Origin of the sequence: Burkholderia sp. AU4i, assembly GCF_000466765.1 — a bacterium.
Lineage (GTDB): Bacteria > Pseudomonadota > Gammaproteobacteria > Burkholderiales > Burkholderiaceae > Burkholderia > Burkholderia cepacia.
Window position 1 is genome coordinate 1 of the sequence record NZ_ASSI01000052.1, and the last position, 57,671, is coordinate 57,671.

A 57,671-nucleotide genomic window follows, 5' to 3' on the forward strand; every position below is an offset into this window, starting at 1 on the left:
GTGAAAATATTTTGAAAAGCCCCCGTGCGCTGGCGCGCACGGGGGCTGGGGCTCGGTGGGCCGCCGGAGGCAATCGCCCACCAGGGCGCCGGCAACACTTCCCTCTATATATAGGAGCTCGTTACTTGCCGCCCACCGCGGCCTGCAGTTGCTCGACCGGCACCGCGTCGGCCATCGCCGTGTATCCCGCGTCGCTCGGATGAATGCCGTCGCCACTATCGAATCGACGCTGCAGCACGCTCGGGCGCGCCGGATCGCGCAGCACCGCGTCGAAGTCCACTACGCCGTCGAACCCGCCACCGCTCCGGATCCACCGGTTCACCTCGAGCCGGATCGCCTCGCGCCCGGCCGGCAGCCCGGCCGGCGTCAGCGTCGCACCGAAAACCTTCACGCCCTGACGGTGTGCCGCGTCGATCAACCGGCGGTAGCCGTCGATCAGCGATGCAGCCGTAACCTGCGTATGCGGGTGGTCGCAATCGAGCCCCGCGCGCGGCGGCATCGCCGCAAAGTTGATGTCGTTGATCCCGATCAGCACGATCGCCGCCTTCACGCCCGCGCGCGACAGCGCATCGCGCTCGAACCGCGACGCCAGCGACGTGCCATAGCACGCCGAATCGCTGAGCAGCCGGTTTCCGCTGATCCCGAGATTCGCGATGCCGATCGATTCCGCGCCCGAGGCGGCCAGCCGACGCGCCAGTGCGTCCGGCCAGCGACGGTTCCGGTTCACGCTCGAGCGCAGCCCGTCGGTGATCGAATCGCCGATCGCGGCTACGCTGGCGCGCGCGGAACCGGTCTCGACCGCGAGCTCGGTCACCCATGCAAATTGGGTAAAGCGCGTGCGGAACGCGGCAGCCCCCGGGTCACTCACGTGCTCGCCCGGCACCGACACATAATTGAACTGGTTCGACACGCGGTGCCAGACCGTCATCCGCTGGTTCGGCCCCATCTGGAGGCTGATCGCATACGGCTGCCCGGCCCTGACGTCGATCCCGACCGGATCGCTTTCGAGTTCCTGGCCCGGCGCAAGCGTCACCGACACCTTGCCGCCGAACCGGACCGGCACGGCCGCATCGCCGGACAGCGCCGCGCCTTCGCCAGCGCGCGCGAGGTTCGCCGCCTCGACGACGAGGGGGGAACGACCATATGCATTGCTGACGCGGATCCGTGCGGCGCGCCCCGACACTGTCGGATAGACGATCTGGCGCACGGTGCGACCGGCAACGTCGGGCGCGCGATAAAGCGGCGGCGGTGCGGCAAGGTCGGGAATCGGCTGCAACGCGGTCGCCCACGCGGCAACCCATCCCGCCGGCGCGGCCGAAGCCGACGCCACGAGCGGCGAGACAAAAGCGGCCGCACCCAGCACGGCCGCGGCGATACTGCTTCGGAATGACATCGGCAAAATCCTCGTCGGAAAGCGGGCATTGTGCCGCAGAAGGCGCGGCTCCCGCGTGCCGGCCGCCATCGCGCAGCATCATCGCGCCCCGATGTCCCTCGTTTACCCGAGTCTTTCCGCAAATCCGCAAGAAATTTATTAACCGACCGGTCGGTTGGTTTATACTTCGCACACATTCAACCGGACGAGAGCCTCGCCATGTACACGCAATCCCTCGACATCCCCGGCAACGTCGCGCCGCTCGACGCCGCAGCCGAGTCGCCCGAGCAGGCGCGGTTCGATGCGGTCATGGCCGCCGACGGCAAGATCGAACCGCAGGACTGGATGCCCGATGCCTATCGCAAGACGCTGGTTCGCCAGATCTCCCAGCACGCGCACTCGGAAGTCGTCGGCATGCTGCCGGAGGGCAACTGGATCTCCCGCGCGCCGAGCCTGAAGCGCAAGGCGATCCTGCTCGCGAAGGTCCAGGACGAAGCCGGCCACGGCCTCTATCTTTATAGCGCGGCCGAAACGCTCGGCGTATCGCGCGATTCGCTGATCGACGCGCTGCACGCCGGCAAGGCGAAATACTCGAGCATCTTCAACTACCCGACGCCGACCTGGGCCGACGTCGGCGTGATCGGCTGGCTGGTCGATGGCGCGGCGATCATGAACCAGATCCCGCTGTGCCGCTGCACGTACGGCCCGTACGCGCGCGCGATGATCCGCGTGTGCAAGGAAGAATCGTTCCACCAGCGTCAGGGCTTCGACGCGCTGCTGTCGATGATGAAGGGCAGCGACGCGCAACGCGCGATGGTCCAGCAGGCCGTGAACCGCTGGTGGTGGCCGGTGCTGATGATGTTCGGCCCGAGCGACGCCGATTCGGTCCACAGCAACCAGTCCGCGAAATGGGGCATCAAGCGGATCACGAACGACGACCTCCGGCAAAAATTCGTCGACGCGACGGTCGACCAGGCGAAGGTGCTCGGCGTGACGCTGCCCGATCCCGACCTGAAGTGGAACGAAGCACGTGGCCACCACGACTACGGCACGATCGACTGGGACGAATTCTGGCGCGTGGTCAACGGCGACGGCCCGTGCAACAAGGAACGCCTCGCGACCCGCGTGAAAGCGCACGAGGACGGCGCCTGGGTACGCGAAGCCGCCCTCGCCCACGAAGCAAAGCGCCGCGCGCGCGCCGAACAGCACGCCGCCTGAGCGGCACACCATCGAATTCAGGATTCAGGAGAAAGTGATGAACAAGGAATGGCCGATCTGGGAAGTGTTCGTGCGCAGCAAGCAGGGGCTCGACCACAAGCATTGCGGCAGCCTGCACGCCGCCGACGCGTCGATGGCGCTGCGCATGGCGCGCGACGTCTACACGCGCCGCCAGGAAGGCGTGAGCATCTGGGTGGTGCCGTCGTCGGCGATCACCGCGTCGGATCCGAGCGAGAAGGCCGAGCTGTTCGAACCGGCGGGCGACAAGATCTACCGTCACCCGACGTTCTACACGCTGCCCGACGAAGTCAACCACATGTAACGCCCGCGCCATGACGATCACGCCCGAACACCTCTCCTACGTGCTGCGCCTCGCGGACAACACGCTGATCCTCGGTCAGCGCAATGCCGAATGGTGCGGCCACGGCCCGATCCTCGAGGAAGACATCGCGCTCACCAACATGAGCCTCGACCTCATCGGCCAGGCGCGCATGCTGTATACGCATGCGGCCGAACTCGAGCGCCAGCTCACCGGCGCGACGAAGACCGAGGACGACTACGCGTACTTCCGCACCGAGCGCGAGTTCGCGAACTTCACGCTCGCCGAACTGCCGCATTACGGCCCGCTCGCCGGCACCGCGCACGCCGACAAGGACTACGCGGTGACGATCGTGCGCAACTTCCTGTACTCGGCGCTGATGCTGCACGTGTGGACCGCGCTGGAAACGTCGGCCGACACGCAGCTCGCCGCGATCGCCGCGAAATCGGTGAAGGAAACCCGCTATCACGTGCAGCACGCACGCGAGTGGCTCGTGCGCCTCGGCGACGGCACCGACGAATCGCACCGTCGCGCGCAGGACGCGCTCGACTACCTGACGCCGTATACGCGCGAATTCTTCGCCGCCGATGCGATCGACGACGCAGTCGCGGCCGAAGGCATCGCCCCGGCACCGGCCACGCTCGAAGCGGCGTGGCGCGCGGACGTGGACGACGCGCTCGCGGAGGCGACGCTCACGCTGCCGGCCCCCGTGCAGCATGTGACGACCGGCAAGCAGGGCGAGCATTCGGAACACATGGGCTACCTGCTCGCGGAACTGCAAAGCCTCGCACGCCAGCACCCCGGCGCGACCTGGTAACCCCGACGCCACGGAGCCCGACGATGTCCGTCCAGACCGCCCCCGCCAACGCCGTGCCTGCCGCGCGCCGCGACGATCCGCTGCTCGCCCGCGCATGGGACGTGCTCGAAGCCGTGCCCGATCCCGAGATCCCGGTCGTGTCGATCCGCGAGCTCGGCATCCTGCGCGACGTCCGCCGCGCGGACGACGGCCAGCTCGAGGTCGTGATCACGCCGACCTACTCGGGCTGTCCGGCCATGTCGCAGATCGCCGAAGACATCGCCGCCGCGCTGCAGGCCGCCGACCTGCCGCCGCACCGGATCGAGACGGTGCTCGCGCCCGCGTGGACGACCGACTGGATCACGCAGGAAGCGCGCGACAAGCTGCGTGCGTACGGCATCGCACCGCCGGTCGGCCAATGCGGTACCGCCGCGCCGCGGGAAAACGTCGTGCGTTTCGTGCCGCGGCCCGTCGCGGCGCCCGCGTGCCCGCGCTGCGGCTCGGCACGCACCGAGCGTCTCGCGCAATTCGCGTCTACGGCCTGCAAGGCGCTGTATCGCTGCGTCGACTGCCGCGAACCCTTCGACTACTTCAAACCCTACTAATCGATATGGCGACCCCGCAATTTCATCCGCTGCGTATCCGCGACGTGCGGCCCGAGACCGCCGACGCCGTGACCGTCTCCTTCGACGTGCCGCCCGAGCTGCGCGACGCGTACCGCTTCACGCAGGGCCAGTTCGTCACGCTGAAGACCCACATCGACGGCGAGGAAACGCGCCGCTCGTATTCGATCTGCGTCGGCACGACGGACTACGACCGTGACGGCGAACTGCGCATCGGCATCAAGCGCGTGCGTGGCGGCCGCTTCTCGAACTTCGCCTTCGATACGCTGAAGCCCGGCCACACGATCGACGTGATGACGCCGGACGGCCGTTTCTTCACGCACCTGAACGCCGACCACGGCAAGCAGTACATCGCGTTCTCCGGCGGCTCGGGGATCACGCCGGTGCTCGCGATCGTGAAGACGACGCTCGAACTGGAGCCCCGCAGCACGTTCACGCTGATCTACGGCAACCGCAGCGTCGACGCGATCATGTTCGCGGAGGAGCTGGAGGACCTGAAGAACCGCTACATGAACCGCTTCGTCCTCTATCACGTGCTGTCGGACGACCAGCAGGACGTCGAGCTGTTCAACGGCGTGCTCGACCAGGCGAAATGCGCGGAATTCCTCGCGACGCTGACGCCGGCCGACGCGATCGACGAAGCGTTCATCTGTGGCCCGGCGCCGATGATGGACGCGGCGGAAGCGGCGCTGAAGGCAGCCGGCGTGCCGCAGGCGAAGGTACACGTCGAGCGCTTCGGCACGCCGCTGCCGCAAGCCGGTGCGCCAGTCGTCGAAATCACCGACCAGACGCCGGCGGCCGACCTCGAAATCGTGCTCGACGGCAAGAAGCGCAAGCTGCGGCTGCCGTACGAAGGCGTGAGCCTGCTCGATATCGGCCTGCGCGCGGGCCTCGCGCTGCCGTACGCGTGCAAGGGCGGCGTGTGCTGCACGTGCCGCGCGAAGGTGCTCGAGGGCGAAGTGCGGATGGAGAAGAACTACACGCTCGAGGAGCATGAAGTGAAGGACGGCTTCGTGCTCACGTGCCAGTGCCACCCGATCAGCGACAAGGTCGTCGTGAGCTTCGACGAGCGTTGAGCGACGTCGCGTCGCGGCGCCGGGCGGTTTCTCGCCGTCACACATCTCGCTTACACTAGGGGCCGCCGGCCGGCTGGACATCGCAACGTCCGCCCGGCCGGCGGTTTTCTTTTGTTGACGACAGGCCGATGAGTACCATTCATGTGATTCAGGGCGGCACCGCCGCCGCGTCGCTGCGCGAGGCACTCGCACAAGCCGGGCGCGACGAGCACGTCGTCGGATTGCTCGACGATCTCGGCGTCGGGCCGCTCAAGGGCGCCGACGAGACACCCGACACGCGCGCAGCCTTCTGGCAGCGCGTGCTCGGCGACCAGATTCCCGACTGGAATGCAGAGATCGAAGCCGAGTTCGCACGCCTCGACCAACTGGCGACGGAGACGGGCCAGGTGGTGGTGTGGCATGCGCCGAGCGTCGGCGACAAGCTGCTGCTGCGGCGCGTCGCCTATCACCTGCGCAATGTCCCGCAACGCCTGAACGAAGTGCGGCTGTCGGCCGCCGACCTCGAGCCGGCGCAGCGCGCGTCGCTGTCGCGCACCGACCAGGCATGCGCGACCGGCATGTTCTCGCCCGCCGAACTGGCGCGCAAGCGGCCGGTAGCCGCGCCGATCTCGGTGCTGCGCATCGGCCGCCTCGCGCTCGAATGGCAGGAGGCGAAGCACCAGAACGCCGAACTGCGCTACTGGGTCAGCAACACGATCAAGAGCGGCCACTATGAAGAACTCGACGCGCTGATCCTCGCGCGCGCGGAAACCGACTGGCTGCCCGCGCGGCGCCTCGTCGGCAGCATCATGGCCGACGCCGATCGCGGCGGGCTGTTCGTCAGCGACTCGATCGCCTGGTGGCGCTGCCGCGAACTCGCGGCGGCCGGCCGGCTCGAGCTGCAGGACGACACGCCCGACGCCCTCTCCTCCACGCAGGTGCGCGCGGCCCGCGCGGCCGCCACGCACCGCTAATCTTCCGCATTCGACCATGGCCCGTACCCGAGCGCCCGACCACGAATCCCAGCGCGAGCAGATCCTCGATCTGGCCGCCGACAAATTCGCGCAGACGAGCTACCCGAGCACGTCGATGTCCGATCTCGCGACCGCGAGCGGCACGTCGAAAGCACGCCTCTATCACTATTACGAGAGCAAGGAAGCAATCCTGTTCGACCTGCTCGACCGCTACACGAAACGGCTGATGCTGATCATCGCCGAGGTCGAGGGGGCGAGCCAGCGGCGCGGCCTCAGCGAGCGCGACGCGTTCGCGGAGCTCGTGCGCGCGTTCCTCGCCGAATACGAGACATCGCACAGCCGCCACGTCGCGCTGCTCAACGACGTGAAGTATCTCGAGGACGCGCAGCGCGAAATCGTGCTTGACCGCCAGCGCGACATCGTCGCGGCATTCACGCGACAGCTGGCGCGCGCGTACCCGGACCGCATCTCGAAGGAAAACCAGACTTCCGTGACGATGATGGTGTTCGGAATGATCAACTGGACGTTCACGTGGCTGAAGCCCGGTGGCCGCCTCGGCTACCGCGACTTCGCCGAGCAGGTGATCGACCTGATCGAACGCGGGCTGTCGACGGCCGCCTGATTGCCGCGCAGCAGCAAACGTTGCTCTACGGGCACACTGCGACCGGCCGCCGCGCGTTTCATATGATGAATTTTAAATCCATTAAAAATCAAATAGATAGCCGATTAACTAAGCGGATTTAGAATTCATCCTCCAGCTCAAACATCGTTAAATACGGGTTTTCCCCAATCCGAGGGCTGACGGTCGGGTAAAATGCTGCTGCATTGCACAACCCGCTGTACGGTCACACATTGAGGAACCCACGATGAACACGCGATTCAACGGCACGGCCGATGTCGTCGGCACCGCCGGTACTGCGCCGGTTCTCGTCAGGGAACTGGCTTCCAAAGACCGTGAGCAGATGCTCACCCACTTTCTCTCGCTCGACGAAGAGGACCGCCTGCTGCGCTTCGGCCAGATGGTGCCCGACCACGTGATCGAGAACTATGTCCGCACGATCGACTTCGGTCGCGACACCGTGTTCGGCGTGTTCGACCACGACCTCGAACTGATCGGCGTCGGCCACCTGGCCTACCTGCCGGCCGAGGGCGACAAGCGCACGGCCGAATTCGGCGTGTCGGTGCTCGAAAGCGCACGCGGCCGCGGCGTCGGCTCGAAGCTGTTCGAACGCGCGGCGATCCGCAGCCGCAACACGCACGTGACGATGCTGTACATGCACTGCCTGTCGCGCAATGCGACGATGATGCACATCGCGAAGAAATCCGGGATGCGGATCGAGTATGCGTACGGCGAAGCCGATGCGTACCTGTCGCTGCCGCCGGCCGACCACTCGACGATCATCGCCGAGATGCTGCAGGAGCAGGCCGCGGTGTTCGACTACGCGATGAAGCGCCAGGCGCGCCGCACCACGAAGTTCATCGAATCGCTGATGCCCGCCGCCCTGACGGCGTAACGTCGGCCAGCCGGGCCGCGCCTTCCGCGCGCCCGGCCCTTCCCTCCCCCGCCGCGCACTAGCGCACCGACCGAATCGGCAACGCCGTCGTCTCCTTGAAGCATTCGAGCGAAAAGCTCGTCTTCACGTCGATCACCGACGGGTGATGCAGCAAATGCTCCTGCACGAAGCGGGAGAAATGCGCCATGTCCTCGACCTGCACGCGCAGCAGGTAATCCATGTCCCCCGTCATCGCGTGGCACGCGACCACTTCCGGCCAGGTCTGCACGGCCGCGCGAAACAGCTCCGCATGCGTTGCGCCCGCGCGCGCCGACGTTTCGTCGACCCGCACCGGTGCCAGGCCGCCGCGTTTCTCGAGCCGCACGCTCACGTACGCGAGCAGGTCGAGCCCGAGCTTCTGCGGATTCAGCAGCGCGACATAACCGGTGATCACGCCGATCTCCTCGAGCCGCCTGATCCGCCGCAGGCATGGGCTCGGCGACAGGTTCACGCGCTCGGCGATCTCCTGGTTCGACAGGCGCCCGTTCTCCTGAAGAATCGCGAGAATCCGCCGGTCGATGGCATCCAATTCGGCGTGCGCCATCTTCTGCCCTCCAATGATTATTTCAAGACTGGAAATTGCGCCATCGTAGGTTCGGGCGATCAAGTTCGCAAGTTTACGCTCGCGACTGCCCGCTACACTCTGTCGCACGTACCGATTCGTCGCGCATGCCGCCGCGTGCGCCACGTTCGACATCGAACCAGGCCGGACAGGCGCCCGTCGCCGCGGCCGATCGCCCCCACAGGAGACACGCCATGCAGATCCCGAACTGGGACAACCCCGTCGGCACCGACGGCTTCGAATTCATCGAATACACGGCACCGGACCCGAAAGCGCTCGGACAACTGTTCGAACGGATGGGTTTCACCGCGATCGCGCGCCACCGCCACAAGGACGTGACGGTGTATCGCCAGGGCGACATCAATTTCATCATCAACGCCGAACCCGATTCGTTCGCCCAACGCTTCGCGCGCCTGCACGGCCCGTCGATCTGCGCGATCGCTTTCCGCGTGCAGGATGCCGCGAAGGCCTACAAGCGCGCGCTCGAACTCGGCGCATGGGGCTTCGACAACAAGACGGGCCCGATGGAGCTGAACATCCCGGCGATCAAGGGCATCGGCGATTCGCTGATCTACTTCGTCGACCGCTGGCGCGGCAAGAACGGCGCGCAGCCGGGCGCAATCGGCGACATCAGCATCTACGACGTCGACTTCGAGCCGATCGCCGGCGCGAACCCGAACCCGGTCGGCCACGGCCTCACCTATATCGACCACCTGACGCACAACGTGCATCGCGGCCGCATGCAGGAATGGGCCGAGTTCTACGAGCGCCTGTTCAACTTCCGCGAAGTGCGCTACTTCGACATCGAAGGCAAGGTGACGGGCGTGAAGTCGAAGGCGATGACGTCGCCGTGCGGCAAGATCCGCATCCCGATCAACGAGGAAGGCTCGGATACGGCCGGCCAGATCCAGGAATACCTCGACGCATACCACGGCGAAGGCATCCAGCACATCGCGCTCGGCGCCAGCGACATCTACCAGGCGGTCGACGGCCTGCGCAGCAAGGAAGTGAAGCTGCTCGACACGATCGACACGTATTACGAACTGGTCGACCGCCGCGTGCCGAACCACGGCGAATCGCTGGACGAACTGAAGAAGCGCAAGATCCTGATCGACGGCGCGCGCGACGACCTGCTGCTGCAGATCTTCACCGAGAACCAGATCGGGCCGATCTTCTTCGAGATCATCCAGCGCAAGGGCAACCAGGGCTTCGGCGAAGGCAACTTCAAGGCGCTGTTCGAATCGATCGAGCTCGACCAGATCCGTCGCGGCGTCGTGCAGGACAAGGCCTGACGCATCCGGCGGGCGGCTGCCCGGGGCAACCCGGCAACCTGCCCCATCCGGCGGCACAAAGAAAAAGGGCGGGAATCCGAGGATTCCCGCCCTTTTTGCATTCCGGCGCGGCCCGACGGCCGCGCGAACGGATCAACGCGCGTTCGCCTTCGACGCGACGGCGCGCTCGTCCGACGGCAGCGCGACGGCGTCCTGGGCCGGCGCGATCTGTTGCATCTGCGCGCCGGCTGCCGCGAGTGCGCTCGCGCCTCGCGCGTGCACCGGGCCGGTCATCGAGAAAAACGCGGCGGACACAATCAGGAAACTCTGGATATGACGTGTGTTCATTGCACCTCCTGTAAAACTGCCGGCGCCTCCCCGATGCGTCGAAACAGACCGACGTGACCGGGCACCTCCGGCAGGCCGACAAGATTAACGGCATTTGCGCGCAGATGAACGTGGCCTTACATGCTTTTACATGATGTAACGCATGATTCAGCCCTTTTTTTCGGTGCGCCGCCGCGGCTCTCCCCGCATTCCAACCGATGGGCGGCGGGTTTGCCCCAGTGCTACCATCGCTTAAAACCGGCGAACATGCCGGCCACTGCCGACGCATCCAAAAGATGCCGACGCAACCGAAGTTTTGGTGATCCCAGACCGGGTGGAGGAGACAGTTAATGAATGCCCCGCTAGACGCAGACCAACGCGCGTCGCTAGAAGCCGCGCTGAAGTCCGTCACGCTTGACGACAAATACACACTTGAGCGCGGTCGCGCGTACATGAGCGGCATCCAGGCCCTCGTGCGCCTGCCGATGCTCCAGCAGGAACGCGACCGCGCCGCCGGTCTCAATACGGCCGGCTTCATCTCCGGCTACCGCGGCTCGCCGCTCGGCGGCCTCGATCTGTCGCTCTGGAAAGCCAAGCAGCATCTGGCCGCCCACCAGATCGTCTTCCAGCCCGGCCTCAACGAAGATCTCGCCGCCACCGCCGTGTGGGGCTCGCAGCAGGTGAACCTGTACCCCGGCGCGAAGCACGACGGCGTGTTCGGCATGTGGTACGGCAAGGGCCCGGGCGTCGACCGCACCGGCGACGTCTTCAAGCACGCGAACTCGGCCGGCTCGTCGCAGCACGGCGGCGTGCTGGTGCTCGCCGGCGACGACCACGCGGCGAAATCGTCGACGCTCGCGCACCAGTCCGAGCACATCTTCAAGGCCTGCGGGCTGCCGGTGCTGTTCCCGTCCAACGTGCAGGAATATCTCGATTTCGGCCTGCACGGCTGGGCGATGAGCCGCTACTCGGGCCTGTGGGTCGCGCTCAAGTGCGTGACGGACGTGGTCGAATCGTCGGCATCGGTCGACATCGACCCGCATCGCACCGAGATCGTGCTGCCGACCGACTTCATCCTGCCGGAAGGCGGCCTGAACATCCGCTGGCCCGACCCGCCGCTCGTGCAGGAAGCGCGGCTGCTCGACTACAAGTGGTACGCGGCGCTCGCCTATGTGCGCGCGAACAAGCTCGACCGGATCGAAATCGATTCGCCGAACGCGCGCTTCGGGATCATGACCGGCGGCAAGGCTTACCTCGACGTGCGCCAGGCGCTAACTGACCTCGGCCTCGACGACGAAACCTGCGCGCGGATCGGCATCCGGCTCTACAAGGTCGGCTGCGTGTGGCCGCTCGAAGCGCAGGGCGCCCAGGCGTTCGCGCGCGGCCTCGACGAAATCCTGGTCGTCGAGGAAAAGCGCCAGATCCTCGAATACGCGATCAAGGAAGAACTGTACAACTGGCCCGACGGCCAGCGGCCGCGCGTGTTCGGCAAGTTCGACGAAAAGGACGGCGCCGGCGGCGAATGGTCGGTGCCGATGGGCAACTGGCTGCTGCCCGCGCACTACGAGCTGTCGCCCGCGATCATCGCGAAGGCGATCGCGACGCGCCTCGAGAAGTTCGAGCTGCCGTCGGACGTGCGCGCGCGCATCGCCGCGCGGCTCGCGGTGATCAACGCGAAGGAAATGGCGCTCGCGAAGCCGCACGTGCAGACCGAGCGCAAGCCGTGGTTCTGCTCGGGCTGCCCGCACAACACGTCGACCAACGTGCCGGAAGGCTCGCGTGCGATCGCCGGCATCGGCTGCCATTACATGACCGTGTGGATGGACCGCAACACGAGCACCTTCAGCCAGATGGGCGGCGAAGGCGTGCCGTGGATCGGCCAGGCGCCGTTCACGGACGAGAAGCACGTGTTCGCGAACCTCGGCGACGGCACCTATTTCCACTCGGGCCTGCTGGCGGTGCGCGCGGCGATCTCGTCGAAAGCGAACATCACCTACAAGATCCTCTATAACGACGCCGTCGCGATGACGGGCGGCCAGCCGGTCGACGGCGTGCTGACGGTGCCGCAGATCACGCACCAGCTCGCGTCGGAAGGCGCGAAGAAGATCGTGATCGTCACCGACGAACCGGAGAAGTACGACAGCCAGAAGGCGCTGCTCGCGCCGGGCGTGCCGATCCATCATCGCGACCAGCTCGACGACGTGCAGCGCGAGCTGCGCGAGATCGGAGGCACGACGATCCTGATCTACGACCAGACCTGCGCGACCGAGAAGCGCCGCCGCCGCAAGCGCGGCACCTATCCGGACCCGGCCAAGCGGGTCGTGATCAACGACGCGGTGTGCGAAGGCTGCGGCGACTGCTCGGTGCAGTCGAACTGCCTGTCGGTCGAGCCGCTGGAAACCGAATTCGGCACGAAGCGCCAGATCAACCAGTCGAGCTGCAACAAGGACTTCTCGTGCGTGAAGGGCTTCTGCCCGAGCTTCGTCACGGTCGAGGGCGGCCAGTTGAAGAAGCCGAAAGCCGTGTCGGTCGACGGCAACGCACTGCCGCCCATTCCCGAACCGACGCTGCCGGACATCGACCGCGCATACGGCGTGCTCGTCACGGGCGTCGGCGGCACGGGCGTCGTCACGATCGGCGCGCTGCTCGGGATGGCCGCGCACCTGGAGAACAAGGGCGTGACCGTGCTCGACGTCACCGGCCTCGCGCAGAAGGGCGGCGCCGTGATGAGCCACGTGCAGATCTCGCACGCGCCGACCGACATCCACGCGACGCGGATCGCGATGGGCGAAGCCGACCTCGTGATCGGCTGCGACGCGATCGTCACGGCCGGCGACGAGTGCACGTCGCGGATGCGGCACGACACGACGCGCGTGGTCGTCAACAGCGCGCAGACGCCGACCGCCGAGTTCATCAAGAACCCGAACTGGGCGTTCCCGGGCCTGTCCGCCGAGAACGACATCCGCGCGGCGGCCGGTGAAGCCGTCGATTTCATCGACGCGAACCGCTTCGCGGTCGCGCTGCTCGGCGACGCGATCTACACGAACCCGTTCGTGCTCGGCTACGCATGGCAGAAAGGCTGGCTGCCGCTCACGCTCGCATCGCTCGAACGCGCGATCGAGCTGAATGCGGTGTCGGTCGAGAAGAACCGTGCGGCCTTCGACTGGGGCCGCCGCGCCGCGTACGACCTGGCCAGCGTGAAGCAGGCCGCGGCCGGCGATGCACGCCCCGCGCAAGGCGCCACGGTGATCGCGCTGCACACGAAGAAGGCGGTCGACGCACTGATCGCGAAGCGCGTGGAATTCCTCACCGCGTACCAGAACGCCGCGTATGCGGCGCGCTATGCGGCATTCGTCGACAAGGTGCGCGCCGCCGAGCGCGCACTGGCGGACGGCGACACGGTGCAGGAGCAGCTGACCGAAGCAGTCGCCCGCAACCTGTTCAAGCTGATGGCGTACAAGGACGAATACGAGGTCGCGCGGCTGCAGTCCGATCCCGCGTTCCTCGCGCGCCTGTCCGCGCAGTTCGAAGGCGACTGGAAGCTGAAATTCCACCTCGCGCCGCCGCTGTTCGCGAAGACGGACGCGCACGGCCATCTGGTGAAGAAGGCGTACGGCCCGTGGATGATGACGGCCTTCCGCTGGCTCGCGAAGGCGAAGTTCCTGCGCGGCACGGGGCTCGACCCGTTCGGCCGCACCGAGGAACGCCGCTCCGAACGCGCGCTGATCGGCGAGTACGAAGCGCTGATCGACGAAGTGCTGGCCAGGCTGAACGCGGCCAACCGCCCGCTCGCCCTCGAGCTCGCGGCGCTGCCGGACGGCATTCGCGGCTACGGCCACGTGAAGGAGAACAACCTGCGCGCGGTACGCCAGAAGTGGAGCACGCTGCTCGCGAAGTGGCGGGCGCCGGCAGGCGGCCAGTCGCACCAGCAGGTCGCGTAACGCGCCGGCCGACGGGCGCGGGCATTCGCGGTTCGAACGCCCGCCCCGGCCGGCGATTCGCAATAAAAAAACGCCACGGAACGCAGGTTCCGTGGCGTTTTTCCTTGCGCCGCGCCTGAAGCGCGGCACACGCGGGCGTGGACTTACTTCGTGTTCACGTTCGCGGCGGCAACGGCCGTCATGTTGATGATCCGGCGCACGGTCGCGGCCGGCGTCAGGATGTGGACCGGCTTCGCCGCGCCGAGCAGGAACGGACCGACCGTCACGCCTTCGCCGCCGACCATCTTCAGCAGGTTGTACGCGATGTTCGCCGCTTCGACGTTCGGCATGATCAGCAGGTTCGCTTCACCCGACAGCGTCGTGCCCGGGAACGCCTGCTTGCGGATCAGTTCCGACAGCGCCGCGTCGCCGTGCATTTCGCCGTCGACTTCGAGGTTCGGTGCACGTTCGACGATCAGCTTGCGGGCCTCGGCCATCCGGCGCGACGACGCCGACGGCGCGCTGCCGAAGTTCGAGTTCGACAGCAGCGCGGCCTTCGGCGCGATGCCGAAGCGCTCGATCTCGGCCGCGGCCTGGATCGTCATGTCGGCGAGCTGTTCGGCGCTCGGCAGCTCGTTCACGTACGTGTCGCACACGAACAGGTTGCGGCCCGGCAGCATCAGCAGGTTCATCGCGGCGAAATGCTCGGCGCCCTTCGCGCGGCCCAGCACCTGCTCGATGAACTTCAGGTGGCTATGGAACGTGTCGATCATCCCGCAGATCATCCCGTCCGCATCGCCCAGGTGCACGAGCATCGCGCCGATCAGCGTGTTGAACTTGCGCATCGCGGCCTTCGCGACTTCCGGCGTCACGCCGTCGCGCGCGCCGATCTCCTGATACGCCTGCCAGTAGCGGTGGTAGCGCGCATCGTCTTCCGGATCGACGATTTCGAAATCGGTGCCGGCCTTGAGCTTCGAGCCGATCTTCTGCAGGCGCATGTCGACGACCGACGGACGGCCGACGATGATCGGCTTCGCGATCTTTTCCTGCAGCACGAACTGCGCGGCGCGCAGCACGCGCTCGTCTTCACCTTCGGCAAACACGATGCGCGCCTGCTTCTGCTTCGCGGCCGCGAACACCGGGCGCATCACCATGCCGGTGCGGTAGACGGTCGCGCCGAGCTGCTCGCGGTAGGCGTCCATGTCCTGGATCGGACGCGTGGCGACGCCCGAATCCATCGCGGCTTGCGCAACGGCCGGCGCGATCTTGATGATCAGGCGCGGATCGAACGGCTTCGGAATCAGGTAGTCCGGCCCGAATTCGAGCGAGTGGCCTTCATACGCCTTCGCGACTTCCTCGCTCTGGTCGGTTTCTTCCGCCAGTTCGGCGATCGCGCGCACGCACGCGAGCTTCATTTCTTCCGTGATCGTCGTCGCGCCGACGTCGAGCGCGCCGCGGAAGATGAACGGGAAGCACAGCACGTTGTTGACCTGGTTCGGGTAGTCCGAACGGCCGGTCGCGACGATCGCGTCCGGGCGCACGGCCTTCGCGTCTTCCGGGCGGATTTCCGGTTCCGGGTTCGCGAGCGCCAGGATCAGCGGCTTGTCGCCCATCGTCTTGACCATGTCCTGCTTCAGCACGCCCGCGCTCGAGCAGCCGAGGAACACGTCCGCGCCGACGATCGCGTCGGCGAGCGTGCGTGCGTCGGTGGTCGCCGCATAGCGCTGCTTCGACGGATCGAGATTGCCGCGCCCTTCGTAGATCACGCCCTTCGAATCGGCGACGAGGATGTTCGACTTCGTCAGGCCGAGGTTGACCAGCAGGTCCAGGCACGCGATCGCCGCGGCGCCCGCGCCCGAGCACACGAGCTTCACTTCGGCGAGCTGCTTGCCGACGACCTTCAGGCCGTTCAGGATCGCGGCCGACGCGATGATCGCGGTGCCGTGCTGATCGTCGTGGAAGACGGGGATCTTCATGCGCTCGCGCAGCTTCTGCTCGATGTAGAAGCATTCCGGCGCCTTGATGTCCTCGAGGTTGATGCCGCCGAGCGTCGGCTCGAGCATCGCGATCGCCTCGACGAGCTTGTCGGGGTCGGATTCCGACAGTTCGATGTCGAACACGTCGATGCCCGCGAATTTCTTGAAGAGGCAGCCCTTGCCTTCCATCACCGGCTTCGCGGCGAGCGGGCCGATGTTGCCGAGGCCCAGCACGGCCGTACCGTTCGTGATGACGCCGACGAGGTTGCCGCGCGACGTGTACTTCTGCGCGTCGAGCGGATCGGCGTGGATCGCCTCGCACGCGGCGGCGACGCCCGGCGAATACGCGAGCGACAGGTCGAGCTGGTTCGACAGCGGCTTGGTCGGGGTGACCGAAATCTTGCCGGGTTTCGGGTTCTGGTGATAGGCGAGTGCGGCCTGCTTCAGTTGTTCGTCCATGATTGACCTGCGAGAGACATGCGAAATATTGACGGTTCAGTCCACAGCACCTTGGGCCGCGTCTGCTTGAATCGAGGGGATGGTCGACTGCGAGACGGCACGCAGCGCGCCGGATCGGCACGCCATCGAACCTTGGCGGATGGCAAGAGGAAAGTACAAAGTACTGAACGATTTCTAAGGGTCGCCTAGTGTACACCCCCTAAATGACCTCCGTTGGTGCAGCGCCGCATCCTCCGCATCAGCGCAAGCGGTCCCGCCCCGTTTGTTTCGCCGGTGGCGAGCCGAGCGGTGAACCCGCGCGAATTCCGCCGAAAACCGGCCTGAATCGGGTAAAATAGCGGGCTACGCGCGCAGCGATGCGATTGGCCCTCCGATCGCGCCCCGGCCCCCAGGGCAGGTTCCCCTTGCTGCGCCACCGGGCCCGCGCCCGCTCTTCGCTCATCACCCAAGGAATGCCCATGACAGGCTACGATCGTCAGTCGATCTCGGATACGACCGCCAAAATCCTGCTCGAAGTGCAGGCAGTACACTTCAACGCAGAAAAACCGTTCATCTTCACGTCCGGCTGGGCAAGCCCCGTCTATATCGACTGCCGCAAGCTGATTTCGTATCCGCGCGTGCGCCGCGCGCTGATGGAAATGGCTGAAACGACGATCACGCGCGACATCGGCTTCGAGCAGATCGACGCGGTGGCGGGCGGCGAGACGGCCGGCATCCCGTTCGCGGCCTGGATCGCGGACCGGATGATGGTGCCGATGCAGTACGTGCGCAAGAAACCGAAGGGTTTCGGCCGCAACGCGCAGATCGAAGGCCATCTGGAAGAAGGCTCGCGCGTGCTGCTCGTGGAAGACCTGACGACCGACAGCCGCAGCAAGATCAACTTCGTCAATGCGCTGCGCACCGCGGGCGCGACGGTGAACCACTGCTTCGTGCTGTTCCACTACGACATCTTCAAGGAAAGCGTGTCGGTGCTGAAGGACATCGACGTCGACCTGCACGCGCTCGCCACGTGGTGGGACGTGCTGCGCGTCGCGAAGGCTTCGGGCTACTTCGAGACGAAGACGCTCGACGAAGTCGAGAAATTCCTGCACGCACCGGCCGAGTGGTCGGCGGCGCACGGCGGCGCGACGGCCCCGAAGGAATGACGCCGCGCCGGCCCGCAGGCCGGCGTCCTGGCTGAACAAGCCGCCCGCTTCATCGCGGGCGGTTTTTTTTCGTCCGCCGATTCGCGCAGCAAACGATCGCGGCGATGGGTCGCGGTGTGCATCGCTCATCGAACCCTAATGCTAGACTTGACCCATCGTCGCCATCAGCTGCGCGGGCAACGCACAACGCCAACAACGCCGGAAGCATCGGTCCGGCCCACGTGACGGGAGAAGCGCCATATGCGTGTGGATCGCCGGATCACTCCGCCTGCGCCATCGGGTGGCCCGTCGCCGTTCCTTGCCGCCCTCCTCGCTCTCTTCGCCCACCTCGCCCTCTTTTATGCCGCCGCGCTCACCGCCGTGCCCGCGCATGCAGAAGGCGCGTTCACCGTGACGAGCGACGACCTGACGCCGGGCGGGCGCGTCCGTGCCGCGAACGTGTTCGACCGCGGCGACTGCAAGGGCGGCAACCACTCGCCGCAGCTCGCGTGGCACAACCCGCCGCCCGGCACGCGCGGCTACGCGGTCACGATCTTCGATCCCGACGCGCCGGGGCACGGCTGGTGGCACTGGGCCGTGGCGGGCATTCCCGCGACGGTCACGAGCCTGCCCGCCGACGCGAGCGCATCCGGCTTCCTGCGGCGCATCGGTGCAAGCGAAGCGCGCAACGACTTCGGAATCGACGGTTACGGCGGCCCGTGCCCGCCGCCCGGCAAGCCGCACCGCTACGTGATCACCGTCTACGCGCTGAAGGGCGACGACCTGCGCGTCGCGCAGGGGCGCCCCGCGCCGATGTTCGAGCACGAGATCGGCACGCTGGCGATCGGCACCGCGCAACTCACGGTCAACTACGGGCAATAACGGGTGACGGGCACCCGGCGACGGGCATCGCCCCCTGCCGCCGCAAACTGGCGTACTCCGGGCGTATTCCGCGCCCGCGTGTTTTCCCGTCATTTCGGCTTGCTAGACTCGTCGTCACCGGTCGCGGCGCCACGCCGCGCATCCGTCGCGTCGCCGGCCGGCGGCGCGTGACGCGGCGTGCCGCTGCGGCCGCCGCTCCCGTTCCTTTCCGGAGAACGCCTCATGTCGAACATCGTCATCGTCTATCACAGCGGCTACGGTCACACGCAGAAACTGGCCGAGGCCGTTCACGCGGGCGCGCAGGACGCCGGTGCGACCGTGCGCCTGCTCGCGGTCGGCGACGTCGACGACGCGGGCTGGGCCGCGCTCGACGCGGCCGACGCGATCGTCTTCGGGGCACCAACCTACATGGGCGGCCCGTCGGCGCAGTTCAAGCAATTCGCCGATGCAACGTCGAAAGCGTGGTTCACGCAGAAATGGAAGGACAAGATCGCCGCGGGCTTCACGAACTCCGCGACCATGAACGGCGACAAGTTCTCGACGATTCAATACTTCGTCACGCTGTCGATGCAGCATGGGATGGTGTGGGTCGGCACGAGCCTGATGCCGGCCAACTCGAAGGCGGCCACGCGCAACGACATCAACTACCTGGGCGGCTCGACGGGCCTGCTCGCGCAGTCGCCGGCCGATGCGACGCCCGACGAAGGCCCGCTGCCGGGCGACCTCGAAACCGGGAAGGCATTCGGCCGGCGGGTTGCGGAAGCGACGGCCCGCTGGGTTGCCGGCCGCGGCTGAGCACGCGCCGGCGAGCGCGCCGATGAACGTCAAAGGGACACAAGACGGCCCGCCGGCCGTCTTTTTTTCGACCCGCGCGATGCAGGCCCGCCGGATGACGTCTTAAAATGGCGGATTCAGGGCGCGGGCCCCGTTTCATTCAGTGAGAGCGAAATGAGCACCAAAGTTTTTGTCGACGGCCAGGAAGGCACGACCGGCCTCAAGATCTTCGAATACCTGTCGGCACGCAGCGACATCGAGATCCTGCGCATCGATGAAGCGAAGCGCAAGGACGTCGAAGAGCGCCGCCGCCTGATCAACGCGTCGGACGTCACGTTCCTGTGCCTGCCGGATGTCGCGTCGCGCGAATCGGCGTCGCTCGTCGAGAACCCGAACACGACGCTGATCGACGCGAGCACCGCATTCCGCACCAGCGCCGACTGGGCCTACGGCCTGCCGGAACTGACCCGCGCGCAGCGCGAGAAGATTCGCACGTCGAAGCGCATCGCGGTGCCGGGCTGCCATGCATCGGCCTTCGTGCTCGCGATGCGTCCGCTCGTCGATGCGGGCATCGTCGCACCGACGTTCGCCGCGCACAGCTACTCGATCACCGGCTACAGCGGCGGCGGCAAGTCGATGATCGCCGACTACGAAAGCGCGGCGCCGGGCGGCAAGCTCGCGAGCCCGCGCCCGTACGCGCTCGGCCTCACGCACAAGCACCTGCCGGAAATGGCCGCGCACACGGGCCTCGCGAACCCGCCGATCTTCACGCCGATCGTCGGCCCGTTCCTGAAGGGCCTCGCGGTGACGACCTACTTCACGCCCGGGCAGCTCGCGAAACGCGCGACGCCGCAGGACGTGCAGCGCGTGTTCGCCGAGTACTACGCGGACGAAGCCTTCGTGCGCGTCGCGCCGTTCGATGCGGACGCGAACCTCGACGGCGGCTTCTTCGACGTGCAGGCGAACAACGACACGAACCGTGTCGACCTGTTCGTGTTCGGCAACGAAGAGCGCTTCGTCACGGTCGCGCGCCTCGACAACCTCGGCAAGGGCGCATCGGGCGCCGCGATCCAGTGCATGAACCTGAACATCGGCGCGGCCGAGGATGCGGGTCTCAAACGCTGATTCAACATCGCATGCAATGCAAAGCCGGCCACTGGCCGGCTTTTTATTTACCGGTATCACGCAATATATAAAAAAATTACCGATCGCGCATTTACAAATATTTACAAGCTTTCGATTGCGCGATTACCAGTGAATTAATTCCGCCCCCTCTTTATCCAGTCAATCCCGAATAGGGATAAACCGGATACCGGCTGCTTTAAACGCTGCCGTTATACGCAGGAAGGCTCCTCGCCGGCCTGTCCGGCGTCGCACATTCCCCACTCCGGCAGCTTCAGGCAGCCTGTCGCACGTTTTAATTCTTACTGAATACCGTGTCGGACAAGGATTCAAAACACGATGCCCGTTTCAATCGCCTTTTTTAGACGGGTTCATCAATTGACAGCAAAAATCCAGGCAGCGACATTAGCTCGCACAATTAAACGATTGGAGACAGCGGCATGTCGCACGCCTTATCGAAGGGGGTGGCAACGGCCTTTGCCATTGCCCCTTTCCTGGTTGCCTGTGGTGGGGGGGACGGCGGCGCACCCGCGCCGATCAATGCGCCCCAATGTTCCGGATCGAGCTGCGGCACGCAAGGGCCGCCGCCTTCGCAGCCCGTCAACGGCGCGCTGTGCCCGGCCAACGCGGACATCGTGAAGAGCACGTACCTCGGCGGCGCCGGTAGCGGCGAGATCGTCAGCGTCAACATCGACGCCGTGGCGATGACCTACACGCTCAAGTGGCTCGAATCGCCGATTCCGCTCGCGACCGGCACGGTGACGCCGAGCCGCGCCGGCACGACGATCACCGGTGCGGTCATGCACCCGCCGACCGGCACGCTGCCGACCGCCGAGCAGACGCGCTGCGCGTTCATCCTGACGCCGGGCACGGGCAAGGCGCCGAGCGGCGCCACGTACTCGACGGCCGCCGACTTCAACCAGGCGAACCCGCCGATGCTGCTGGTCGGCATGGGCGTCGCGGGCGGCGGCATTCCCGGCGCGACGATCCAGTACGACGGGCTGACGATCGCCATCGGGCCGATCGTGGTGGCCAAGGACGTCGGCAAGGTGCCGAACCGTCACTTCGACTTCTATCCGTTCCTCGGCTTCGCGAACACGACGACCGACCTGTCGAAGCTGCCTGGCACGTACAACGCGCTGATCTACCACCTGGTGCCGTCGGGCGACTACGCGACGAAAGGCACGAACTCGAGCGAGACGTTCGATGCGAACGGCGCGTGCACGTCGAGCGGCTCGGGCGGCTGCCAGACGACCGGCGACCCGTGGAAGACGAGCGCGAACGGCGGCTACTTCGACAGCACGAAGGCGCCGCAGACGCTGCCGCAGACGCAATTGCCGATCGTCGGCGCGACCGGCAAGTCGGCCACCGCGCATATGGTCATCGGCCAGCTCAACGGCGCGACGGTGCCGGTGATCGTACGCACGGGCAACGTGAACCTCGGCACGCCGCCGCTGCATACCGACGCGCAGGTCGACGACGAATCGGGCATCGCGGTGCTCGGCGCGGCAACGGCGATCCAGTCGGGCGCGATCGACGGCGGCTACGCGGGCGCGGACTCGAACTTCAAGTACACGGCGGCCCTGATCCGCGGCAGCAACGCGTCGTTCATCAACCCGAGCACGCAGGTCGAGGAAGACGGCTTCACGCTCGACTACGGTCAGGCGACGCCGGGCCTGCTGAACGCGACGACGACGCCGCCGAGCGGCGCGTCCTACCCGTCCGCATCGGGCGTGGTGATCGCAACGGGCGGGCTGTACGCGGCGCTGATCCAGGGCACGGTGAACGGCGGCGTCACGTCGACGTCGGCGAACTCGACGACTTCGTCGACACCGTACTTCGGCGTGGGCGCGCAGATCAGCAAGTAGCGGACGAGGACGCGACGGCGGGCTGGCCGCCTTCGCGTGACGCACGAGCGCGCGGCACGGCGCAGGCAGGACGAGCACAAGCAACAGAAGCGGCCGACAGGGAGCTGGCCGCCGCACAAGACAAATCTGGAGGAGCAACATGAAGCGCAACCTCATTCTGGCGGCGGCCCTTGCCGCCCCCCTTCTTTCTGCCTGCGGCGGCAGCGGCAGCGGCGGCGACAATCCGCCCCCGCTCGTCGAAGACCGGCTCTGCCCTGCGTCGCTCGACTACACCACCGTGTTTACGGGCGGCGCGGGCAGCGGCGAGCTCGCCAAGGTCCAGCTCGACACGACCAAGATGACCTGGCAGGTCACCTATGTCGAATCGCCGGTTCCGCAAACGACCGGCACCGTCGTGCCGACCCGCGCGGGCACCGTCGACAGCGGCACGCTCACGCAGGAAACGCTGCTGCCGACCAACAAGCTGAACCAGTGCGCATTCCGCCTGAACGGCGCGAGCCTCGATCCGTCGCGCCCGGCGCGCATCTTCGTCGGCATGGGCGTCGCGGGCGGCACGATTCCCGGCAAGGAGATCCAGTTCAACGGCGTGCTCGGCCAGGCCGCGGTGCCCGACACGAAATTCCCGTACTACCCGTTCATCGGCTTCTCGTCGATCGAAACCGACATCACGAAGGTGGCGGGCACGTACAGTCACACGGGCTTCGGTGAAGTGCCGTCGCAGAACTTCGCGCCGGCATCGATCGACGCGAAGGTGACGATCAACGCCGACGGCACCTGGACCAAGTGCGACTCGACCGGCCAGTTCGCCGGCGGCGCGTGCACGCAGCGAGGCACGAACTTCGTGCAGTCGGCGGACGGCAGCGGCGCGTTCCAGTCGAACAACTATGCGAGCCAGCTGAAACCGACGCTGTCGACGACGCCGCAGGGCAAGGCCTTCATGATCGTCGGCAAGCTGCGCAACCAGCTCGTGCCGATCCTCGTGCGCACCGGGGTGGCGAACCCGAACCCGACGCCCGACAGCAACGGGGTGCCGGGCCTCACCGCCGACGACGAATCGAGCATCTCGATCCTCGCGCCGCAGACGACGGTCGCGGTCGGCTCGCAGAACGGCGAGTACATCGGCGTGGACAGCCAGTTCGACTACCGCACCACGGCGCTGGCGAACAACCAGGCGACGCTGCTCGATCCGTTCAACGCGTCGCAGGCCTCGCTCGCGACCGCGCTCGATCTCGACTACACGCAGAAGGTGCCGGGCACGGTCACGACGATCCACACGGGTGCCAGCAGCACGACGCCGACCGGCAAGTTCATCTTCACGGGTGGCGTGTTCGGGTTCCTCGACAACGCAGGATCGACGCCGTATTTCACGATCGGCGCGTTCGTCCAGTAAGCGGAGGGGAATGCCGTGATGAAGAGAACCTTACGCTGCGCGGCGGCCGGCGCCGCCGTGCTGGCGCCGCTCGCGGCGCACGCGCAGAGCGCCGGCAGCAACGTCGTCACGCTGGGCTGGTTCCACGTGATGCCGCAGCAGAGCAGCACGCCGATGACGACCAACGTCGCACCGACACCGATCAACACGCCGCTGCGGCTGCCGCCGTCGTTCACGTCGCCGGGCACCGGGCTGCACACGAGCGGCGCCGACACCGTCGGCCTGACGGTCAGCCACTTCCTGACCGACCACATCGCGGTCACGTCGGTGGCCGGCGTGCCGCCGGTGTTCAAGGTGTCGGGCCAGGGCACGATCAAGCCGCCCGGCCCGGCCGGCGCGCTCGGCACGCAGAACATCGGGCTCGCGTCGGTCAACCCGATCGTGAAGAGCGTGCGGCAGTGGAGCCCGGCCGTGCTGCTGCAGTACTACTTCGGGCAGGCCACCGCGAAGTTCCGGCCGTTCCTCGGCCTCGGCGTGTCGTACAACTGGTTCAGCGACCTTCAGCTCAACACGAACTTCATCAAGCAGACCCAGGACAACCTCGGCGCGATTCTCGCGGCGGGCGCGGGCAAGCCGGGTACGACATCGGTGGAGGCGAAGGCGTCGTCGTCATGGCAGCCGGTGTTCAACGCCGGCCTGCAGTACAACATGACCGAGCATTTCGGGCTGATCGCGTCGGTGACGTACATCCCGCTGAAGACGACGTCGACGGTGACGATCAAGGCGGCCGACGGCACGGTGCTCTCGGAATCGAAATCGGACCTGAAGGCCGACCCGATCATCAGCTACGTCGGGATGACGTACAAGTTCTGAGCGCCGCGACGGACGACGCATGGCATGCCGCGGCAAAATCGCAGGCAAAAAAAAGCCCGCCTAAGAGGCGGGCTGAATCCATATCAGAGGAGACATGGAGGAGACAGGTGCAATTCTAGCGAATCGGTTTCCGCAATGCAACATTTCCGTAGAGAAAATACGGACTTTCCCTCGAATGCCGACTCTAGATCGCCTTCACTGCATCTGATCCCACCCTGTTTTCCCGGTCGAGCACTTCGCCGAGCGCATCGCGCAGCAGCGCGACGGGCCGCACCAGCCGGCCCGGCAGCGCGCCGTGCACGATCCACACGTTGATCCGCGTCTCCAGTCCCGCCGTTTCCACCACCCTCAGCGCGTCGCGGTGCGCGCTGCGCGCCAGCGCGTTCGGCGCGGCGATGCCGATGCCCGCGCCGCGCGCGACGAGCGACAGCTGCAACTCCGAGCCGAATGCCTCGACCGCGACGTCGAACGGCAGCCCGGCCGCGCCGAGCGTGCGGCTCAGCGCCGAACGCATCCCGCAGCCGTCCTGGCTCAGCACCCACGGAAAACGCGACAGCGTGTCGATCGACAACGGGCCGTCGGGCAGCGGAAAGTCGCGCGCGGCGACGAGCACCGTCGGCTGGGTGCCGAGCAGCGTCGACGTGAACGTATCGGGCAGTACCGAACTCGCCGGCACCATCACGGCCGCGACGTCGAGCGTGCCGCGCTCGACGCCCTGCATCAGCGCCGGCGACCAGCCGGCCGTCACGCGCAGCGTGAGGCGCCCGAACGCGTCGCGCAGCCGGTCGATCGGCTGCTCGAGCGCCAGCTCGGACAGGAACGGCGGCACGCCGATGCGCAGCTCGCCGGACGGCTCGCTGTCCGGCGCGCCCGCCGCCATCAGCTCGTCGACCGCGCCCAGCACGTTGCGCGCGAGCGCGTAGACGTCGCGCCCGGCGGCAGTCGGCTTCAGCGGCTTGCTTTGCCGTTCGAGCAGCGGCATGCCGAGCAGCGTTTCGAGATTCTGCACGCGCCGCGTCAGGCCCGGCTGCGTCAGGTGGAGCTTCGCGGCCGCAGCGACCATCGACCCGCTGTCGACCACCGCGACGAACGCCTGGAGATCACGCGTATTCAAAACAAACTCGCATAATCATATTAGAGATATTTCAATTGTCGCATAAACATCGGACACCTACGATGGGGACTCCTTCGACCCACTCGCCAGGCTTCCGATGAACTGCCCCGCCAACCGTTGCCCCGCCGCCGTCCGCACGCCCGAAAGCGCGCCCGCCGGCACGCCGCCCGCGTTGAGCGCGGGCATGACGCTGTTCTTCGCCGCGACGGTTGGCGTGATCGTGATGGATCTGTTCGCCGCGCAACCGCTGACGGGCCCGATCAGTGCCGATCTGCATCTGCCGCCCGGCCTTGCCGGCCTCGTCGCGATGCTGCCGCAGCTCGGCTACGCGGCCGGGCTCGTGCTGCTCGTGCCGCTCGTCGACCTGCTCGAGAACCGCCGCCTGATCGTCGCGACGCTGGCCGCATGCGCGGCTGCACTCGCGCTGCCCGCGTTCACGCGGTCGGGCACCGTGTTCCTGCTCGCCACCCTCGTGGCCGGTGCCGCGTCGAGCGTGATCCAGATGCTCGTGCCGATGGCCGCGGCGATGGCGCCCGAGGCGCAGCGCGGCCGCGCGGTCGGCAACGTGATGAGCGGGCTGATGCTCGGCATCCTGCTGTCGCGGCCGCTCGCGAGCCTGATCGCGGGCTCGGCCGGCTGGCGCGGCTTCTATCTGCTGGCCGCGCTTGCGAACGCTGCCATCGCCGTCGTGCTGGCCCTGCGCCTGCCGTCGCGCACGCCGTCGATCACGGCCGGCTATCGCGCGCTGCTCGCGTCGATGGGGCGCCTGCTGGCCGACGAGCCGGTGCTGCGCCGGCATGCGCTGTCGGCCGCGCTCGCGATGGCCGCGTTCAGCGCATTCTGGACCGCGGTCGGGCTGCGGCTCGCGCAGCCTCCGTTCGGCCTCGACCTGCACGGGATCGCGCTGTTCGCGTTCGCCGGCGCGAGCGGCGCGATCGTCACACCGCTCGCGGGCCGTGTCGGCGACCGCGGCCTGGGGCCGGCCGCGCAGCGGATCGCGCACGGCGCGATGCTCGTGGCGCTCGCCCTGCTCGGGATCGCGGGTGCCGGCTGGTTCGGCTTCGACGCGCACGCGCATCGCGGCCTCGCGCTCGCGCTGCTGGCCGGCGGCGCGGCGCTGCTCGACGCGGGCGTGATCGTCGACCAGACGATCGGCCGGCGCGCGATCAACCTGCTGAACCCGGCCGCACGCGGCCGCCTGAACGGGCTGTTCGTCGGGCTGTTCTTCATCGGCGGCGCGCTCGGCGCGGCGCTCGCCGGCAGTGCGTGGGCGTGGGGCGGGTGGAGCGCGGTGTGCGGCGTCGGGTTCGCGTTCGCCGGCGCGGCCGCCGTCTTCGGGCTCTCGGCCGGACGCGACGCCGGCGCAGCGGCGTTGACTCGCCCGCGCGCGTGAGGCGAGCCCCAAAAAGCGGAACGCCCCGCCCTCTGGCGAGGGACGGGGCGTTCGGCGCACCGGCGTCGGATCGAAATCAGTGACGGACCAGCGCCATCATCGCACCGAAGCCGACGAACAGCCCGCCCGTCAGCCGGTTGAAGATCTTCGCCACGCTCTGGCTCTTCAGCGTCGCGCCGATGCGCGTGCCGAACGACGCGTAGACGAGATACCAGCTCACCTCGATCACCGCGAACGTGACGACGAGAATGCCGAATTGCGGCAGCGTCGGCTCGGCCGCATTGATGAACTGCGGCAGCAGCGCGGCCGCGAACAGGATCGCCTTCGGGTTGCTGCCCGCGACCAGGAAACCGTTGCGGAACAGCACCCCGCGCGATGCCGGCGTGGCCTGGCGCGACACGGTTTCGACGTCGGCGGCAGGCTGCTCGTCGTCCACGCGTGCGCGCCACGCCTTCACGCCGAGGTAGATCAGGTAGGCCGCGCCCGCGAAGCGCAACGTGTTGAACATCGCCGGCCAAGCCTCGAGCACGGCCCCGAGGCCGGCCGCCGACACCGACAACATCAGCACCAGCGCGGAGAGGCAGCCTGCCATCGTCCATGCCGAACGCCGCAGCCCGTGGCGCGCGCCGTGCGTCATCACCAGCAGCATGTTCGGGCCCGGAATCGCCGACACGACGAACACCGTCGCCACGAAAAGCCACCACGTATGCAAGTTCATGACCGCCTCTGCCTCGATGCAAGGAAAACGAAACGTCGATTATGCCGGTGCGCCCGACTTCTGTCGCGGGCGGATCAGCGGCCCGCGCGGCGCAGCGCGACTTCGCCGAGCACCGCGAAATCCTGTTCGCCGCCGCCGTGCGCAAGCGCGTCGAGCAGGTTGTCGCGCACGACGCTCGCCACCGGCAGCGGCACCGACACGGCGTCGCCGGCTTCCAGCGCCAGGCGAACGTCCTTCAGCCCGAGGCGCGCCTTGAAGCGCGCAGGCTCGTAGCGCCGCTCGGCGATCATCGAGCCGTAACCCTCGTAGACGGGCCCCGGAAACACGCTGCCGGTGATCACGTCGAGGAAGTCGCGCATCGCGACGCCGTGCGCGCCCAGCAGCGCGGACGCCTCGCCGAGCGTCTCGATCGCCGACGCGAGCGTGAAGTTCGCGGCGATCTTCGCGACGTTCGCGTGCTGCGGCAGCGAACCGAACCGCCAGGTCTTCTGGCCGATCGCGTCGAACAGCGGCTGCACGCGGTCGATCGCCTCGGCCGGGCCGCCCGCCATGATCGTCAGGCGCGCGGCGGCCGCGACATCGGGGCGCCCCATCACCGGCGCGGCGACGTAATGGATGCCGCGCGACGCATGCGCGTGCGCGAGCGATTCGGCCAGCGCGACCGACACCGTCGCCATGTTGACGTGGATCAGGCCGCGCGGCGCCTGCGCGAGCAGCGTTTCGTCGAAGATCTCGCGCGCGGCGGTGTCGTCGGCCAGCATCGAGAACACCGCGTCGCCGCGAAACGCGTCGGCCGGCGTGTCGACGATCTGCGCGCCGACCGCGGCCAGCGGCTCGGCGCGCTCGCGCGACCGGTTCCAGACCCGCACCGTGTGTCCGGCCTTCAGCAGGTTCGTCGCGATTGCCTGCCCCATTTCGCCCAGCCCGATAAATCCGAGATCCATTTCCCGCTCCTTCGCTCCGTGAAGCGGGGAGTTAAACACAGATGCGGGGCGCCTGCAGGGCACGCGGCCGGCCATGCGCGGTGCCATACTGCGCGCATGGCGACCGCGACCTTCCGCTTCCACGACGAACTGAACGCCTTTCTCCCGCGCGCGCAGCGCGACCGCGCGTTCGGGCACGCCTGCGCGCGCGATGCGACGGTGAAGCATGCGATCGAGGCGCTCGGCGTCCCGCATACCGAAATCGGCCGGCTGTGCATCAACGACGTGCCGGCCGCGCTCGACCGGCCGCTCGACGACGGCGACCGGGTCGAAGCCTTTCCGGAGCGCGCGCAACCGGCAGCCCGCGGAGTCGCCGCGCCGCCACCGGCGCAATGGCGCTTCGTCGCCGACGCGCATCTCGGCGGCCTCGCGCAACTGCTGCGCCTCGCGGGCTTCGACACCTGCTACGACAACCACTACCGCGACGACGAACTGGCGGCGCTCGCCGCGCGCGAGGGCCGGATCGTGCTGACCCGCGACCGCGAGCTGCTCAAGCGGCGTGCGGTCGAGCGCGGCTGCTACCTGCACGCGCTGCAGCCGGCCGACCAGCTGCGCGAACTGTTCGAGCGGCTCGATCTCGCGCCGCACATGCGCCCGTTCCGGTTATGCCTGCGCTGCAATGCCCCGCTGCATCCGCTCGACGCGGCCGCCGCCGCGCCGCGCGTGCCGGCCGGCGTCCGGCAGCGGCACCGGCGCTTCGCCGCGTGCGACGTGTGCCGGCGCGTGTTCTGGGAAGGCTCGCACTGGCGGCGCATGCGCACGGTGGTCGACGCGATGTGCGCGCCGCCGCCCGTCCGGGTCGACGAACCGGGGGAATCGAGCCCCTGAAAAAAACAAAACCCCGCATGCCGGAGCATGCGGGGTTGGCCGACCGATGGCCGGCAACGCCGGCCGTGGCGGCGAGCCGCTCAGTTCTGCGCGCCTGCGTCGTTCGTGCCGGCGGCCGATGCGGCTGCAGCCTTCGCCTGGCCCTTCTTCGAGCCGTGGTGCTTCAGCTGGTGCTTCGGCTTGCTGTGATCCTTCTTGGCGGGTGCGGCAGCCGACGTGTCGCCAGCCGGTGCCGATGCTGCTTCCTGTGCGAATGCCGAAACCGATGCGAGCGCGAATGCTGCAGCGATGATCGAAGCGAGCGTCTTCTTCATTGTTCTTCCTTTAGCGGAGAAAAAATCAAACGTACCGGTAAGTAAAGATGCGAGGCATTCGCATCGGAGCCCCAGGCCGCGAGGCCGGCTTCCGCCGTTCCGTCGCGACAAAACCTGACGCACTGGTTCCATAACGCACCGCATTCGCGACGAGTTGACACGTTGCTTGCACCCTTCGGGTTTCCCCGGAGGCGTACCCGTATTTCCCTGTCCGTGACCGGTTCGGCCGCCGCAGCCGCGGCGCCGCAAACGCGCTCGCACGCCGCCGGGGCGACGCTTATACTGGCGTCCATCCGTCCCTTTCCCCGGAAACCGGATCGCGGCCGGCCCCGATACCGACACAGGGCCGCCGCCGTCTCGAGGCGCTCAAATTGCCCGATCACAATCTGGACAAACTGAAAATCGACCGGCGTCCGCTCGCATCGGCGCCCCGCCCGCGCCGGTGGCCCCGCTATGCGGCCGCCGCCGCGATCGTGGTCGTCGCGATCGCCGCCGGCCTCGCGCTGACCGGCCGGCCGGCCGTCGACACCACCACCGTCACGTCCGCCTACCCATACCAGAACGACACGCAGCTCAATGCGACCGGCTACGTCGTGCCGCAGCGCAAGGCCGCGGTCGCGTCGAAGGGCCAGGGGCGCGTCGAATGGCTCGGCGTGCTGGAAGGCACGCGCGTGAAGAAGGACGAAATCATCGCGCGGCTCGAAAGCCGCGACGTCGAGGCGTCGCTCTCGCAGGCGCTCGCCCAGGTGAAGGTCGCCCGCGCGAACCTCGGCGTGCAGCAGGCCGAACTGAAGGACGCCGAAATCGCGCTGCGCCGCAGCGCGGCGCTTGCGCCGAAGGGCGCCGTGCCGGCCGCGCAGCTCGACATCGATACGGCCCGCGTGAACAAGGCGCGCGCATCGCTCAGCAGCGGCGAGGCCGCGATCGCGTCCGCCGACGCCAACGCGCAGGCCGCGCAGGTCGCGGTCGACCAGACGGTGATCCGCGCGCCGTTCGACGGCATCGTGCTCGCGAAACACGCGAACGTCGGCGACAACATCACGCCGTTCTCGTCCGCGTCGGACAGCAAGGGCGCGGTCGTGACGATCGCCGACATGGACACGCTCGAGGTCGAGGCCGACGTCGCCGAATCGAACATCGCGAAGATCCGCGCCGAGCAACCGTGCGAGATCCAGCTCGATGCGCTGCCCGACATGCGCTTCGCGGGCCGCGTGTCGCGCATCGTGCCGACCGTCGACCGCTCGAAGGCCACCGTGCTCGTGAAGGTGCGCTTCGTCGACCGCGACGAGCGCGTGCTGCCCGACATGAGCGCGAAGATCGCATTCCTGTCGAAGCCGGTGTCGGCGCAGGACCGGCAGCCCGTGACGGCCGTGCAGGCGAGCGCGGTGGTCGAGCGCGACGGCCGGCCGGTCGTGTTCGTCGTGAAGGACGACGTCGTGCATGCAACGGCCGTGACCGCCGGCATGCGGATCGGCGAGCTCGTCGCGATCCGCGGCGTGAAGCCCGGCGACACGGTCGTGCTCGCGCCGGGCACGAAGCTCAAGGACGGCGCGAAAGTGACCGTCGCGAAGAAGTAACGCACGCGTGAACGACGCCCCGCCGCCCCTCGTCGAGCTCAGCCACGTCGCGAAGTCGTACCGGCGCGGCAACCAGATCGTGCCCGTGCTGACCGACATCACGCTCGACATCGGCGAAGGCGACTTCGTCGCGCTGATGGGGCCGTCCGGCTCCGGCAAGAGCACGCTGCTGAACCTCGTGGCCGGCATCGACCGGCCCGACAGCGGCGAGCTGCGCGTGGGCGGGCTCGACATCTCGCTGCTCGCGGAGGCGCAACTGGCCGAATGGCGCGCGGCGAACGTCGGCTTCATCTTCCAGTTCTACAACCTGATGCCGGTGCTCACCGCGTTCGAGAACGTCGAGCTGCCGCTGATGCTCACGCACCTGTCGCGCCGCGAGCGGCGCGAGCGCGTCGAGCTCGTGCTCGACATGGTGAACCTCGGCGACCGCACGAGCCACTACCCGTCCGAGCTGTCGGGCGGCCAGCAGCAGCGCGTCGCGATCGCGCGCGCGCTGATCACCGACCCCGTGCTGATCGTCGCCGACGAGCCGACCGGCGACCTCGACCGCGCGTCGGCCACCGACGTGCTCGCGATGCTGCAGCGGATGAACGCCGAGCTCGGCAAGACGATCATCATGGTGACCCACGACGCGCACGCGGCCGGCGCCGCGCGCTCCCTCGTGCACCTGGAAAAAGGGGAGCTGATCGATGGGCACGCCGGCTGACCGGCTGCGGGAGCGCGCGCGATGTACGTGCTGAAGCTGATCGCGCGCAACGCGCTGCGGCACCGGCTGCGCACGCTGCTGACCGTGCTCGGGCTCACCATCGCGGTGCTCGCGTTCGGGCTGCTGCATACGGTGGTCGACGCGTGGTACGCGGGCGCGGCCGCCGCGTCCAGCGGGCGGCTCGTCACGCGCAACGCGATCTCGCTCGTGTTTCCGCTGCCCGTGAGCTACGAGAACCGGATCCGCGGCGTCGAAGGCGTGACGGCCGTGGTGCGCTCCAACTGGTTCGGCGGCATCTACCGCGACCCGAAGAACTTCTTCGCGAGCTTCGCGGTATCGGACAACTACCTCGACCTGTACCCGGAATTCATCGTGCCCGGGCAGCAGCGCGCCGACTACAACCGCGACCGGCGCGGCTGCCTGGTCGGGCGCCAGCTCGCGGATCAGTTCGGCTTCAAGGTCGGCGACGTGATCCCGCTGAAGGGCACGATCTATCCGGGTACGTGGGACTTCGTCGTGCGCGGGATTCTCGACGGCCGCGACGATTCGACGATCACGCGCCAGCTGGTGTTTCACTGGGAATACCTGAACGAGACGGTGCGGCAGCGCACGCCGAAGCAGGCCGACCAGGTCGGCGTATTCGTGCTCGGCGTCGCGACCCCCGACGACGGCGCGGCGATCGCACGCAACGTCGACGCGGTGTTCAGGAACTCGCTCGCCGAGACGCTGACCGAAACCGAGCAGGCGTTCCAGCTCGGCTTCGTCGCGATGTCGAACCAGATCATCGCGGCGATCCGCCTGGTGTCGTACGTGGTGATCCTGATCATCATGGCCGTGATGGCCAACGCGATGGCGATGAGCGCGCGCGAACGCACGGCCGAATACGCGACGTTGAAGGCGCTCGGCTTCGGCCCCGGGTTTCTCGCGCTGATCGTGTTCGGCGAATCGGTCGTGATCGCGGTGGCCGGCGGCGGGCTCGGGATCCTCGCGACACCGCCCGCCGCGAGCCTGTTCAAGCAGGCGGCAGGCGGCATCTTCCCGGTGTTCAAGGTGTCGACCGGGACGGTCGCGCTGCAGGCCGCGTGCTCGGTCGCGGTCGGCTTCGCGGCCGCGATCGTGCCGGCGTGGCAGGCGGCGCGCGTGCGTGTGGTCGAAGGCCTGCGGGCGATCGGGTAACGACACGCATGGCCATCCCGCTCAACTACATCGCGCGCAACCTGTGGACCCGGCGGCTCACCACCGCGCTGACCGCCGGCGGGATGGCGCTCGTGATCTTCGTGTTCGCGACGGTGCAGATGCTCGACGCGGGGCTCACGAAGACGCTCGTCTCGACCGGCGAACCCGACAACGCGGTGGTGATCCGCAAGGGCGCCGAAACCGAGATCCAGAGCTCGATCGACCATCAGCAGGCCAACGCGCTCGAGATGCACCCGGCCGTCGCACCCGGCCCCGACGGCCGGCCGCTCGTGTCGAAGGAAGCGGTCGTGCTGATCTCGCTGGTGAAGACATCGACCGGCAAGCCGTCGAACGTCGTGATCCGCGGCGTGTCGCCGGCCGGCCTCGCGCTGCGCCCGCACGTGACGCTCGCCGCCGGCCGCATGTTCGCGCCCGGCTCGTCGGAAATCATCGTCGGCAGCGCGATCGCGAAAGGCTTCAGCGGCACGCAGCTCGGCGACAGCCTGCATTTCGCGCAGCGCGACTGGACCATCGTCGGCATCTTCGACGCGGGCGGCAGCGGCTTCGATTCGGAGATCTGGGGCGACGTCGACCAGCTGATGCAGTCGTTCCGGCGCACCAGCTATTCGTCGATGGTGCTGCGCATCCCGGGCGCCGACGGCTTCGCGCGCTTCAAGGCCGACATCGACGTCGACCCGCGGCTGACCGACGAGGCGAAACGCGAGCAGACCTTCTACGGCGACCAGTCGAAGGCGCTGTCGAAGTTCATCAACATCCTCGGCATCACGCTGTCGACGATCTTCTCGATCGCCGCGATGATCGGCGCGATGATCACGATGTACGCATCGGTCGCGAACCGCGTCGCCGAGATCGGCACGCTGCGCGCGCTCGGCTTCAAGCGCACGAACGTGCTCGCCGCGTTCCTGCTGGAAGCGCTGCTGCTCGGCTTCGTGGGCGGCGTCGCGGGGCTCGCGTGCGCGTCGCTGATGCAGTTCGCGTCGTTCTCGACGACCAACTTCCAGACCTTCGCGGACCTGTCGTTCCGCTTCGTGCTGACGCCCGCGATCGTCGTGAAGACGCTGCTGTTCTCGCTCGTGATGGGGCTCGTCGGCGGGTTTCTGCCGGCAATGCGCGCCGCGCGGCTGAAGATCGTCGACGCGCTGCGCGCGCAATGACGCGCGCCGCCGCGCACGTTCAACGCTCGCGCGGCACCCACGCGCCGTGGAACCCGGCCGGCACGCGGCGCGGCAGGTGCACGGTCGCGACCGGCCCCGCGTCGATCGCGCGCGCATCGAGGATCACGACGTCGCTGGTATCCGTCGCCGCGCGGTAGACCATCACCAGCAGCCAGCCGTCGTCCTCGTCGACGCCGCCCGGGCGCGGCACGAACACCGGCTCGCTGTTCTGGTCGCCGGCCGGCACCGCATAGCGCGTCGTCGTGCCGCTCGCGTGGTCGAAGCGCATCACGCCGCGCATTTCCGCATTGTTCGGCTGTTCCACCGCATACAGGTAGCGGTAGCGGCGCCCCGTGCGGCTTTCGTTGATGCGCGGCATCTCGATGCCGCCGTCGGCGAGCGGCCCTTCGTCGATCAGCCCGTTCGCCGTATCGATCACGTAGCGCCACAGCTCGCCGACCGGGTTGTCGGCGAAGCGGCCCGTGCGCGCGTCGAGCCGCAGGAACCACGGATAACGCACCGCATCGAGCACGATGCACGATGCGTCGCAGTCGTACGCGTTCACGACGTGCTGGATGAAGCACGGCTCGATGCCGAACCAGCGCACCGCGCCGCCGTGGCGCGGGATCACGCCGATGCGCGCGGGCCGGTCGTCGTGCCAGCGCAGCGGCATCCGGTGGCCCTGCTTCAGCAGCGAGAAGTCGTAGCCGACGTTCAGGTCGAGCAGCAGGCTGCGGGTTTCGGTGATCGCGAGGTCGTGCATCATCGACGGCGCGTTCAGGTCGATTTCGATCTCGACGCGCTGCACGCCCTGCGTGTCGGCCACGCCGTAGCGCAGCCACGGCGCACGCCAGTCCGCACGAAAGGAAATCAGCTCGCCCGTTACCGGATCAACCTTCGGATGCGCGGTCATCCCGCCGCCGAAGCCCGCGTGCCGAGCCGGCGCGCCGAGCGAATCGAGCGCGGCCGTGATCGCGAGCGGCGCGCCGCCCTCGGCCAGCGCAAGCAATTCGCCGGCATGCTGCAGCACGTTCACGTTCGGATTGGTGTCGGGAAGATGCGGCGCCTGCCCGGGTGCATGCACGGCGGCCCAGCGCTGCGTGCGCGCCCAGCGGTTGCGGTAGCCGGTCGCGCGGCCGCCTTCGAACGCGATCGCGTGCAGCATCGCGGCTTCCGGCCACCACGACAGCACGTCGTTCCCTTCGAAGCGGCCGCCCGGCGGATTCGGGCCGTTGCGCAGCAACGTGCCGTCGAGATCGTGCGGGACGGCACCGGTCACGCGCAGGTCGACGAGCTCGGCCTCGTCGGCCACCGGCGCGATCGCGCCGCGGTTCAGGTCGAATACGGTCATTGCGTCGGAAGCTCCTTTCAGCAGTCGTCGGTGGACGGCGGCAGATCGCCGCGCGCCAGTGCGAGCGCATGGTCGCGCACGTCGTCCGGCCAGCCGGCGATCAGCCCGGCGAGCCGCGCCAGGTCGTTCGCATACAGCGCGCGCGCGGCCTCCTCGAAACCGGGCAGGTCGCCCGCCATCGCCGACATGAAGTGGTAGGCGCGCGCCTGCGCGTCGCGCAGACGATCGGCCGCCGCATGCGTACGCCGCGCGTCCTCGACGAGTTTGCGCAATGCGACGGACGCGCCGCCCGGCTGCGCGGCAAGCCATTCCCAGTGACGCGGCAGCAGCGTGACCTCGCGCGACACGACACCGAGCTTCGGCCGGCCGCGGCCGCGCGGTTCGCCCGCGCCGGCCGGCTCGCCGACCGTTGCGGATACGTCGTCGCCCGACGGCGGCGCGAAGCGCGCGCGGATCTCGTCCGGCGTGCCGCGCAGGTCGAGGTCGATCGAGCGGCCGGTCGTGTCGTCGAAGATCAGGATCGTGCCGGCGCTCGCGTCGCCGGCCTGCCGGGCCGCGAGCGCGACCGACACGAGCGGGCCCGTCGCGAGCCGCCGGTGGCCGTCGAACACCGTGTACGAAGGAAGAAGCGTGGAGGTTGTCATCGTGGTCGCCCGCAGGCAGGAATCGGAATGGCGCTATTTTCATCCGGGTATAAATTGAATGTCAATATCATCCGGGTAAAAATATCGCCAGCATCCCGCCGGGCGGGCGACCGCGTGGCGCGGTCAGTTCTTCAGTGCCAATGCCGGCGTCGCCGTGCCGCGCACGCTCGCGAGCACGTCGTCGAGCGACACATGGCCGCCGAACGCCGACGAAGCCGGCAGCGGCAGGCCTTCCTCGACTGCGTGCGCGAATTGCACGCCGGCATCGTCAGCAAGCCGCGCCCGCAGCGCGGCGATGCGCGGGAACGCATCGCGCTCGAACACCGCGTGATAGTCGGCCCAGCGGGCGATCCCCGCGAAATACGCATCGGCCAGCGTGCGGCGCGCGCCGAGCAGCCACGGCCCGCCGCCGCGCTCGAGCAGCGATTCGAGATGGCGGTGCGCCTTCAGCACCTTGCCTCGGCCGTAGGCTTGCAGCGCCGCTTTCCCGGCACCCTGGGTGCCGTGCTCATAGACGTACCAGAGCGCACCGAATGCGCTGAAGAACGTCGTGTTCAGCCACGCCAGCATCCGGTTCAGCTGGTCGAAATCCGCGCCGCCCTGGCGAAACGCGAGGCCACTGTCGAGCGCCTGCGCACCGACATGGCCCAGGATCGCGATGCTTTCGGTCAGCACGTCGCCGTGCGCGGTCACGAACGCCGGCGTCTCGGCCGCGGCGTTCAGCGCGAGGAACGCGTCGCTCGTCACGAGGCCCGGCATCGTGATGCGCGACAGCCGGTACGGGAGGCCGACCCATTCGAGCGCGACGATCGAGCCGAACGAACAGCCGGCGGGAATACCGTAGAGAAGGATCGGAGACATGGGGATTTCGCAGAAGTTGAATGAGCGATCATGCTCCCATGACGAACGATGATGCAGTAGCCGCTAAAATCGAAACCCGTCGTTTCTTATTGTGGACGCTGACAGTGAATCTGAACGATCTCTACCTCTTCGTGCAGGCGGTCGACGCGGGCAGCATGTCGGCGGCCGCGCGCCGGCTCGACCTGCCGAAATCGACGGTCAGCAAGCGCGTGGCCGAGCTCGAGCGCACGCTCGGCGCGCGGCTCGTGCACCGCACGTCGCGCAGCTTCCGGCTGACGCCGGTCGGAGCCGAATTCTTCGAGCATGCGCGCGCGTCGGTGATCGAGGCCGAAAGCGCGCGCGACGCGGTACTGCGGCAGGCCGCCGAACCGGCCGGCATCGTGCGGATCACGAGCTCGGTGCCGGTGGCGCAGCACATCCTCGCACCCTGCCTGCCGGCGCTGGCCGTCGCGCACCCGAAGCTGCTGCTGCAGATTCATGCGAGCGACCGCCTCGTCGACATCGCGCAGGAAGGCTTCGACATCGCCGTGCGCAGCCATTTCGCCCCGCTCCCCGATTCCGCGCTCGTGCAACGGCCGCTCGCGACGGCGCCGATCATCGCCGTCGCGTCTCCGGCCTATCTCGCCCGTGCCGGCACACCGGCCACACCGGCCGGGCTCGCGCAGCACGACGGGCTTCATCCGGATCAGCAACCGTGGCGGCTCGAGCGCGGTGACGAGACCGTCGAAGTCGCGCCCCGCATCCGGCTGCAGGCCGACGAATCGACACTGTTGCTGCAAGCCGCCACGGCCGGCCTCGGCATCGCGTGCCTGCCCGACTGGATCGCCGGCGCCGCGCTCGCGTCGGGCGCGCTCGCGCGCGTGCTGCCCGGCTGGCGGGCCGGCACCGTCACCACCACGCTGCTAATGCCGCATCGGCGCGGCCAGTTGCCCGGCGTACGCGCCGCCGTCGAGTTTCTTGCGGAACATGTCGCGGCCCATCACGGGCTTGACCCGGACGACGCACGCGTGTGAACGAGTGTTGCCGTGCCCCGCGCGTCGCGGCCGATCGATTCAAAAGCTGAATCGATCAAGTCAGTAATTGGCATGAAAGCGCAAATATCGACATGACAGAATGATCCGGACGCCCCGCTCGGGCCCGCACGGGCCTCGGCGTCCGGCCTCCGGCCGGCAGCACCGTCACCCAGAAACGCGCGCTTTCGACGCGCCAGCCGCACGACGGCACCTTCCGCCCTTCGGAGGAGACAGTCATGAATCCGCTTCACGCGCTGCCGGCGTCCGCGTCGGCAACGGCCCGGCGCACCCGCGTGCGCTGGCTGGTGCTGGCCGTCCTGTTCGCGGTCACGACGATCAACTACGCTGATCGCGCCGCGATCGCGATAGCGGGCCCGAGCCTCGCCCGCGCACTGCACCTGAGCCACGTGCAGATCGGCTTCATCTTCTCCGCATTCGGCTGGTCGTACGTGGTCGCGCAACTGCCGGGCGGCTGGCTGCTGGACCGCTATGGATCGCGCATCGTCTATGCGTTCAGCATCTTCTTCTGGTCGCTGTTCACGCTGCTGCAGGGCGCGATCGGCTTTTTCGGCGGCGCGGCCGCGTTCGCGCTGCTGTTCGGGCTGCGCTTCCTGGTCGGCGCGGCCGAAGCGCCTTCCTTCCCGGCCAACAGCCGGATCGTGTCCGCGTGGTTCCCGGCCGCCGAACGCGGCACCGCATCGGCGATCTTCAATGCCGCGCAGTACGCGGCGACCGTCGTGTTCGCGCCGCTGATGGGCTGGCTCGTGCACGCGTTCGGCTGGCAGTCGGTGTTCGCGGTGATGGGCGTGCTCGGCTTCGCGTTCGTCCTGGTGTGGAACCGCACGATGTACGACCCGAAGGACCACCCGGCCATCAACCGCGCGGAACTCGACTACCTCGCCGAAGGCGGTGCGCTCGTCAACATCGACCAGGCGACGGGCGGCCGCGACGGCGGCCCGTCGATGCGCCACGTCAAGGCGCTGCTGGGAAACCGGATGCTGATCGGCGTGTACGTCGCGCAGTACTGCATCAACGCGCTCACCTATTTCTTCATCACGTGGTTTCCCGTCTATCTCGTGCAGGCGCGCGGGATGTCGATCCTCAACGCGGGGCTCGTCGCGTCGATCCCGGCCGTGTGCGGGTTCCTCGGCGGGATTCTCGGCGGCATCGTGTCCGATGCGCTGCTCAGGCAGGGCCGCTCGTTGTCGGTCGCGCGCAAGGTGCCGATCGTGTTCGGCATGCTGCTGTCGATGTCGATGATCGTCTGCAACTACACCGATTCACACGTGCTCGTCGTGCTGTTCATGGCGCTGTCGTTCTTCGGCAAGGGACTCGGCGCGCTCGGCTGGGCCGTCAACGCCGACACCGCGCCGCGCCAGATCGCGGGATTGAGCGGCGCGCTGCTCAACACGTGCGGCAACCTCTCCAGCATCACGACGCCGATCGCGATCGGCTACATCGTCGACCGCAGCGGCTCGTTCAACGGCGCGCTCGTCTATGTGGTCGCGCACGCGCTCGTCGCGGTGATCTGCTACGTGTTCGTCGTCGGCGAGATTCGCCGCGTCGAGCTTCGATGAACGGCGCGGGCCGCGCCGGCTCAGCCGGCGGCCCGTGCACCACCGGAACCAGGAGCGAACCGATGTCCGAATCCCGCCATGCCGGCACCCCGCGCGTCACGCGCATGCGGGTGATTCCCGTTGCCGGCCGCGACAGCATGCTGCTCAACCTGTGCGGCGCGCACGCGCCGTATTTCACGCGCAACCTCGTGATCCTCGACGACAGCAGCGGGCACACGGGCGTCGGCGAAGTGCCGGGCGGCGAAGGCATCCGTCATGCGCTCGAGCGCATGACGGATCTCGTGGTCGGCCAGTCGATCGGACGCTATCAGGCCACCCTCAACGCAGTGCGCGCGGCGCTGTCCGGCACGGGCCCGGGTGCGGGCCGCACGATCCGGCACGAAGTGACGTCGGCGGGCGAGGCGGCGGTACTGCGCCAGCCGCACGAAATCAACCTGCGGCTCGACAACGTGATCACCGCGATCGAGGCGGCGCTACTCGACCTGCTCGGGCAGTTTCTCGACGTGCCCGTCGCCGCGCTGCTCGGCGAAGGCCAGCAGCGCGACGCGGTGCCGATGCTCGCCTACCTGTTCTACCTCGGCGACCGACGGCGCACCGATTTGCCATATCGCGACGAAACGCACGCGTCGGACGCGTGGTTCCGGCTGCGCAACGAGGAAGCACTCACGCCGGCCGCGATCGCGCGGCAGGCGGAGGCCGCCGTCGAGCGCTACGGTTTCGCCGATTTCAAGCTGAAGGGCGGCGTGATGGCCGGCGCCGACGAGATGGAAACGATCGCCGCGATCAAGGCGCGCTTTCCCGACGCACGCGCGACGCTCGACCCGAACGGCGCGTGGTCGCTCGACGAGGCCGTCGCGCTGTGCCGCGGGCAAGGCCACCTGCTTGCGTATGCGGAGGATCCGTGCGGGCCGGAAGGCGGGTATTCGGGCCGCGAGGTGATGGCCGAATTCCGCCGTGCGACGGGGATTCCGACCGCGACCAACATGATCGCGACCGACTGGCGGCAGATGGATCACGCGGTGCGGCTGCAGGCGGTCGACATCCCGCTCGCCGATCCGCATTTCTGGACGATGCAGGGCTCGGTGCGGCTCGCGCAGCTGTGCCGCGACTGGGGGCTCACGTGGGGCTCGCATTCGAACAACCACTTCGACGTGTCGCTCGCGATGTTCACGCATGCGGCGGCGGCCGCGCCAGGCACGATCACCGCGATCGACACGCACTGGATCTGGCAGGAAGGCGACGCGCGGCTCACGCGCGAGCCGCTCGCGATCGTCGGCGGCAAGGTGGCCGTGCCGGAGCGGCCGGGGCTCGGGATCGAGCTCGACATGGCGCAGGTCGAGGCCGCGCATGCGTTGTACAACGCGGTCGGCGGGACGGCGCGCGACGACGCGGTCGCGATGCGGTATCTCGTGCCGGGGTGGACTTACGATCCGAAGCGGCCGAGTTTCGGGCGGGGGTGAGCCTGATGGTGGGCGGTGGGCGGTGGTTGCCAAACACCGGAAACGCCCGCATCCTGCCGGCTGTCTGAGCCCGCCCGCTTGGCGGACGGTTCGGGCCCCTCCCACTCAGCATGAAGCGCCCAGCATGACGTCTCCCGACCCGACACCGCGGCAGATCATCGTCTTCGTGCTGTATTCGGTGCTGTGCCTGCCCGCGAGCATGACCGTCGCTGGTTTTGCCGCGACCCGGATCACGCAGAACGTATCGAATTTCGAAGGCGGTGCAGGCTACGCCGCGCTCTGGTGGATCATCGTTCTGACCTGCGTGTTCTACGGACTGTCGATCGCCCTCTTCGCGCTGCTGCGAAAGAGGATCGCGATCGTTGCGGCCATTACGGTAGGGTTCGCCGTGCTGTCGGTGCCGGCGTTCAGATTTATCTACGAGCTGGCGACCTAGGCGCGGCGAGTTTGCGCCTCACGTCGAAAGCGGCGCACCCGACGGTGCCGCCCACGCCCACCGTCGCAGCGGAACCCAAAAACAAAAGGCCCGATCTTGCGATCGGGCCTTTCGGATTCCGTTGGTGGAGCGGAGGAGGATCGAATAATTGGCTTCAAGCTATACAGATGCTCGATCTACGAGCCAACAATACGCCTAGTTGCCCCCAAAATTGCCCCCCAGATTCTTCGCCGACATGCCGATGCTTTGTGTGCACCCTCTCGGCTCACGATTTCAAAAGTACAGCCTCCACGCTTCTGCACGAGCAAGGATATCGTCCGGATGTTATCGAGCTGCAACCAGCTCACGCGGAACGACATGATGTGAGGGCGAGCCATAAACGCAAGTACATGGCCGAGCGCACGCCCATGATGCAACAGTGGGCCGACTACCTAGATGGTCTGAAATCGGTGCAATGATAGTAGTCCCGATCAAGACAGCAACTTGACGCCCTCGCATCGCCTCGGATATAGTTGTTGCACCGTGCCAATGGACTGGACGGAGCAAGGTAATACAGGCTCCTGAACGGATCGCCCGCAATGGGCGAGACAAGCACTCCGGCGGACGGTATTCCCTCAGAAACTGACCTCGCCGAAGCAAGTTAATCGGCGGGATGCGCCTGTGCGCCTCGCCTCCGTTGAGGATCGCACATGTCAGCCACGTACATCCCAAAGACCGAGAACGCAGCAGTATCTCCCAAAAAATCGAACGCTGGCCACACGAGAGCCAAAGCCCCAGGCATTCCGCTGGACCAACCGGGCCGTTTGCGCGTCGCAAATGTAATCGCCCTGCTCGGCATTTCGCACTCGACGCTGTACGCGGGAATCCAATCAGGACGTTACCCCCAACCGGACGGATATGACGGACGTATGCCGTACTGGAAAAACGAAACTATTCTCGCCTTGTTGCAGAGCTAGGTAGATCGAAAGGATGCGTCCGCTCCATCGGAAATCGGAACAGGTAGTCGACTTGCATCTAGGACACCGAAGAAAAATTGCATGCCCTGTCCATGTGCAAGTTTACGTTTATTTTCGGTCATTCATCCCCAGGATTAACCATAGATATCTTGTGGAATGTTGATTTTTCGGCAATCAGTTGCAAGACCGGTGACCGTCAAGTAGCGACGCCTTGGACAATCCATCTCCAATGCATTGCATGCATTCAGCAACTTCCGTGGGGCCTCTATGGAGAGTAAGTCGGCGGCTAAGGCCGCTTGCGCAGCAGCGAGCGCCAGCTCGCCAGCGGATTGCGAAATTTTTGAACCGGCAGTCAAGGCATCAGCATTTGTTCTAACGAAGCTCGGTGACGACAGTTATCGCAAAAAATATGAAGATCTCTTAGCAAATATTAGGGAACTACGAAAGACTCGCCTCCATGAAATATATTCAGCCGAATACAACTCATTCAGGGGGTGCAAAGCACGCTCGAAAGAACGCCATCAAAAATTCGATACGAAGCTGAAGGATTTCCGAGATTTCCTTGCTCATTTGGGCCCGCGTCCGTCCGAGGAATGGAGTGTTGATAGAATCAACACTTACAAAGGCTACGTCGTCGGGAATGTGCGATGGGCGACGAAGCGCGAGCAAACAAAAAATAGGAAGGTCACAAAATTTCATAGCGTCGACGGAAAACAGGTCACTACCGCAGTCCTCGCCGACATGATTGGCATTCCGTATTCGACTTTGTACAAACGACTTCGACGAGGATGGACGTTGAATCGCATTCTTCAGGATCGCAAAAGTGAACTGACACTTAAAAATTGGAAATTTCCTCCTGAGGTCGCTGATCTGTTGGAACCTAAATATCAGGCGCGCACCGCATATGGCCAACAAAGAATCCATTGGTTTATCAATTATCTCGAAAAAATCATTACCTCCACTTGTTCGGAGACGGAGTTTGAAAGCATGTCCCCATTGATTGATATGCTCAACAACGCTAGATCTGATCTATCAGAGTTACTCAAAAAAGAACGTGAGAGAGCGAAGTCAGAGATTGAAGAGCTTCTTACCAGGTGTGCGCCACCCAAAGTCGATGGATTTTCATATTAATCGTGCCATTTAATCGCTTATCTCAAGCAGATTACTTGACCAGCCGATGCGAGACATTGCCTCAATCTGACGCCATTCGACAAATTTCAGCTTGCTTGCCATCCATCACGTGGCTGCGCTGCGTGGACGACTTTGAGTCCATTTACGCGATCAGGCTGGCGGTGTCATCGGAATCGGCGTATTACCCGGCGTGGTGCGAGTGGCTTGCAAAGAATCATCTGGATCAAGCGACAGAGTAGTTGTGATGGAGTTAGCGACGAGCACGCCCAATTTTGCAATCGAGTGCAGACACCGTCAGATGATTGCTCGCCAAGCGAAATGCTGCGCCCGGATCACTATCGGTGTTCCCTGATGCGCAGGGTCGACAGAGATCGACCCAACTAAGCCGTTCTGAGCGAGGTTACGGCATGCCTCATCTAGTCCAATACGGGGCGCTCGTCAACTGACCCCGAGCATTTGTCCGGGAATTCCTCGACACGTCGGGTCAACAAGCCACTGCTTTATCCGCGACTGTAAGAGCCAAGCGTCATCGGTGTCTGGTCGCACATAGTCTGCGCCCCTGGCGTCGACGCCCATCCAGTGACGCCCATTCCGGATCAACTTCGATCGACTCTGTGGCAGGCGCCTAAGTCCTTTGGTCGGTTAGCATTGCAATTGCCTCAAACAGTAACCGAACCACCGCTTCTATATCGGCGGGCTGCTGCATCCCTTGACCGGCGAGAAATATGATGGTCGAGCGGATCGATGCAAAATTTTGTGCCAGCAGGATCAGGTGCACACCATTCGGCCCACGCACACCCGCAAGCCAGTTCTGAACCGTGCGTTCGCTCGCGTGTGTCATACGCGCGAGCGTCTTCACAGCATGCCGGGATGTTCCGATCTCGCGTTTCAGCGCCACTTCAATCGCTACTGCATATTCACGGGCGGTGAGTCCCCGACCCGATTCGCTCGGCAAATTCTTGCGTGTTTCTCGCAACATCTTTCAGACCTCCGAAAGTATATTGGTTCAGACCGCAATGTGATTAGCGACCAAATATCGGAAGTTTAAAAGCAGCAACTTTCCGTGGAGTGGGGGATACGGTGATTCGGCGGGGACGGAAAAATCGCGCCGTAGATGGCGACGGCCGGGAACGTGCCGCTGCCTATGTGCGTATGTCTACCGAACACCAGCAGTATTCGACGGAAAACCAGCAGGATGTGATCCTCGCGTTCGCGGCCGCGCGCGATCTTGAAATCGTCAAGATTTACGCCGACGAAGGAAAGAGCGGGCTGCGGCTCGAAGGCCGTGACCAGCTGAAATCATTGTTGCGTGACGTGGAGTCAGGGCAAGCGGACTATTCCGTTATTCTTGTATACGACGTGAGCCGCTGGGGCCGATTTCAGGACCCTGACGAAAGTGCCAGCTACGAAATTCGCTGTAAGCAGGCCGGCGTGCGCGTGCTGTACTGCGCAGAGCAATTCGAGAACGACGGTAGCGCCGTCTCCAGCATCATCAAAAATGTGAAGCGTACGATGGCTGGCGAATACAGCCGCGAGCTGAGCGTCAAGGTACATGCTGGTCAGATGCGACTTATCGAGCTTGGTGTTCGGCAAGGTGGCCCGGCCGGCTATGGTCTGCGCCGCATGCTGATCGACCACACCGGTGCGCGTAAAGCGGAACTGAAACCCGGCGAGCACAAGTCAATCCAAACCGACCGCGTGATCCTCGTGCCCGGCCCGGTGGACGAAATCGACACCGTACGCTGGATATACAAAGCATTCGTGGAAGACGGGCTGACCGAATCGGAAATTGCGACCCTGCTCAACCGCCAGGGCAAACTCACGGATCGCGGAACCGCTTGGACGCGTGGCACGGTTCACCAGATTCTGATCAACGACAAATACGTCGGCGACAACGTCTGGAATCGCACATCCTTCAAGCTCAAGGAAGAGCGGGTCAGAAATCCGCCAGCAGCTTGGGCACGAGCAGTAGACGCTTTCGATGCTATCGTTGACCGGCTGATTTTCAACGCTGCACGCCAGATCATCCTCGCACGCTCATACCGGCTCACTGACGAAGAGATGCTGACCGCGTTGCGCCGTGTACTGCTGCGACACGGCTACCTGTCCGGTATTGTGATTGACGAGACGACGGACTGCCCTTCGAGCAGCGCGTTCGCCGGCCGTTTCGGCAGCCTGATTCGCACATACACCTTAATTGGCTATACCCCGGATCGGGACTACCGTTATCTCGAAATCAACAGACGTCTGCGCGAACTGCATCCGGGAATCGTTTCGGATGCAATGAACGCCATGACAGCAGCTGGGGCACGGGTAGAACGGAACTCGACAACCGATCTGCTGCGGGTCAACGGTGAATTCACGGTTTCGCTCGCCCTGTGTCGATGTCGCACGACCAATGCTGGCACCAATCGCTGGCTCGTCCGTTTCGACACCGCGCTTAAGCCCGACATCACGATCGCCGTGCGTATGGAACCCGACGCGCAGTCGATCCGGGACTACTACCTGCTTCCAGCCATCGACTTGTGGTCAGAACAGCTGCGCCTCGGAGACTACAACGAACAGGGCTTCGATGCTTACCGCTATGACGACCTGTCAATGCTCGTCTATCTCGGCCGCCGAGTACCGCTACATGGAGGCAGTCATGAATGGCAACCAAGAGCATGAGCCTGTGCGGCTTTCGTCGTCGGAGAAGATATTGCTGATTCCGGCTGACCGGCTACGCGTGCTTAATCCGCGCACACGCAATCCCCTGTTTTTTTCGCAACTGGTGGAGAACATCGCCGTGGTCGGGTTGAAGCGGCCGATCAGCGTGGCGCTTGGCGGGAGAGACAAGGAGGGCGACTGGTACGAGGTTCTATGCGGGCAGGGACGCCTTGAAGCCCTGAAGCACTTGGGCGAAACCATGATTCCATGCTGTATTTTCGATGCGCCGGAAGTTGATCGGTTCCTAATTTCACTGACTGAAAACATTGCGCGCCGCCGGCATACGACCGAAGAACTGCTGAGCGGCATCCAGGTACTCCGCTCCAGGGGGTATAGCTCGGAGCAGATTGCCCGAAAAGTCAATCTCGACCCCGATTACATCAGCAGCATCCTGCACCTGCTCAACAACGGCGAACAGCGCCTCGTGCGTGCGGTCGAGAAACAGGTTGTACCGATCTGGCTCGCCGTCGAAATCTCACGCGCATCGAGCGAAGACGTCCAGAAAGCCCTACTAGAGGCCTACGAACAGGGCACGCTCAAGGGTGAACAACTGCTGCGCGTGCGCAAACTGATTAGCAAGCGCGAGGCACTCGGGAAAGCGTACTACCCGAAACCCAGCTCCGGCCGTGATGACAAGCCCACGCCGCAAAAGCTACTGCGCATCTACAAAACCGAAGTGCGGCGGCAGCAACTCAATATCCAGAAGGCGCGTATCCAGGAAGAACGCCTGTTGCTTATTACGTCTGCCATCCGACATTTCCTGTCCGACGAACACTTCCGCACCCTACTACGTGCCGAACAGATCAGCGATATCCCCGAAGTCATTGCACGTCGCATTCCAACGGAGCTGCTGCCATGAGCGCAATCAGACACGGGTTCGAACCGACCATAATCGACGTGCCGCTCGACCACATCCACCCGCTGGCCCCCGTCCGGGCGAAGGTGCTGGAAACGCCGAAGTTTCGAACGATCCTCAGTTCAATCCGCGAACTCGGTGTAATCGAGCCACTGGCTGTCCATCCTTCACGAGATGGAGAAGGCCACTACGATCTGCTAGATGGCCGACTGCGACTCGAAGCACTGAAGCAGCTCGGCCACGCTAAGGCGCGCTGCATGGTTTCGCTCGACGATGAAGGATTCACGTTCAACCGACAAATTACCCGCATCGCGTCGGTCCAAGAACACCGCATGATCCGCGCAGCACTTGCCAAGGGCGCTTCGGAAGAACGCATTGCTCAAGTTCTCGACATCGACGTGAAGCGAGTTCGCGAGAAAGCGCACCTGCTCGACGGCATCGCACCGGAGGCGGCGCGGCTCCTGAAGGACCGACAGGTAATTCCCTCCGTATTTGGGGTGATACGAAAGATGAAGCCGTTTCGTCAGATCGAAGCGGCCGAAATGATGATCGCCGCAAACAAGTTCACGAAGCCGTATGCGGAAATGATTCTCGTGACCACACGCTCCGATGCCTTAACGGACAAGGCCAGGCCGAAGAAGCGAGAAGAAATCTCGCCCGAGGATATTTCCCGCATGCAAGCCGAGATGGAGCGCCTGCAACAAGACAGCACGACCGTGGAAGACACCATCGGCGACACCATGCTATCGCTTGTCGTAGCAAAGGGCTTCATCTCTCGCTTGCTACGTAACGAAAATGTCCACGGTCATCTAAAGCGCTACCACGGAGATCTACTGTCGAGTGTGGTGACGACAATTGACGCGATTGCTGCGGATAATCGGGCGTCCGAGCGAGAGTAAATCACGCAGCGAGGAGAACTTCGCGCTTTCAAATTTCGGGGAGGGGGACTTTCTTTGCTGGCTCACGGGCTCCATCCATTCTCTGAAAAATTGGCACGCCCCCAATCCGGAGCGGCTCACTGTTGGGACGACATAAAGGCACAAAACGGTCAGGTAGCAGCCATTCGCTGCGCGGAAACGAAGGGCCGAAACCGCCGCTCTCCGCCTCTCGCATGCTCGATTAGGTGGGTCAGCCTGGGCGCTCCAGAAGGCACAGAGCACGCCGACTTCTGCAATTGGTTGCAACGTCTTTATAACTTCGCGCCTGCACTGTCGAAGTCTACTGTGAAAAGCACCGAAACGTTCACCGCATCACGGGGCAACGATGCATACCGACAACCATGCAGAAGGCGAAGCAAGGTTACGGACAGTCAGACCCTCAGGATTTGTCTTTCGATCCTGCAGTGTGCGCGTTTTGAAATCCTGAAAAGGAGCTACGAGGAACGCAGCAAGCAAACGCGAGGACGACTGGTCGGGGCTGGTGACCAGAGCGCCGATGAACGCTAATTTGATCAACATCGCCAACGCCGAGCTACATTATTGCGCCTCGATGTCCGCGATGGCCCTTGCAACGCTTGCACTCGATTGCAAGGGCTTTTTGACGCTCGACGCACCGACGGTCAAATGATCCGAAAAAATTGGGTACGTGGTCACCAGTTTGGCGTCTCTAGCATCGGGCGAGAATCCAACGTCGAAGGCTACGAGGGCTAGGACAGGCAACACGTCAAAGGTCGCTTCCAGCATTTAGCAATCCTAAGGATTGCGATCCGAGCGGGCGACGACAGAAAGGCGCGGACGGTCTTTTCCGGCAAGACCCTTGGGGACGATGAACGTACCGTCGAATGGCAGCTGGATTTCTGCAATTGATAGCATGAACGTTGTTAGTGATTGGTTCACCCACCGTCAATGTCCAGGCTTAAAATTTTTGCGTATGAAACTGAGAGAACAATGAGAACTTCAGACTGCGCAGGTGGAACCGACAAGCAAGGACCGGATTCCATAGAACAGGGACATACATCGATCGATCCCGCAATCGAGGCATTCGCGATGCTTTGGCGGGCTGCGTCGGCGCGCGCTGGTAATGCAGATAAGTCGAGAGTCCCTCGTGCACTCAATTGCACGAAGTTAATTTCGTGCAAGGCACACGACTCCCCAAACACGTCGTGACCAAGCAGTATGTACGCGTCGCCACACCAAAATCATTCGGCAGGCCACACATTTGTCCGATGTCTCGACGGACACGGAGCAGCCGCGCGACGATCTTCCTGTAAGCGCGTTGAATCCGCCCTTACTCAAGACAGCAACCATCAGCTGAGGTCGCAGGCCTTGCGGTAGTAACCGTCGCCGAAGGTCACACCGGAACTGGTGTACACGAACCGGCGTGTCTCGCGGTAGCCGTGTTCAAAGGTGCCAGTGGCGATGCCACAGGTCGCGCCATCGCGGCCCTGCCTGAGTTCCGAGAACTTCACGTCGTCCGGGTAGGCCGAGTACAACCGCACCGCGTCACGCGCGCCCGCCGGGCGCCAGTCGTCTTGCTGTGCCGCCGCCTGCTGGCTGGCGTCCGGCCCGACGTGCAGCCCGGTCAGCCCTTCGAATACCATCAATAGCGCAACAGCTACGCAGAGCCCTCCCGCCAACTTCGCAGGCATCACCCAAAACTTGTGGGGCGGCGGTAGTGCGGCCAGCGGATGCGGCTTCGGCTTGGAATGTCTTCTTATCCTCATAGCGATCTCCGTCCTGGATCAGCGCAAAGTTGGCGATGCCTGGGTCGACGACGCCCGAACTTCCGCATTGCCCTGCAATCGATTGCACGACAATGAATTCACTGGACGCAGAGCCCTCGACTGCTCAACACGCGACAAAGGCAATAGTTCGCCCTCGTAGCCAACAACCCAAGGCGCTGTTATTCGCTCGGGTCAACTCATTTTAGAACCAATCGGTTTAAGCCAACAACCCATCGGTTTCCAGAGCAAGTCCGGCGTGCCCGAGACTTGCGGCATGCCCGATTCAGACGAGAAAAAAGAGTTTGCGGCCCGCCTTAAGCAGGCCCTGAAACGCAGTCCGAAGCGCATCGAGACTGCGTCGGAGTTGGCTATCCAGTTCAATCTTCGCCATCCGGCTGAGCCGATCACACCTCAAGCCGCACAGAAGTGGCTGACAGCAGCTGCTCGCCCGACCGTCGACAAGATCAAAACGCTTGCCGCATGGCTGGATGTTTCCGAGCAGTGGCTTCGGTTCGGCGTCACGGATATGAAGCGCCCACCGAAATCGTCGCAGCAGGTGAAAGCGGAAAAAGCAATCACGCCAACGCCAGAAGAGCTTGAACTGATCGGTCGCTTACGGGGCCTGTCCGCCTATCAACGACACCTTGTCGAAGGCGTGATCGAGCAATTCAGCTTGGATCGAGAAGTCTGGAAGGACTGATTTTCGTCCGAAGAACGAGAACATGGGGGGCACGCGGGCGTTGCAGCGAACCGCATCGATGCACTTGATTGCCGCCAACTCACAGCTCCCAAATGTAACGCTGTGGCGAGCACGCGGTTATTCCCCTTTTGCCGGCCCAGCGTTTGCCCTCATGTCCGAATACGACCGGTTACGCACTCATCGGCGCTCCCGTTTACCAACGAGTTCAAAAACTAAGCGTTGAATTTTCGTACACGAGTACTAAAATCAAAGTAGGTTTTAGTACCTCTACGCCGCCGCAGCGGTCTTGCAATCAATTGCCCCTCCAAGAGGGTGACCATGAGTCGACTTTTCGCCTACTGCCGCGTCAGCACGATCGACCAACACCCCGAAAACCAGATAGCGGAGATCAAGGCAGCAGGCTTCGAAGTGACATCCAAGCGCACGATCACCGAACACATCAGTGGCAGCGTGCCCGCGAGCGACCGGTCGGGTTTCCAGAAGCTGTTGGACCGCGTCGAGGAAGGCGATGTATTGGTCGTCACCAAGCTAGATCGACTCGGCCGCAGCGCTATCGACGTACAGCAAACCGTACATAGGCTCGCCGAAATGGGCGTGCGTGTGCATTGCCTTGCCCTGGGCGGCGCCGATCTAACGTCAAGCGCCGGGAAGATGACAATGGGCGTCCTGACGGCCGTTGCGCAGTTCGAACGCGATTTGCTCATCGAGCGCACGCAAGCGGGCTTGCAGCGCGTGAAAACCGAAGGCCGCAAGCTAGGCCGCCCATCGGCACTATCGGATGAGCAACAGCAGGAAGTACGGCAACGCCTCGCTCAGGGCGCGACCGTTTATGCACTTGCAAAAGAGTATGGCGTGGCACGGCAGGTGATTATGCGCGTTCGTGACCGGGCGACAGTATGAGCTTGCAATCAATTGCAGTCGGCGCTGCGCGCCAATGTGAGTCACGTTCCAGGTCGCAACACTTTTATATTCGGGGGAGGCCAAGCGCGATATTCGCCCTGACGCAGAACCATGATCGGCGGCCCGCGCCCCAAACTTGCCCTGCATCATCTCGACGACCCAACGGCGGGTTACAGAGTCGAGCAGTCGCACGACACAACAACTCGTGGGCGGCACGTCGGCCAAGGTTGCTGCCCAACCTCTTGCATGCGTATGGCATGCCTTACAGCAGTAAACGGAATTTCAACGTTTCCCGCCCCAAGACTCCGCCGCTAACGGCAGCTCATTTAGTTCCGCCCGGGCCTCCCGCCAGTTCGGATAATGTTTATCCAGCAAGTCAATGAAGCGTGGGCTATGCGTCGGCTCGATCAGGTGCAGCATTTCATGCACCACGACGTACTCCAGCAGATCTTTCGGTTTCTTGACCAGTTCAGTATTCAGGCGGATCGTGCCGGCCCGGTGATTACAACCGCCCCACTTGGTCTTCATGCGCTGCAGGAAGTAGGCGGATACCGACACCCCCAGTACCGGCTGCCATTTGTTGATGAGTGCCGGAATCGTATGGTGCAGCAGAGCGCGATGCCAGTCGTGCACGATCTCCTCGCGTTTCTCCGATGAGCTACCGGGGCGCACCGTCAGCGTGATGCGACGATGATCCAGCTTCACCCCGGGCTTGGCTTCCAGTTCCTTCACGGAAAGCAGATAGCGCCGCCCCCACAGAAAATGACTCTCCCGCTCGACGTACTGCCGGGGCGTTTCCCGGGCTTGGGCCTGGAACTTGGCCTGCTGAGCACGTATCCAGCCAAGCCTGGAGATGGCATAGGCACGGGCCACTTCCAAGCGGGTGCTGATCGGCGCTACCAAGGTGACATGCCCAGCCGGCGGACGCACCGAAAGGTGTACATTTTTGACCGCCTTGCGCGTGACCTCGATGGCGACCTCGCCAAGCTGGATAACTTCCGTCACAGATATCCCTGCTGGCTCTTGATAATCTCAAACATGGCTTTGGTCGCGGTACGGTCCCGGCTGAAAAGTGGGAACAGAGCGTTCAGCACCTGAGCTCCGCGCGGACCGTCGGCATCCTCCTGCCAACCGGCCGGGGCATGCTCGCGGATGGCCCTGTCGATCTGCAAGGCCAGTTCCGCTTTACCATGGTCGTCCGCCGGACATTGAAAATGTTCGCCCGGGATCGACGCCAGGTTGTTGAAGAAAATCGTGGCCTCCCGGTTGCCATGCAGGACCGCCGGCACGCCAGCCTGGGGCTGTTTCGCAGCAAGCTTGCGCACGAGTTCCTCTGCCTTGCGGAGAAACTCCTCGTAGGCTTGTGCATCGGTCCGGCTTTGCTCGATCAGATCGTCCAGCAGCTTAGACATCTGATCATAGAACTTCGGGTCGGTAAGCTGGTCGCGGATGATGGTCTTGCGGACGTTGTTGATGATGCCTTCGGCAATGGCATTCTTGGTCAGCTTGCCCTTCTCGTTCAGTTTCCTGGCGATAGCGTCGTGGATGCCGGTTTCGATAATCAATTCGGTCAGCGACAGTTCGCCCAGTTCCCCGAGTTCTGTGGCTGTATCGGCCTGGATGTAAGTGTTGATGAGATGGCGCATGTCTGCCTCGTAGGGCTTGATGTCCAGCTCCTCGCCAGAGTGTTTCTTGATGGCGGCACGGATTTCGGCGTAGAACTCCACTTCCCGTTGCAGGGTTGTCACTTCGGCATCCGTGTAGCCGGCCTCGCTAAGGTTCTGAGACAAATCGGCATAGGCTCGGACAAACACGGCCACCGCCTTGTAGAATGAAACCCGCAGAGGCTCGGTTTCATTGAGCGCATTTGGGTTGGCCGCATCGCCGCAGAAGTAATGCAGGAATTGCTCCACCTCCCGGGGCTGAGGCACTGGCTCACATAGGTAATGCAGCGCTTGCTGCGCGTCGTCCAGTTGCTTTCTGCCTTCTTCCAATGCGTTTTTAAGGTAGACGTTATTCTCGCCGCCGTTGCCGGCGTCGATGTCCAGTTCGTCGGAGCTATAGACGGCGACGGCTTGCTGCACGTCCCCGAACAACTCCTTGTAATCGACGATATGCCCGTAATCCTTGTCATCGCCGTCCAGCCGATTGGTACGGCAAATGGCCTGGAACAGGTTGTGGTCGCGAAGTTCGTTGTCCAAGTAAATGTAGGTGCAGCTTGGTGCGTCGAAGCCGGTCAGGAGCTTGCTGACCACTATCAGCAACTTGAGGTTGGCCGGCTCATCCTTGAAGCGGCGCTTCACCTCATCCTCATACTGCTTGGTAGTCTGCCCCTTGCCCAGTACATGCTGGGTGTAGGTGTCGAACTTGTAACGCTCGTCGCTGTTGGCCGGCTCCCGCGAAATGGCGTTGTGGTTGGGCTCAAACGAGGTGACCACGCCGCAGTACTGGCCGAAGGCAGTGTTCTGGAACAGGCGGAAGTAATGGCAGGCGTCGTAGATTGACGCCGCCACCAAAATCGCCGTACCCCGGTCGTTGTTTAGGCGAGGCTTCAGGGCAAAGTCCTGAATGATGTCGGCAATGATGCGCTGCTTGCGCTCCGCCGCACTCATCAGTTCCTCCATCGTCGCCCAGCGGCGGCGCAGGATAGCCCTCTGGAAGTTGTTGAGGTTCTTGGTCTTCTGCTCGAACCACTTGTCGATGGCTGTACGAGAGCCCAGCCGCTGGGGCACGTCCCGGGCCTCATACTTCAAGTCCAGCACCACCTTGTCGGCTACAGCCTGGTGGAACTTGTAAGTGTGGATGTAGGTGCCGAACACGTCCCGCGTCATCTGCTTGTCCTTGCGCAGCAGAGGCGTGCCGGTGAAGCCGATGAAAATTGCCCCTTCCAGCCAGCGCTTCATTTGCTTATTCATGTCGCCGCCTTGGGTGCGGTGGCATTCATCGACAAAGATGTAGAAACGCCCATGGACCCGGGGCGGCTCACCTTTCAGGTCAGCGGTGTCGAATTTGTGGATCAGGGCACAGAGCAGGCGCTGCGTGGTAACGCCCAGTTTCTCGATCAGCTCGGCGCGAGAGGCGATGCGTGGTGACGGGGTATCCTCGCCGATCACGCCTGCGTTACGCATAACGCCGACGATCTGCTTGTCCAGCTCATCCCGGTCGGTGATGACCAGGATGCGGGCCTCCGGATCATGCTCTAACAGCCACTTGGCGATCAGCACCATCAGGATGCTTTTGCCGCTGCCTTGGGTGTGCCAAATCACGCCCCCCTCCCGCTTGGCAACCCGCTCTTGGGCGGCCTTTACGCCCTGGTACTGGTGCTGGCGCGGTACCTTTTTCTGGCCAGCGTCGAAGATGATGAAGTTGCGCATCAGGTCGAGCAGCCGCGCCTTGTCGCACAGCTGCACCAGCGGGCGGTCCAGCAGGCTGCCGGCTTCCGGTGCAACACCGGCGGCAGACGGTGCCTCGTCCTTCCACTCCACGAAGAACTGCTCGGGCGTACCGGCGGTGCCATAGCGCAGGCCTTGCGAATCGCTTCCGGCCAGTACCAGCTGTATCGTGCTGAAGAAGCCCTTATTGAAGATTTCTTCCTGGTTGGTGATGAGCTGGCGCACCCCGTCGAACACCTCCACCGAACTGCGCTTGAGTTCGAGCACCGCGACGGCGATGCCGTTCACGTACAGCACGATATCCGGGCGGCGCTGGTAGCCGCCCTTGAGGGTTACCTCCTCGGCAAGGGCAAAGTCGTTGTTGCCTGGCGAGGCCCAGTCGATCAGGTGTACCTTGTCGTGGGGCTGGCCGGCAGCCACCTGCACGTCCACTCCATAGCGCAACAGCTGATAGGTGCGCAGGTTGGCCTGATAGAGGGTGATGCCGGTTGCGTCGGCGGCCGTTTCTAGTTTTTGCAGGGCGCCGGCAATGTGGGCGTCGGTGTAGCCCCGGGTCAGGAGGTTGGTCCGCAGCAGGGCAGTTTCGATGGGGCGGTTGTCCTCCCGCTTATTCCATTCGCCCAGGTAGTCGTAGCCGAGGCAGTCCGGGCGCGACTTGTCCGTAAAGAGTGCGATGACGCGGTTCTGGGTCTTGCGCTCGGAACGCGGCTGTTCAGACATGGGAGGCCTCAGGAGAGAGCAGTCGGGTCTTGCCAGTCAGCAGTTCCTGCATCATAGCCTGCTTGAGGACGCGGGTTTTGATGAGGCGGGTGTCTAGGGCCGCCAGTTCAGCGTCCATGTCGGAGAGCACCGTGGCGATGGCAGTTTGTTCAGCTTTAGACTTCGGAGACAAAACCTCGTATTCGCGTAATTGACCTTTCCCGATTTCCAGGAATGTACTACCGCCGCACAGGCTGACAAATCCTTGCTTTTGCGTTTGCAGTAGATAGTAGAGAAACTCTACATCAACCTCGTTGGACGGAATGAAATTCTTGAATCCTTGGTTCGTCGTCACCGGAACGGCATTGATCGCACATTCTCCAATCGTGGCGCGGGAGGTCATCAAAACAGACTGAGCCGGTATCAATTCTGCCGAGCTGCTTTTCAACCCGTGGTCGGTTATACGACGGCTCGTTTCGCGCAGGTACTTCTTCCCCGCAAGAGACGTAATGTCTGTAGGAGTACACCACTGAATTTCACCATCCCATGCAGCGGCATCACCTGTACTTGGCGTTCCACCGCTTCGTATATCTGCCATTTCCCCGAGCCGCTTCACCTCCCACTCCTCGCTAAACCCAGGCAGGCGGGTTTGGCCGGTGAGGAGTCGCTGCATGGTGGCCTGCTTGAGGTCGCACTTCTTGGCGATCAACCCGGTCAGCCCGTCGAGTAGCGCATCCACATCCGACAGCGCAGTGGCGATGAGGCGCTGCTCTTCAGTCGACGGAAGAGCAATCAAAAAATTTCGGACATCATTGCCTGTAATATTTGGGTCTTTTCGACTGCTGCTCGCTACAGCTTTCCAATAATCAACATGATAATTGAGAAAGTAGAGTAGATACTTCGAATCCAGCTTTCGACGATTTGGACATATTGCCGTGAGTGCTTGATTTATTGTCGCAGGGAATGGCAACAATCCGGTGCGGCCAATTTGAGCAAATCCACCATACATCGCGACCAATACCGACCCGGCTGGATATAGCCTTAGCGATGTTTCGCGCAGTGCAGTTTCAGTGACACACTCGTCAGTTTCGTCGAGGACGGAGTTATTCAGATCGAGCGTCTTAACCCAAGGAATCGTTCCTCCGTGGAAATAGCGCTCGGCCGCAGCCCGAGCCGGCGTAGTACCAGAAGAAGTTTCCGAATAAGCAGAGAGGGGCTCAACATCCCAATCCATCGGGATCATTCCTACTTCCGTCTGTTTAAACTCAGCCCTCATTTCCATGCCGCCCCCATCCTCCTGAGGTGTTCTTCTACCTTGGCCGACAGCGCAACCACCTCATCCACCAGTCGCGGCAATGGCATGGCGTAGCGTTCGGCCAACTCGTGGATTCGACTGGTCAGCGTCTGACCGACGCGGTTGAGTTCGCCCTCCAGGTCGGCGGCCAGCCGGGCGAGCCATTTGTCGTCCACCACCAACGTCTTGATCTCATCCACGCTCAGCTTGGCGTAATGGTCATGGGCAAGCTGGTCGAGCTCGGCATCCAGCTCTTTGACGGTTTTCTTGAGTTTGCTTTCCTGTTCGCTGAGCTTGAGCCATTGTTTCAACACCGCGAACTCGTCCATAGCCTCGGGATCCGTGCCGATTTCCTTAACACGGTCCTTCACCTGGGTGACATTGATCTTGTCAAATCCGGCAAAAGCAGCATCCTCGCTACTGTGCTCCTCTTCTAGACCGGCGATCTGGCCCGCCACGGCTTCAAGTTCGGCTTGTTTGGCCTCCAGCGCTGCCTCTTTCTGCGCGAAGTAGCGGGCAACGATATAGCGCTTGGGAATCAGGTCGCAAGCCCAACCCTTATCCTTCTGCTTACCCTTCTTGTCGGTTTCAACAATGCGTGCCGGTTTGGCC

51 protein-coding genes (1 of these 51 running past the window's edge) are annotated in these 57,671 nt (G+C 64.8%); 33 read left to right on the forward strand and 18 right to left on the reverse strand.

Features of this window, described 5'->3' with window-relative positions:
• Positions 1–121: 121 nt before the first annotated feature.
• Entirely contained in the window at positions 122–1,393 is a 1,272-nt protein-coding gene (locus L810_RS11675) for an SGNH/GDSL hydrolase family protein (RefSeq protein WP_021158569.1), read from the reverse strand.
• 198 nt (positions 1,394–1,591) lie between these two features.
• Between L810_RS11675 and paaA the strand changes: the two genes are divergently transcribed.
• From paaA to L810_RS11715, 8 genes are all read left to right on the forward strand, one after another.
• Positions 1,592–2,590, forward strand: a complete 999-nt coding sequence (gene paaA / locus L810_RS11680) for a 1,2-phenylacetyl-CoA epoxidase subunit PaaA (RefSeq protein ID WP_027788584.1) — start codon at positions 1,592–1,594, stop codon at positions 2,588–2,590.
• A 37-nt stretch (positions 2,591–2,627) separates the two neighbouring features.
• Positions 2,628–2,912 (forward strand): 1,2-phenylacetyl-CoA epoxidase subunit PaaB, encoded by a 285-nt coding sequence (gene paaB / locus L810_RS11685; RefSeq protein WP_027788585.1) that lies wholly within the window; start codon positions 2,628–2,630, stop codon positions 2,910–2,912.
• Positions 2,913–2,922: 10 nt separating this feature from the next.
• On the forward strand, positions 2,923–3,726 hold the full coding sequence (gene paaC, locus L810_RS11690; RefSeq protein WP_021158570.1) for a 1,2-phenylacetyl-CoA epoxidase subunit PaaC: 804 nt from the start codon (positions 2,923–2,925) through the stop codon (positions 3,724–3,726).
• A gap of 23 nt (positions 3,727–3,749) precedes the next feature.
• Complete coding sequence (gene paaD / locus L810_RS11695; protein ID WP_021158571.1) at positions 3,750–4,310, forward strand: 1,2-phenylacetyl-CoA epoxidase subunit PaaD; 561 nt, start codon at positions 3,750–3,752, stop codon at positions 4,308–4,310.
• 5 nt (positions 4,311–4,315) lie between these two features.
• Entirely contained in the window at positions 4,316–5,404 is a 1,089-nt protein-coding gene (gene paaE, locus L810_RS11700; protein WP_021158572.1) for a 1,2-phenylacetyl-CoA epoxidase subunit PaaE, read from the forward strand.
• Between the two features lie 128 nt (positions 5,405–5,532).
• A complete protein-coding gene (locus tag L810_RS11705; RefSeq protein WP_042974140.1) occupies positions 5,533–6,357 on the forward strand; it encodes a DUF1835 domain-containing protein in 825 nt (274 codons plus the stop codon).
• A 16-nt stretch (positions 6,358–6,373) separates the two neighbouring features.
• Entirely contained in the window at positions 6,374–6,979 is a 606-nt protein-coding gene (locus tag L810_RS11710; protein ID WP_011350658.1) for a TetR/AcrR family transcriptional regulator, read from the forward strand.
• Between the two features lie 244 nt (positions 6,980–7,223).
• On the forward strand, positions 7,224–7,871 hold the full coding sequence (locus L810_RS11715; protein ID WP_021158574.1) for a GNAT family N-acetyltransferase: 648 nt from the start codon (positions 7,224–7,226) through the stop codon (positions 7,869–7,871).
• A gap of 58 nt (positions 7,872–7,929) precedes the next feature.
• Here L810_RS11715 and L810_RS11720 read toward each other — a convergent pair whose 3' ends face one another.
• Positions 7,930–8,454: an Lrp/AsnC family transcriptional regulator gene (locus tag L810_RS11720; RefSeq protein WP_021158575.1), complete on the reverse strand. Its 525-nt coding sequence runs from the start codon at positions 8,452–8,454 to the stop codon at positions 7,930–7,932.
• Positions 8,455–8,666: 212 nt separating this feature from the next.
• Here L810_RS11720 and hppD point away from each other — a divergent pair, with 212 nt between their 5' ends.
• On the forward strand, positions 8,667–9,764 hold the full coding sequence (gene hppD, locus L810_RS11725; RefSeq protein WP_021158576.1) for a 4-hydroxyphenylpyruvate dioxygenase: 1,098 nt from the start codon (positions 8,667–8,669) through the stop codon (positions 9,762–9,764).
• Positions 9,765–9,896: 132 nt separating this feature from the next.
• Here hppD and L810_RS11730 read toward each other — a convergent pair whose 3' ends face one another.
• On the reverse strand, positions 9,897–10,091 hold the full coding sequence (locus L810_RS11730) for a hypothetical protein (protein WP_021158577.1): 195 nt from the start codon (positions 10,089–10,091) through the stop codon (positions 9,897–9,899).
• A 329-nt stretch (positions 10,092–10,420) separates the two neighbouring features.
• On the opposite strand from L810_RS11730, the gene L810_RS11735 reads away from it, so the two are divergent.
• Positions 10,421–14,011, forward strand: coding sequence for an indolepyruvate ferredoxin oxidoreductase family protein (locus tag L810_RS11735; protein WP_021158578.1), 3,591 nt, complete (start codon positions 10,421–10,423; stop codon positions 14,009–14,011).
• A gap of 143 nt (positions 14,012–14,154) precedes the next feature.
• Here L810_RS11735 and L810_RS11740 read toward each other — a convergent pair whose 3' ends face one another.
• Positions 14,155–16,425, reverse strand: a complete 2,271-nt coding sequence (locus tag L810_RS11740; protein ID WP_021158579.1) for an NADP-dependent malic enzyme — start codon at positions 16,423–16,425, stop codon at positions 14,155–14,157.
• Between the two features lie 458 nt (positions 16,426–16,883).
• On the opposite strand from L810_RS11740, the gene L810_RS11745 reads away from it, so the two are divergent.
• The 7 genes from L810_RS11745 to L810_RS11775 all read left to right on the forward strand — a co-directional run bounded on the left by L810_RS11745 (position 16,884) and on the right by L810_RS11775 (position 24,437).
• Positions 16,884–17,570, forward strand: a complete 687-nt coding sequence (locus L810_RS11745) for an orotate phosphoribosyltransferase (RefSeq protein WP_011546659.1) — start codon at positions 16,884–16,886, stop codon at positions 17,568–17,570.
• A gap of 240 nt (positions 17,571–17,810) precedes the next feature.
• Positions 17,811–18,431 (forward strand): YbhB/YbcL family Raf kinase inhibitor-like protein, encoded by a 621-nt coding sequence (locus L810_RS11750; RefSeq protein ID WP_021158580.1) that lies wholly within the window; start codon positions 17,811–17,813, stop codon positions 18,429–18,431.
• 222 nt (positions 18,432–18,653) lie between these two features.
• A complete protein-coding gene (locus tag L810_RS11755) occupies positions 18,654–19,226 on the forward strand; it encodes a flavodoxin family protein (protein ID WP_021158582.1) in 573 nt (190 codons plus the stop codon).
• A 153-nt stretch (positions 19,227–19,379) separates the two neighbouring features.
• Positions 19,380–20,330, forward strand: coding sequence for an N-acetyl-gamma-glutamyl-phosphate reductase (gene argC, locus L810_RS11760; protein ID WP_021158583.1), 951 nt, complete (start codon positions 19,380–19,382; stop codon positions 20,328–20,330).
• 437 nt (positions 20,331–20,767) lie between these two features.
• Complete coding sequence (locus L810_RS11765) at positions 20,768–22,195, forward strand: DUF2957 domain-containing protein (protein ID WP_042974142.1); 1,428 nt, start codon at positions 20,768–20,770, stop codon at positions 22,193–22,195.
• 139 nt (positions 22,196–22,334) lie between these two features.
• Complete coding sequence (locus L810_RS11770; protein WP_021158587.1) at positions 22,335–23,585, forward strand: DUF2957 domain-containing protein; 1,251 nt, start codon at positions 22,335–22,337, stop codon at positions 23,583–23,585.
• Positions 23,586–23,603: 18 nt separating this feature from the next.
• A complete protein-coding gene (locus L810_RS11775) occupies positions 23,604–24,437 on the forward strand; it encodes an OmpW/AlkL family protein (RefSeq protein WP_042974143.1) in 834 nt (277 codons plus the stop codon).
• A gap of 184 nt (positions 24,438–24,621) precedes the next feature.
• Here L810_RS11775 and L810_RS11780 read toward each other — a convergent pair whose 3' ends face one another.
• On the reverse strand, positions 24,622–25,551 hold the full coding sequence (locus L810_RS11780; RefSeq protein WP_021158589.1) for a LysR family transcriptional regulator: 930 nt from the start codon (positions 25,549–25,551) through the stop codon (positions 24,622–24,624).
• Between the two features lie 97 nt (positions 25,552–25,648).
• Between L810_RS11780 and L810_RS11785 the strand changes: the two genes are divergently transcribed.
• Positions 25,649–26,944, forward strand: a complete 1,296-nt coding sequence (locus tag L810_RS11785; protein ID WP_021158590.1) for an MFS transporter — start codon at positions 25,649–25,651, stop codon at positions 26,942–26,944.
• Between the two features lie 76 nt (positions 26,945–27,020).
• On the opposite strand, the gene L810_RS11790 is transcribed toward L810_RS11785, so the two are convergent.
• Positions 27,021–27,662 carry a LysE family translocator gene (locus L810_RS11790; protein ID WP_021158591.1) on the reverse strand — a complete coding sequence of 214 codons (642 nt, stop codon included), beginning with the start codon at positions 27,660–27,662 and terminating at the stop codon, positions 27,021–27,023.
• A 74-nt stretch (positions 27,663–27,736) separates the two neighbouring features.
• On the reverse strand, positions 27,737–28,813 hold the full coding sequence (locus L810_RS11795) for an NAD(P)-dependent oxidoreductase (protein ID WP_306415664.1): 1,077 nt from the start codon (positions 28,811–28,813) through the stop codon (positions 27,737–27,739).
• Between L810_RS11795 and L810_RS11800 the strand changes: the two genes are divergently transcribed.
• Positions 28,703–29,473, forward strand: a complete 771-nt coding sequence (locus L810_RS11800) for a Mut7-C RNAse domain-containing protein (RefSeq protein WP_021158593.1) — start codon at positions 28,703–28,705, stop codon at positions 29,471–29,473. The genes L810_RS11795 and L810_RS11800 overlap by 111 nt on opposite strands.
• Before the next feature lie 80 nt (positions 29,474–29,553).
• On the opposite strand, the gene L810_RS11805 is transcribed toward L810_RS11800, so the two are convergent.
• A complete protein-coding gene (locus L810_RS11805; protein WP_021158594.1) occupies positions 29,554–29,787 on the reverse strand; it encodes a hypothetical protein in 234 nt (77 codons plus the stop codon).
• Between the two features lie 371 nt (positions 29,788–30,158).
• Here L810_RS11805 and L810_RS11810 point away from each other — a divergent pair, with 371 nt between their 5' ends.
• From L810_RS11810 to L810_RS11825, 4 genes are read left to right on the forward strand one after another with little or no spacing between them, the layout of a single operon-like run.
• A complete protein-coding gene (locus L810_RS11810; RefSeq protein WP_042974144.1) occupies positions 30,159–31,364 on the forward strand; it encodes an efflux RND transporter periplasmic adaptor subunit in 1,206 nt (401 codons plus the stop codon).
• A gap of 7 nt (positions 31,365–31,371) precedes the next feature.
• Positions 31,372–32,070: an ABC transporter ATP-binding protein gene (locus tag L810_RS11815; RefSeq protein ID WP_027788609.1), complete on the forward strand. Its 699-nt coding sequence runs from the start codon at positions 31,372–31,374 to the stop codon at positions 32,068–32,070.
• A 21-nt stretch (positions 32,071–32,091) separates the two neighbouring features.
• The gene (locus tag L810_RS11820; protein WP_021158596.1) at positions 32,092–33,246 is read left to right on the forward strand and encodes an ABC transporter permease; all 1,155 of its coding nucleotides are present in this window, start codon (positions 32,092–32,094) and stop codon (positions 33,244–33,246) included.
• An 8-nt stretch (positions 33,247–33,254) separates the two neighbouring features.
• On the forward strand, positions 33,255–34,421 hold the full coding sequence (locus L810_RS11825; RefSeq protein WP_021158597.1) for an ABC transporter permease: 1,167 nt from the start codon (positions 33,255–33,257) through the stop codon (positions 34,419–34,421).
• Between the two features lie 19 nt (positions 34,422–34,440).
• On the opposite strand, the gene L810_RS11830 is transcribed toward L810_RS11825, so the two are convergent.
• From L810_RS11830 to L810_RS11840, 3 genes are all read right to left on the reverse strand, one after another.
• Positions 34,441–35,772, reverse strand: a complete 1,332-nt coding sequence (locus L810_RS11830; protein WP_021158598.1) for a carotenoid oxygenase family protein — start codon at positions 35,770–35,772, stop codon at positions 34,441–34,443.
• Between the two features lie 17 nt (positions 35,773–35,789).
• Entirely contained in the window at positions 35,790–36,416 is a 627-nt protein-coding gene (locus tag L810_RS11835) for a DUF2239 family protein (RefSeq protein WP_021158599.1), read from the reverse strand.
• Between the two features lie 123 nt (positions 36,417–36,539).
• Positions 36,540–37,277, reverse strand: a complete 738-nt coding sequence (locus L810_RS11840; protein ID WP_021158600.1) for a glutathione S-transferase family protein — start codon at positions 37,275–37,277, stop codon at positions 36,540–36,542.
• Positions 37,278–37,315: 38 nt separating this feature from the next.
• On the opposite strand from L810_RS11840, the gene L810_RS11845 reads away from it, so the two are divergent.
• The 5 genes from L810_RS11845 to L810_RS47040 all read left to right on the forward strand — a co-directional run bounded on the left by L810_RS11845 (position 37,316) and on the right by L810_RS47040 (position 43,850).
• Positions 37,316–38,290, forward strand: a complete 975-nt coding sequence (locus L810_RS11845; RefSeq protein ID WP_021158601.1) for a LysR substrate-binding domain-containing protein — start codon at positions 37,316–37,318, stop codon at positions 38,288–38,290.
• A 236-nt stretch (positions 38,291–38,526) separates the two neighbouring features.
• Positions 38,527–39,867, forward strand: coding sequence for an MFS transporter (locus tag L810_RS11850; protein WP_021158602.1), 1,341 nt, complete (start codon positions 38,527–38,529; stop codon positions 39,865–39,867).
• A gap of 62 nt (positions 39,868–39,929) precedes the next feature.
• Positions 39,930–41,327 (forward strand): enolase C-terminal domain-like protein, encoded by a 1,398-nt coding sequence (locus L810_RS11855; protein ID WP_021158603.1) that lies wholly within the window; start codon positions 39,930–39,932, stop codon positions 41,325–41,327.
• A gap of 124 nt (positions 41,328–41,451) precedes the next feature.
• Positions 41,452–41,763 (forward strand): hypothetical protein, encoded by a 312-nt coding sequence (locus L810_RS11860; protein WP_021158604.1) that lies wholly within the window; start codon positions 41,452–41,454, stop codon positions 41,761–41,763.
• A gap of 1,223 nt (positions 41,764–42,986) precedes the next feature.
• On the forward strand, positions 42,987–43,850 hold the full coding sequence (locus L810_RS47040) for a hypothetical protein (RefSeq protein ID WP_155836165.1): 864 nt from the start codon (positions 42,987–42,989) through the stop codon (positions 43,848–43,850).
• A gap of 625 nt (positions 43,851–44,475) precedes the next feature.
• Here L810_RS47040 and L810_RS11870 read toward each other — a convergent pair.
• A complete protein-coding gene (locus tag L810_RS11870; RefSeq protein WP_042974146.1) occupies positions 44,476–44,829 on the reverse strand; it encodes a hypothetical protein in 354 nt (117 codons plus the stop codon).
• Positions 44,830–45,002: 173 nt separating this feature from the next.
• Between L810_RS11870 and L810_RS11875 the strand changes: the two genes are divergently transcribed.
• Genes L810_RS11875 through L810_RS11885 form a run of 3 tightly spaced genes read left to right on the forward strand, consistent with a single transcriptional unit; the run spans position 45,003 to position 48,311 of the window.
• On the forward strand, positions 45,003–46,517 hold the full coding sequence (locus L810_RS11875; protein WP_021158605.1) for a recombinase family protein: 1,515 nt from the start codon (positions 45,003–45,005) through the stop codon (positions 46,515–46,517).
• Positions 46,495–47,415, forward strand: coding sequence for a ParB/RepB/Spo0J family partition protein (locus L810_RS11880; RefSeq protein WP_042974160.1), 921 nt, complete (start codon positions 46,495–46,497; stop codon positions 47,413–47,415). The genes L810_RS11875 and L810_RS11880 overlap by 23 nt, the downstream gene beginning before the upstream one ends.
• Positions 47,412–48,311 (forward strand): plasmid partitioning protein RepB C-terminal domain-containing protein, encoded by a 900-nt coding sequence (locus L810_RS11885; protein WP_021158607.1) that lies wholly within the window; start codon positions 47,412–47,414, stop codon positions 48,309–48,311. Before L810_RS11880 ends, L810_RS11885 begins: the two co-directional genes overlap by 4 nt.
• Positions 48,312–48,887: 576 nt before the next feature.
• On the opposite strand, the gene L810_RS11890 is transcribed toward L810_RS11885, so the two are convergent.
• Positions 48,888–49,094: a hypothetical protein gene (locus L810_RS11890; protein ID WP_042974147.1), complete on the reverse strand. Its 207-nt coding sequence runs from the start codon at positions 49,092–49,094 to the stop codon at positions 48,888–48,890.
• A gap of 563 nt (positions 49,095–49,657) precedes the next feature.
• Positions 49,658–49,951 (reverse strand): hypothetical protein, encoded by a 294-nt coding sequence (locus tag L810_RS11895; RefSeq protein WP_021158609.1) that lies wholly within the window; start codon positions 49,949–49,951, stop codon positions 49,658–49,660.
• A 397-nt stretch (positions 49,952–50,348) separates the two neighbouring features.
• On the opposite strand from L810_RS11895, the gene L810_RS11900 reads away from it, so the two are divergent.
• Both L810_RS11900 and L810_RS11905 read left to right on the forward strand, forming a co-directional pair.
• Positions 50,349–50,774, forward strand: a complete 426-nt coding sequence (locus L810_RS11900) for a hypothetical protein (protein WP_042974150.1) — start codon at positions 50,349–50,351, stop codon at positions 50,772–50,774.
• Positions 50,775–51,092: 318 nt separating this feature from the next.
• A complete protein-coding gene (locus L810_RS11905; RefSeq protein WP_021158611.1) occupies positions 51,093–51,674 on the forward strand; it encodes a recombinase family protein in 582 nt (193 codons plus the stop codon).
• Between the two features lie 282 nt (positions 51,675–51,956).
• On the opposite strand, the gene L810_RS11910 is transcribed toward L810_RS11905, so the two are convergent.
• The 4 genes in view from L810_RS11910 to L810_RS11925 are tightly spaced (each overlapping or abutting the next) and all read right to left on the reverse strand, a layout consistent with a single transcriptional unit that may run on beyond the window.
• Positions 51,957–52,679, reverse strand: a complete 723-nt coding sequence (locus L810_RS11910) for a M48 family metallopeptidase (RefSeq protein ID WP_021158612.1) — start codon at positions 52,677–52,679, stop codon at positions 51,957–51,959.
• Positions 52,676–55,786 (reverse strand): type I restriction endonuclease subunit R, encoded by a 3,111-nt coding sequence (locus tag L810_RS11915; RefSeq protein WP_021158613.1) that lies wholly within the window; start codon positions 55,784–55,786, stop codon positions 52,676–52,678. The genes L810_RS11910 and L810_RS11915 overlap by 4 nt, the downstream gene beginning before the upstream one ends.
• On the reverse strand, positions 55,779–57,047 hold the full coding sequence (locus L810_RS45050) for a restriction endonuclease subunit S (RefSeq protein WP_081712835.1): 1,269 nt from the start codon (positions 57,045–57,047) through the stop codon (positions 55,779–55,781). Before L810_RS45050 ends, L810_RS11915 begins: the two co-directional genes overlap by 8 nt.
• Positions 57,038–57,671 carry the final stretch of a type I restriction-modification system subunit M gene (locus L810_RS11925; RefSeq protein ID WP_042974151.1) on the reverse strand. 1,787 nt of this gene lie beyond the right edge of the window, so the window shows 634 of its 2,421 coding nt (coding positions 1,788–2,421); its start codon lies beyond the right edge, outside the window; the stop codon is at positions 57,038–57,040. The genes L810_RS45050 and L810_RS11925 overlap by 10 nt, the downstream gene beginning before the upstream one ends.

Coding starts and splice junctions, on each gene's coding strand:
- L810_RS11715 (WP_021158574.1), top strand. CDS start 7,224: ATGAACACGCGATTCAACGGCACGGCCGATGTCGTCGGCACCGCCGGT.
- L810_RS11845 (WP_021158601.1), top strand. CDS start 37,316: ATGACGAACGATGATGCAGTAGCCGCTAAAATCGAAACCCGTCGTTTC.
- L810_RS11705 (WP_042974140.1), top strand. CDS start 5,533: ATGAGTACCATTCATGTGATTCAGGGCGGCACCGCCGCCGCGTCGCTG.
- L810_RS11805 (WP_021158594.1), bottom strand. CDS start 29,787: ATGAAGAAGACGCTCGCTTCGATCATCGCTGCAGCATTCGCGCTCGCA.
- L810_RS11880 (WP_042974160.1), top strand. CDS start 46,495: ATGAATGGCAACCAAGAGCATGAGCCTGTGCGGCTTTCGTCGTCGGAG.
- L810_RS47040 (WP_155836165.1), top strand. CDS start 42,987: ATGGAGAGTAAGTCGGCGGCTAAGGCCGCTTGCGCAGCAGCGAGCGCC.
- L810_RS11900 (WP_042974150.1), top strand. CDS start 50,349: ATGCCCGATTCAGACGAGAAAAAAGAGTTTGCGGCCCGCCTTAAGCAG.
- L810_RS11740 (WP_021158579.1), bottom strand. CDS start 16,425: ATGGACGAACAACTGAAGCAGGCCGCACTCGCCTATCACCAGAACCCG.
- hppD (WP_021158576.1), top strand. CDS start 8,667: ATGCAGATCCCGAACTGGGACAACCCCGTCGGCACCGACGGCTTCGAA.
- paaB (WP_027788585.1), top strand. CDS start 2,628: ATGAACAAGGAATGGCCGATCTGGGAAGTGTTCGTGCGCAGCAAGCAG.
- L810_RS11895 (WP_021158609.1), bottom strand. CDS start 49,951: ATGGTATTCGAAGGGCTGACCGGGCTGCACGTCGGGCCGGACGCCAGC.
- L810_RS11915 (WP_021158613.1), bottom strand. CDS start 55,786: ATGTCTGAACAGCCGCGTTCCGAGCGCAAGACCCAGAACCGCGTCATC.
- L810_RS11875 (WP_021158605.1), top strand. CDS start 45,003: ATGTCTACCGAACACCAGCAGTATTCGACGGAAAACCAGCAGGATGTG.
- L810_RS11885 (WP_021158607.1), top strand. CDS start 47,412: ATGAGCGCAATCAGACACGGGTTCGAACCGACCATAATCGACGTGCCG.
- L810_RS11785 (WP_021158590.1), top strand. CDS start 25,649: ATGAACTGCCCCGCCAACCGTTGCCCCGCCGCCGTCCGCACGCCCGAA.
- paaC (WP_021158570.1), top strand. CDS start 2,923: ATGACGATCACGCCCGAACACCTCTCCTACGTGCTGCGCCTCGCGGAC.
- L810_RS11905 (WP_021158611.1), top strand. CDS start 51,093: ATGAGTCGACTTTTCGCCTACTGCCGCGTCAGCACGATCGACCAACAC.
- L810_RS11775 (WP_042974143.1), top strand. CDS start 23,604: ATGAAGAGAACCTTACGCTGCGCGGCGGCCGGCGCCGCCGTGCTGGCG.
- L810_RS11825 (WP_021158597.1), top strand. CDS start 33,255: ATGGCCATCCCGCTCAACTACATCGCGCGCAACCTGTGGACCCGGCGG.
- L810_RS11850 (WP_021158602.1), top strand. CDS start 38,527: ATGAATCCGCTTCACGCGCTGCCGGCGTCCGCGTCGGCAACGGCCCGG.
- L810_RS11870 (WP_042974146.1), bottom strand. CDS start 44,829: ATGTTGCGAGAAACACGCAAGAATTTGCCGAGCGAATCGGGTCGGGGA.
- L810_RS11720 (WP_021158575.1), bottom strand. CDS start 8,454: ATGGCGCACGCCGAATTGGATGCCATCGACCGGCGGATTCTCGCGATT.
- L810_RS11795 (WP_306415664.1), bottom strand. CDS start 28,813: ATGCTTCACCGTCGCATCGCGCGCGCAGGCGTGCCCGAACGCGCGGTC.
- L810_RS11790 (WP_021158591.1), bottom strand. CDS start 27,662: ATGAACTTGCATACGTGGTGGCTTTTCGTGGCGACGGTGTTCGTCGTG.
- L810_RS11735 (WP_021158578.1), top strand. CDS start 10,421: ATGAATGCCCCGCTAGACGCAGACCAACGCGCGTCGCTAGAAGCCGCG.
- L810_RS11730 (WP_021158577.1), bottom strand. CDS start 10,091: ATGAACACACGTCATATCCAGAGTTTCCTGATTGTGTCCGCCGCGTTT.
- L810_RS11890 (WP_042974147.1), bottom strand. CDS start 49,094: ATGCTGGAAGCGACCTTTGACGTGTTGCCTGTCCTAGCCCTCGTAGCC.
- L810_RS11675 (WP_021158569.1), bottom strand. CDS start 1,393: ATGTCATTCCGAAGCAGTATCGCCGCGGCCGTGCTGGGTGCGGCCGCT.
- paaE (WP_021158572.1), top strand. CDS start 4,316: ATGGCGACCCCGCAATTTCATCCGCTGCGTATCCGCGACGTGCGGCCC.
- paaD (WP_021158571.1), top strand. CDS start 3,750: ATGTCCGTCCAGACCGCCCCCGCCAACGCCGTGCCTGCCGCGCGCCGC.
- L810_RS11765 (WP_042974142.1), top strand. CDS start 20,768: ATGTCGCACGCCTTATCGAAGGGGGTGGCAACGGCCTTTGCCATTGCC.
- L810_RS11745 (WP_011546659.1), top strand. CDS start 16,884: ATGACAGGCTACGATCGTCAGTCGATCTCGGATACGACCGCCAAAATC.
- L810_RS11830 (WP_021158598.1), bottom strand. CDS start 35,772: ATGACCGTATTCGACCTGAACCGCGGCGCGATCGCGCCGGTGGCCGAC.
- L810_RS11855 (WP_021158603.1), top strand. CDS start 39,930: ATGTCCGAATCCCGCCATGCCGGCACCCCGCGCGTCACGCGCATGCGG.
- L810_RS11755 (WP_021158582.1), top strand. CDS start 18,654: ATGTCGAACATCGTCATCGTCTATCACAGCGGCTACGGTCACACGCAG.
- L810_RS11835 (WP_021158599.1), bottom strand. CDS start 36,416: ATGACAACCTCCACGCTTCTTCCTTCGTACACGGTGTTCGACGGCCAC.
- argC (WP_021158583.1), top strand. CDS start 19,380: ATGAGCACCAAAGTTTTTGTCGACGGCCAGGAAGGCACGACCGGCCTC.
- L810_RS11800 (WP_021158593.1), top strand. CDS start 28,703: ATGGCGACCGCGACCTTCCGCTTCCACGACGAACTGAACGCCTTTCTC.
- L810_RS11750 (WP_021158580.1), top strand. CDS start 17,811: ATGCGTGTGGATCGCCGGATCACTCCGCCTGCGCCATCGGGTGGCCCG.
- paaA (WP_027788584.1), top strand. CDS start 1,592: ATGTACACGCAATCCCTCGACATCCCCGGCAACGTCGCGCCGCTCGAC.
- L810_RS11770 (WP_021158587.1), top strand. CDS start 22,335: ATGAAGCGCAACCTCATTCTGGCGGCGGCCCTTGCCGCCCCCCTTCTT.
- L810_RS11820 (WP_021158596.1), top strand. CDS start 32,092: ATGTACGTGCTGAAGCTGATCGCGCGCAACGCGCTGCGGCACCGGCTG.
- L810_RS45050 (WP_081712835.1), bottom strand. CDS start 57,047: ATGGAAATGAGGGCTGAGTTTAAACAGACGGAAGTAGGAATGATCCCG.
- L810_RS11710 (WP_011350658.1), top strand. CDS start 6,374: ATGGCCCGTACCCGAGCGCCCGACCACGAATCCCAGCGCGAGCAGATC.
- L810_RS11860 (WP_021158604.1), top strand. CDS start 41,452: ATGACGTCTCCCGACCCGACACCGCGGCAGATCATCGTCTTCGTGCTG.
- L810_RS11840 (WP_021158600.1), bottom strand. CDS start 37,277: ATGTCTCCGATCCTTCTCTACGGTATTCCCGCCGGCTGTTCGTTCGGC.